Here is a 47,257-nt window from a genome sequence, read left to right on the forward strand (position 1 = left end):
GAACAAGAAAGGCTTTTACGTGGCTCAAATGTACTTTTATTACTCGGCAATGAATGCGGGTAAATCCACCACACTGTTACAGTCCTCATTTAACTATCAAGAACGAGGCATGACTCCTTTGATCTTTACCGCAGCGTTAGATAACCGCTATGGCAAAGGCAAAGTGACCTCTAGAATCGGCTTGCAAGCAGATGCACATCTATTTGATAAAGAAACTGATCTTTTCAAAGAGATGAGTGAACTGAATCAACATACTCAGCATCACTGCGTATTGGTTGATGAATGCCAGTTCTTATCAAAGGAGCAGGTCTATCAGCTGACGGAGATTGTCGATAAGCTGAATATTCCGGTCTTATGTTACGGGTTGCGAACGGACTTCCTTGGTGAGCTATTTGAAGGGAGTCGTCATCTGTTGGCATGGGCCGATAAATTGGTAGAGCTGAAAACGATTTGTCATTGTGGACGCAAAGCTAATATGGTGATTCGTACTGATGAAGAGGGCAACCCTATTGCCGAAGGTGATCAGGTCGCCATTGGTGGTAATGATAAATACGTATCGGTTTGCCGAGTGCATTACAAAGAAGCGCTAGGTAAATAGACTGATAATAATAAAGCCCTCATCAGAGGGCTTTATTGCGTTTATAGCGTGTTATCTTGAACCGTTAATCGAACTTAGCCGCGAACTGTTTTGCAGCGTAAGCGACACGTTCCGCCGGTTTTGGATACTCTAGTGGCACTCCAAGATTTTCTATGTGGTTCAGTCGCGGTAGAAGACCCGTGCCATTGGCAATTTGAATGGCAAGACCGGGGCGAGCATTGAGCTCAAGGACCATAGGGCCTTCTTCTTGATCCAATACCATGTCTGTACCCATATAACCCAGCCCGGTCATTTCCCAAGCACTAGAAGCTAAGGTTAGCAAGCGTTCCCAGTGCGGCACTTGTAGCTGCATGAGATCTTTCCCTGTGTCAGGGTGGTGGGTGACAGGTAAGTCATATTGTACCGCTCTTACCGCGCGTCCTGTGGCAATATCGACACCTACCCCCACAGCACCTTGGTGTAAGTTTGCCTTTCCATCAGAATTAGAAGTTGATAAACGCATCATGGCCATTACCGGGTAGCCTTTAAAGACGATAATACGCACATCAGGAACACCTTCGTAACTATAGCCTTCGAAGCAATCATCAAACTTAATTAAGTTTTCAACCACTGCGACATCGTTTTTCCCACCAAGAGAAAATAGACCAGCGAGGGTGTTACTGATATGACGTTCAACGTCTTGTTCATTGACCGTATCGCCAGAAGGTTTTGTATAAACGCCATCTTTGTGAGAAATAATCACCAAAATGCCTTTACCACCACTGCCTTGTGCAGGTTTGATACAAAACCCTGGCCAATCTTTGACCATTTTATGAATACGTTTAACTTCGGCTTGCTGGGCGATAACACCAATTAGCGCTGGCGTTGTCGCGCCGTGGATCTCAGCGATCTTTTTGGTTTTCAGTTTATCGTCCACTAATGGGAATTTACTACGGTCATTGTATTTACCAATGTAACTGTGGTTACGTTGGTTCATGCCCATAATCCCTTTTGCACGAATCTTAAATGGCGAAGTAAATTGACCGAACATAACTTAGTCCTCCGCCAGTGGCTTGAAGCGACGCAATTCTGTTAGACGGTATCCGGTGTAGTTACCTAACATCAAAATGATGGAAAGGATAATGAGCTGCATACCAATAAAGTTAAACGTTAGGTGCTGGATATAGCTGTTAGTCATGGCTAAGTAGACCAAGACTGCGGTGAGCAATGAGCCACCACCTTGTAATACCACTTCTTTGGCACCTTCTTCTTCCCACAGAATCGACATACGCTCGATGGTCCAAGAAAGAATGATCATTGGGAAGAAGGTAATCGAAAGCCCCTCAACCAGACCAATGTTAAAGGCAACAATAGTAAATACCGAAATAATCAAGATAACGGTAATGATAACCGCGGATATTCGTGCCACTAACAGTAAGTTAAGCTTGGAGAGATAACTTCGAATCACCAAACCCGTTCCGACAATGAGCAGGAAGCCCACGATACCGGTCAATAACTGAGTTTGTACAAAGGCAACCGCAATCAACACTGGCATGAAAGTGCCCGAGGTTTTCAAACCGATAATAATGCGTAAAAACACTACGATGAGCGCGCCAATAGGGATCAGCATGATGGTTTTAAACATCGACTGCTCTTCTAATGGTAAGCTGTGAATCGAAAAGTTCAGTAGATCGTCAGCATTTACTTTGCTCGCGGTAGCGGCTCGCGGAGTAATATCTTGGGCAATCATAGAGAACAAGACTTGGCTATTACGACCGCCAGTGACATCTAACAAGGAAACATTAGATTCGTCCCAAATTAGCGTGTTCTCATTCTTTTCTTGCGCGCCAGTATCAGCGTTAAACAAGATCCAGTTATCACCGTTCCACACCTCAACCATAGGGTTAATTGATTGGCGGCGACGGCCATCTTCTAAGTGAATCACACCCACTGTTTTATTTTGCACTTCGGCAAAAGAGAGTAGGGCAGACAGCGCTTCTTGCTTAGTAAAATGGTTGAGCAACAGCGCCGCGTTTTGGCTATTAGGATCGTTGAGTTTGCGAATGACCTCTCTGGCGAGAGTTTCATCATTGGCACTGCGTTTTGTCGCTTCATCAACAATGGCTTGGGCTGCTGCTTGTTGTGGGCCATCAAAGGTGGGGGCTTCGATTGGACCTTCTGGAGGAACCGCTTCCACTTTTGCTTGCGGGTCGACTAAAAACTGAGCTTTATAGTATATGGTTTGTGGGCCTTCGGCATAGCGAATGGTCCATTCTGCACGGCGGCCAATATCCGAGTTCACATAGGCAACGCCATAACCCGGCGAAGAGGCAGACTCATCCACTAAGGTAAACCCATTTTGGGTCCCTGGAGCTGCCAGTGATACAGTCACAGGTTCACCTTGCGCAACAAGCTCTACGCGCGCTTCAATATCCCACAGTTCTCGGCTTTCTCCTGGTGTCCAAGGAACGCCATAAGCATTATGGCGCATGATAGATAACGCAGCACCCGCAACCACGAGTAGGGCGATAAATATGTAAAAAGGCACTCTTGAAGTCATAACAATCCTTATTATTTTGGCGACCTAATTTGTCACTGAGGTTTTTTTGTTTGAATGAATTCTTTACTGACATCAACTAAAGCGATGTCTTTAATAAATTCACGTCCTAACAATACAGGGTGGCTCATGTGTGAACGATCCGTTAATGTAAATTGCGCTTTTTGTCTTACGTCCCCTAAGCTAATCCACAATTCAACAACGGGTCTTCTGTGTGATTCAGTTGCATTTGATTGACGAACTCGGGCATATCGAACAAAAGGTGCCTCGACCACAATAGGTTCGCTAGCTTCTGAGTTATGATCGGTGATATTGAATTTAACCCACTTTTTACCATTTCGTTCAAATTTATGAATATCGGTGGCGTTTAATGATGAAGTGGCCGCTCCAGTATCGATTCGAGCCTCAAATGAAGCATCAATTTCTTTAAAGTGCACCATTTCAATAGAACCTAGGGTGACTAAGTTGTCATTAGGCATTTGTTTTTTAGGTTTTTCTGGCTCGGGTTTATTGTGAGATTGAAACTCAAGAAGCGCTCTTGCATTGTGTTTTGCCAAGTTATTCACGCGAGAAGACATCACTTGAATTTGCTGTTCTAGTTTCTCTATTTGTGCGTGTTGTGCGTCTACTGATGTGTTTACGTCGTCAATTTTCTTAGATAAGTTCTCTTCCGATGACTTAACTGCTTGCATAGATTCCGTTCTATATTGTTGTGTTTCTTGTTGCGTTGCTTTAGACGGAACACATCCAGATAAAAGCACGATTCCGGATAACGCGATAATATGCTTGAGCATCGAAAACCTATTCATATTTGTTGTTGGCTCAGTTTCTGGTGTCAATGGACCAGATTCATAAAACTAAGTGTAGAACACTTATTTCAATTTATCGGCAGTTCAACAAAAAAACTTGCTGAACTTTCAATGTTTTAACTAGGATTTTTCGCTATGAGTATTGCGCGTCGCGGCGCTGGATAGCCTTCAATTGTTTTGCTGGGATCTTCAGGGTCAAGATACTCAGGCAATGAATTGTGGGTCATCCATTGTGTTGTACGCTGCTCACCGACAGAGGTGGTGTTTTCATCTACAATTCTTACATCCACTAAGCCGCACTTTTCCATCCATACTTTCAGCGCTTTCGCTGATGGGAAAAAGTACACGTTGCGCATTTGAGCGTAGCGATCGGCGGGTACAAGTACCGCATTTTCATCCCCTTCAATGACAAGAGTCTCAAGAATGAGCTCACCACCAGGCAATAGTTGATTTTTCAATTGCAAAATATGGTCAAGAGGAGAGCGTCGGTGATACAACACACCCATACTAAAGACCGTATCAAACGCTTTTAGTTCAGGTAGTTGCTCAATACCTAACGGTAAAAGATGAATACGCTGATCGTTGTTCATCAGTTTACGAACAGCTTCGAACTGCACGAGAAACAGATGAGAAGGGTCAATACCTACACAAAGTCGAGCACCTGCGCCCAGCATGCGCCACATGTGATAGCCATTACCGCAACCCACATCCAATACAGAGCGGTTTTCCAAAGGGGTAATGTGAGGCAGTAATCGATCCCACTTCCAGTCTGAGCGCCATTCAGTATCAATATGAATGTCGTGCAGAGTAAAAGGACCTTTGCGCCATGGATGGAAGGTTTTTAGCAGATTCTCTAGCTTTTTCTTCTCGCCATCGATCAGGGGCTGAGTGTTTGACACATTCACTTCATATTTGAGTTCGATGGTATCAGGCGTTAATGCGGGGATCTTATTCAGCGCTCGCAACCAGCGGTCAAAGTCGCCATGTTCGGCACTTTGCCAATCGGCAAGCTGTTTTGGGAGCGTTTCGAGCCACGGCTGTAGGCGCGTGTCTTGAGCGATTAATTGGTAAAAATTGGCAAAATTAAACATGCAATTCAACTTGTTAGGGACATTGATTTCAGCGAGCAAAAGATACACCGACTCAACTAAAATTGATAGTTTTTATCGGGGTGTAGTGTCAAAACTAGGTCAATTGACGGATGTTTGTAGAGCGGTTAACAGAGTTTCGCGCTTCTACGTTTTATGTACGCGAAAAAGTATAGATAATGTAAAGGTTTTTCGTCAATATTATTGCCCGAAAGCGTTTAATGATGTCAACAGAAGGGCATGACACATCTAGAAACTTGCAATCGATTGGGTATAATGTCTCAACTTTAACGCCTAACTCTAGGCGTCACATTGGATAACATTATAGGAACAGTAATGATTTTAGTTGTTGGTCATAAAAACCCAGATAGCGATAGTATTTGTTCAGCACTGGCTGCTACCGAACTTCTTAAGGCTCGTGGCCTAGACGCTAAGCCAATTCGTCAAGGTGAAATCAACCGTGAAACTGCCCACATTCTTGAAGTTGCTGGCGTTGAGCAACCAGAATTTCGTGATTCTGTCGCGGGTGAGAAAATCTGGTTGGTTGATTACAGTGATTTAGCTCAAGCTCCTGATGATGTTAACGAAGCTGAAATTTTGGGTATTGTTGATCACCACCGTCTTGGTGACGTGATGACAGTAAACCCACTTGAAGCGTGGATCTGGCCTGTCGGTTGTTCTTGTACTGTTCTGTTCAACATGTTCAAAATTGAAGGTGCTGAAATTACTCCTGCAATCGCAAAACTTATGATGTCGGCTATTTTGTCTGACACAGTAGGTTTCGCTTCTCCAACATGTACGCAAAAAGACAAAGACGCGGTACAAGAGCTAGCAAAAATTGCGGGTGTTGACGACGTAGACGCATTCATCAAAGCACTATTGATTGCGAAAACGGACATCGAAGGTCTAACGCCAGCACAACTTGTTGAGAAAGATCTTAAAGCGTACCCATTCAATGGTCGTGATGTGGTTGTAGGTCAAATCGAGCTAGCAACTTTAGAACAAGTTGACGGTCAAATTGACGCTCTAGAGCAAGATTTAGTGCGTCGTTGTGAAGAAGATAGCCTAGCATTTGCCGCTGTGATGCTAACGGACATCACCACAGCTACAACTCGTCTTCTATACAAAGGTGAGTGGGCCGCTAAGCTAGACAAGCACGCTGATAATGGCGTACTTATGATGGAAAACACGCTAAGCCGTAAGAAGCAAGGCTGGCCTTGGCTACAAGCTGAGCTTGTGTAATACCAATAGTACTAAATAAATGTAAGGGCTGGATGAGTGATCATCCAGCCCTTTTTAGTCGGTGTTATTTAGAATAGTTTGGCGCAGTAAAGAAATGATTATCAACCAGTTTTTTCGTAATAGGGTGCTCGGGGTTAGACAGTACTTGCTGAGTATTTCCTGCTTCAACCACTTCACCGTTTGCCATGACCATCACTTTATCTGAGATGTGCTTAACAATACCAATTTGTTGAGAAACATAGATAAACGACAGTCCCATCTCATCTTGCAATTCCAGCAACAAGTTAATGATCTGTGAGCGCATCGCCATGTCTAAACCGTTGAGTGCTTCATCGGCAATAATAATGGATGGTTGTAGGATAAGAGCTCGGGCAATACACACCCTTTGTTTTTGTCCTGCGGCTAACATTTGTGGGTAAAAATAGGCGTGTTCAGCCAGTAAACCCACTCGCTTTAAGGTGCTGATTACGCGCTTTTTCCGCGCCTCAGGAGTCATCGCTGTGTTTCGTTTTAGTGGGCCTTCTAAAATTTGCCCAATTTGAATGCGCGGATTAAGAGAAGAGTTTGGATCTTGAAACACCACTCGAATCAGTTTGCAGCGAGTGGAATAATCTTTATGCTCAAGCTTTTCACCGTTAACGAAAATCTCTCCTGAACTGGGCTCAATAACCCCAGCAATCATTTTCGCTAAAGTGGATTTTCCCGATGAGTTCTGCCCAATTAAAGCCAAGGTTTGTCCTGGCTCTAAGGTAAAGCTGACCGGTTTTACCGCTTCAAAATGTTGCTTTCTAAATAAGCCATAGCGGTTAACAAAAGTTTTGCTTAGGTTTCTAACCTCTAATAGTGAGCTCATTCAACAACCTTAGTATTGAGAGGAAAGTGACAACTGTACTTATGACCTTTTTCTTTTTTAGAAAACGGTGTTTTAACGCATTTGTGTTGCGCGTATGGGCAACGAGGCCCTAAGCGACAACCTATAGGTAAATGTTGCAATGGTGGAATACTGCCAGAAAGCGATTGCAACTTTTGTTTATGAGGAAGTCGACCACTAAAATCGGGCAATGCTTCAAGCAATGCTTGGGTATAGGGGTGCTTTGCTGCCGTCATTAAACGCTCGGTTGGCGCAGATTCGACGCTTTGCCCACAATACATCACGGTGATTTTCTTTGCCCATTGCGTAATGGCAGCAAGATCATGTCCAATCAAAATGATGGTGGTGTTGTGCAGTTGGTTCATACGGCTAAGCAATTTTAAAATTTGCGTTTGCGTAATTGGGTCAAGGTCATTGGTGGGCTCATCGGCCACCAGAATTTTAGGCTTAGCTGCAATCGCCATGGCGATCATGACTTTCTGACATTCGCCATCGGTTAACTCATACGGATAACTGCGCATGATTCTGGAGTGCTCTTTAATGCCAACCTTATGAAGTAGCGCGATGGAGGTCTTTTTGCGCCAGCCCCAACGTTGCCAAAGTTTACCTTGAAAGGTGCGAGAGGGGATAGATTCAGCCAGTTGCTGGCCCACTCGTTCACTCGGATCAAGACAGGTGGATGGTTCTTGAAAGATCATTGCAATTTCACTGGCAATAACTTTACGTCTTTCTTTTGGCTTCAGAGCCAGCAAATCGACATTGCCTAAGCGCATTCTATCGGCGGTAATTTTCCAATTGTCTTTTTCAAGACCGACAATAGCTTTGGCCAGCAGACTTTTGCCTGATCCTGACTCACCGACTAAACCGCGAATTTCCCCTTCATTAATGGTCAAACTCATGCGATCGACGGCTTTAACCGTTCCTTGCGGCGTTTCTATTTCAATGGTGACGTGTCTAAAATCTAAAACAGGCATTATTCGACTCCCGCATTGAGTGCGTCACGAATGCCTTCACCCACTAAGTTGATATTGATTACGCTGTACATGATAGCAAGTCCGGGCAGGACAACGGTCCAAGGTGCAAGGTAGATAAGCTCTACGGAATCACCAATAATAGCGCCCCATTCAGGACTCGGTGCTTGCGCGCCCAACCCTAAGAAGCCTAATGCGGTGATATCCAGTAATGCCACGGTCAATGCAAACGTAAACTCGGCGGTAATTGGCGCTAATACATTGGGTAAGATTGAGACTGTCAGTAAATACCAATTGTCTGCACCGTCGAGTTTGGCAGACATGATGTAGTCTTTTTCAACCTCGGTATGGATGGCTTGATAAACACTACGAATAAATCTTGGGATCAGTGCTAAACAGATGGCCATCATGATAGAGGTCATGCCGGTACCTAAAAAGGCGATAAAAATAAGCGCCAACAGTAATGAAGGAATTGACATTACGGTATCAAGCACGTGATTGAGAATACTGGACAGTAGCCCTTTGGTCATACCGGCCAAGGCGCCAATAATGCACCCGATAAAGGCGGCGATTAAAGTAATTGATACGGCCGATCCCAAGGTGATTTGAGAGCCTATCAACAAGCGAGACAAAATATCTCGACCTAAATCGTCTGTACCAAGAAAGTATTCAATGCTCCCTTCTTTTGCCCAAGAAGGGGGCTGCAATAACACCGATGATTGCGTTAATGGATCGTGTGGCGCAATAAACGGTGAAATTAAAGTGATGATCAAAATGAAACCTAGGTTCCACAGTCCGAACATGGCCAAATTATTGCTTCTGAAATGACGCCAGAAACGCTCTCTTTGAGTGGGTATGCTCTCCTCGAGATAGACGCTAGTATTTAGCATACCATTCCTTCCTTGCCAGTGGATTAATTACAGTGCCGATAAGCTCAGACAGAATTTGTGTCGCCAATACAAAGCTTGCCACTACCATGACGCCTGCTTGTATTGAAACGTAATCGCGATTTGCGACCGCGTCCAACAGCCAACGACCAATACCTGGCCAGTTAAAAATGGACTCGGTAATAATGGCAAACGTCAGCATGCTTGATAACTGTACACCAATTAAGGGAATGATTGGCGGAATGGCATTTCTCAGTACGTGCTGCAAAATGATCTCTACTTTTGACAAACCTCTAATTCGCGCAACGCGGATGTAATTCTTACCGATGACATCGGCGACGGAGGCACGCATTAAACGAATAAAGTGAGTGGTTGGAGCAAGGGCAAGTACCAAAGCAGGTAAGATTAAATGCATGACAACACTGGCAAACGCCGCTTCGCGGTTCGGGCTATTACTGAGCCAAGCATCAATCATCGCAAATCCGGTGATATGAGGAATATCGTATAGCAGGTTATAGCGACCAGAAATAGGCAACCATTCAAGGCTAAGCGAAAACAGCATGACCAACAATAGCGCCACCCAAAATAGGGGAGCAGAATAGCCAGCCATAGAGAAGAACGATATCAATCGGTCTGACCATTTATTCTGTCTGACACCGGCGAGTGTTCCCAGTGGTAGGCCAATACAAAGCGCCAAAATAAAGGCGAAAAAGCACAGCTCTAAGGTTGCGCTAAACACGATTTTGACTTCTTCAAAAGCAGGTTGACCTTGCGCAGTAGTACCAAAGTTTAAATGACTGATCTCTTGTAAATACAGCCACCAACCTTGCCAAAAATCAGAAATCGCCCAAGGTGATGTTGGGTCCAATCGCAAAATGCTATAACCGACTAAGGTTAAGATCAGCAACGTAATAATAAATAAGTTAAAACGTCGAACGGTGTATATAAACACTATTTTCTCCTCTCAACGTGTTCAAAACTCAAAGTATTAGATGGGGTATCACTGAACCCCTTTAATGTTTTGTGTTTTGCTCTAAATTGCATACCGTGTGCGATAGGAATAATAGGCACTTCTTCATCAAGCAAGTTTTGTGCTTGACGATATAAATTCAAACGATAACGCTTTTGAGTTGTTTCTTTTGCCAAATTAATTAAAGAGTCAAAATCCGCATTACACCAAGAGGCAATATTGACCACAGTGCGATCAGCGTTGCAAGAAAGTAGCGGGCGGAAGAAGTTATCAGGATCACTGGTATCGGCATTCCATCCAGTTAAAATCATATCGGCGTCGGCAATGCTTTTAAACGTTGAACGTTCATCTAAGTAAATGTGCAATTTGACGCCAATATCGGCAAAGTTGGATTGCAATAGCTCTGCCACTTTACGAGGGCTAGGGTTATAGGCGGTCGGTTCAAGAGAGACCCACATCGATAACTCAAGCCCATTGGCATAGCCAGCGTCACGAATCAACGCTCTGGCGTAGTTACGATCATAACGAACTTGTTGTGAATTTTTTTCGTAGGCCCAAGATTCGGGAGGCAATACCGAATAGGCGGGGACACCGTAGCCATAATAAACCGAGTCAATAATAGCGTTTCGATTAATAGCGATATTCAATGCCTTTCGTACTCGCGCATCGTTTAATGCTGGGTTTAAAGTGCGCAGTGCAATAAACGCTACATTCATGCTTGGATAAGCTTGTAGCTCAAGGTCGGGGTGAGCTCGAATCGTCGGTATTTGACTTGAACGTGGCGAGAATAAAACGTCACACTCGTTGCGGAGCAGTTTGGCTAATGTGCCGGTTCCGCGAGAAGTAATGTCCAGCACCACCTGTTTCATTTTAGCCGGTTCACCCCAAAAGTCTGGATTGCGGCGTAAGCGAATAAAATCATTGACGCTAAATTGATCGAGATAAAACGGCCCTGTACCTACAGGGTAGCGATCAAGGCGCTGTTTTTGATCAGCCTTAAGCAGATCATTGGCGTATTCGGCAGAATGAATGCTGGCATAGGTTGTTGAGAGATTAGACAAAAAGGTGTTGTCTGGCTTGTAGAGCTCAAAAATCACTGTGTGTGCATCAACGGCTTTAACGTCTTTTAATATGTGTTTAAAGCCAATGGCGTCAAACCAAGGGTAGTGCCCGCCACCGACATAGTGGAAAGGGTGACGGCTATCAATGACGCGTTTAAAGGTAAATACCACATCTTGTGCATTAAATTCACGGGTTGGAGTAAACCAAGCAGTGGTTTGAAATGACACCCCTTTACGTAGATTAAATTGATAGCGAGTACCGGATTTATCGACGCTCCAACTTGTGGCAAGCATTGGCTCTAAAACCGAATTTAGGTTGGAAAAATGCACTAAGGTATTAAAAATTTGTGGAGCAACCGTATCAGCGGCTAGGTCATTATTGACCAGCTGTGGGTTGAAAGAGCTGGGTGTTCCTTGACCACAAAAAATGAAACCGTCTTGTTTTATCTGATGGGAAACGTTGACTTCGCCACACCCGGTTAAGGCTAAGAAGCACGCACCTAGAAATCCAAGTTTCAGTGTTTTCCAGATATCCGTCTGCATATTCTGACGTACCATTGATTGCTCTTTAAAAATGAACTGCATAATTTAACACTTCTATCTTGGAAGCTCCATTAGGTTAGCGTTTGATCTCAAACCATTTTGTACTTTCTGAGCATTCCGCGAAATTGATGATAACTCAAGCCTAGCAGACCGGCGGCGTTCTTTTGATTATGTTGAGCGTGTTGTAACGCTTGTTTTAATAGCTGAATATCTTGTGTTTGTTGCCAGTGCTTATAATCCAGTGGTAAAGAAATTGTCGAATTTTCAATATCTTGCTGAGATGGACTTGGATTTTCTGTGTTGCCAACTTCATTAAGCCCTGCAAAGGGATTAAAGATTATCTCAGAGATTGGTTGCGCGGGATCGGGATTGAGATAGACAGCGCGTTCCACGACATTTTTTAATTCACGAACATTTCCCGGCCATGCGTATTCAAGCAGTCTTTGCTGACATTGCGCACTAAAGCTTGCAAACAGAGGCAGTGCAAGCTCTTGACACATACGCAGGGCAAAGTGCTCGGCAAGCAGCAATATGTCGTCTCGTCGTTGTTGTAAACGAGGGAGTAGGATGACATCAAAGGCAAGTCTATCGAGCAGATCAGAGCGAAATGCTCCTTGCTGGGCAAGTTCTAGAAGATTGACATTGGTGGCGCAGATCAATCGCACATCAGAGTGTAAGGTTTTGCGACCGCCCACTCGTTCATATTCACCGTATTCGATCACTCGCAGTAGCTTTTCTTGAACTGAAGAGGGCGTTGTTGCCAGTTCATCAAGAAACAGGCTCCCTCCTTCTGCGCGCTCAAAACGGCCTAAATGCTTGCCTGTTGCACCGGAAAATGACCCCGCTTCATGGCCAAAGAGCTCGGAATCGACGATGCCTTCACTTAAAGCGGCACAGTTAAGGCTGACTAAAGGTTTGTCCCACCGCTTTGACAGATAATGCAGCCTTTGCGCAATCAACTCTTTCCCTGTGCCTCTTTCTCCCATGATTAATACGGGGCGCTCTATCGCTGCCAGTTTGGATACTTTATCTAATACCGCAAGAAAAAGGCTGGATTGACCAATGAGTGTCTGTTTCATCTGTATGCCTATTGGTATTTTTCACCGATTAGTGGTTAATAATTTACTATTTGGCAGTAATGTCAAAGTATTTACGCTTGAATCAACAACAGTGAGACGTAGGTGCTGTTTATGTTGCAAGGCATGTAAATCCCCCATAGTAAGGGGGCTGGTTAAGGTGTTGGGTTGGGAATATCTCTCACAATATGACGGAGTTAAATTGTGGCACGCAATTTGGATAAGTTTCCATTAACGGGGTTGGATGAAACAATGCGCGGCGTGCTTTTGTAACTTTCAGCTTGACTGACACTTTCAATTTAGAATCATTCTCACTTTAGAACAAGGAGCAATAAAATGGGCATATTTTCTCGTTTTGCTGACATAGTTAATTCCAATATCAATGCGCTACTTGATAAGGCTGAAGATCCCGAAAAAATGATTCGTCTTATTCTACAAGAGATGGAAGACACCTTAGTAGAGGTGCGAACGAATTCAGCTAAGGCGTTAGCGGAGCGTAAAGACCTACAACGACGTATACTTCAAGTTGAAGAGCAAGTAGCCGATTGGCAGCAAAAGGCTCAATTGGCGTTAAGTCATAAAAGAGAGGAACTCGCTCGCGCAGCATTGGTTGAAAAGCAGCGTATGAATAAAGTGCTAGCGTCACTTCACTCAGAGCAGACGTTGGTGGAAGACACCATTAATAAGCTCAGTGATGAAGTAGGGAAGCTTGAGAATAAGATCAACGAAACCCGCGCGCGTCAATCGGCTTTGGTTATGCGTCAGAATACCGCGAAGAGTCGCAAAGACATTCAACAACATTTGCACAGCAGTCGCACCAAAGATACCTTAGCTAAATTTGAGCAGTACGAACAAAAAATTGATCGATTAGAAGCGGATGCGGACAGTTACCAAATGGGTAATCAGTCCAACTTAGATGATCAGTTTGCAGAGTTGCAAGCTGATGATGAGATAGAAAAAGAGCTTCAGAAAATGAAAGATGACGTTAATAACTAATTAAATAGGGGGTTAGATGTCTACAGCACTGATCACTGTACCACTGAGTGTGTTTTTGATTTTTGTTGCTCCATTGTGGTTGATACTGCACTACCGAAGTCAGCGCAAGTTAAACCAAGGTTTGTCTGACAGTGAAAGAGAGCAGTTACAGCAGCTATCGAGTAAAGTGGTAGCGATGAAGCAGAGAATTGAAAACCTTGAAAAAATCTTGGACGCGGAATCGCCTAATTGGAGGTCGCGTTAATGAAAGGATTATACCGAGACACTCATAAAGGCAAACTGACTGGCGTGTGTGCAGGTATTGCGGCGCGATTTGGTTTTGAAGTTTGGGTAGTGCGCATTTTATTTGTATCGGCCACGCTTCTTGGTGGTGGCTTTCTGGTGATTTTAGCGTATTTTGCGACTAGTTTGATGTTGGAAAAACAGTCGCCTCAAATATTTCAGACTCGGCAGCAACAGTTTGACCATCAAATGAAGCAAAAACCGTGGCAATCAGGGCGCTCTGCGAAAGAACTATTAACCATCATGGAGCAAGATTTTTCAGAAATTGAGGGGACACTGCGAGATATGGAAGCGTTTGTGACATCTGATTCTCGTCAAACCCACGCCGAATTTCGAAATTTATAATCTGTGTCTTAAAGCAAAAGAGTTGCAGGTATAAAAATGCCCCGTCATGAATCATGATGGGGCATTTAAAATGTGTTCTCTAAATCGTCTTAGCCAGTAAGATTATTTTGCAGTTAGAGAGAAGCCATCTACGCGAACTTCAGTTTGTTTACCGATATTGCCGGCCATATCTAGTGCAGACTTATCAACTACTTTTAGCTTAGCAAAAACCGTTGCTGAAGTGTTGTTGCCTGAGTTGAACTCTACCACAACTTGTTTGAATGATTTTCTGTCAGCGTGAGGTGCATCTGCTAGGTCAGCAGCTGTCACGGTTTGCTCAGAAATCACTTTACCATCAATACCTTGAACACCCGCTAGAAGTGCTGTTGGTGACATTGGGCCTTTTCTATCTTCAAAGTACACAGAGTAAACGTAATCAGTGTTTGCTTTTAGGCCATTCACTGTTTGTAGTAGACCTGGAGTGGCTGAGAAATCATCGTTTGCACTGATAAAGCGAAGACGAGCTGAACCTTCATCAGATTGGAATGCGGATACTTTAGAACTACCTACATCACCAAGACCCGCATTTTTGTTTGAATATTTTACCCAAACGTCACTTTTACCACTGTTAGCACGGAAATCACTAATTTGTGGATCAACAATTAGATTATCGCCAGTTACCATAGCCATTGATGAAGAAGCCGCAGGCGCTGTCGCTTTTTCTGGTGCGTTATTTCCTTGAGTTGCACAACCTGCTAGTAGACCTGCGATTGCTAGTGCTAAATACATTTTTTTCATATTGTTTCTCACTTAATTCAGTGTGTCCTTTATTTGATGACGAAAAGATTACAATAATATTGTATGAGTTTATGTGACTCGATAGACAGTTTTGCCATGGATAACCAAGTGAGTAATCACAGGGAGGTATAGATCAAAGTTTAAATATGAAGTGAAATATTGAACGATAGCAACGGTTGTCCACTGATATATTTTGCTGTATACGATGAATTTTTAGTCTAGGTATAGTGCGAATTAGTCGACATTATTGAATGAAACAAGATGGTGTTGTGGATAAAAAAGTGATGCAGAGTGGGTTTAATCAGAGGTGGGATTGATGAGTAGGGAATGTTAGTTTTTTATCGGTTTAGTATTTCTTGTTACCATTTTTAGGCTTAAATGCTTTACATTTGCAACAACGCAAGGAACAATCCTCCTCCATTAAATCAGAACACGGTACCTGAGACGGGTAAATTATGAGTAACGTTGCTAAAAAGAAGTCAAATCCACTGTTTGAGATCCTCTTTAATGTCTTTATCCCTTCCTTTATCTTGATGAAGTTCAGTGGTGAAGAGCATCTAGGTACAGTGTATTCGCTTATCGTTGCACTGGCTTTCCCTGTGGCTTATGGTGGCTTAGAGCTGATTCGCGACAAGAAGTTTAATTTTATTTCAGCGTTGGGCTTTATTAGTGTACTTCTTACCGGTGGCATTGGTTTGCTTGAGCTTGATACACAGTGGCTGGCCTTTAAAGAAGCGCTTATTCCGGGGTTAATCGGTATGGCGGTGCTAGGATCGACATTTACTCGTCACCCGCTAATGCAAAAGCTGGTGTTCAATAAGTCGATTTTAAATTTGTCTTTAATTGAAGAGCGTTTAAAACAGTCGGGTAATGAACAAGCCTTTGATCGCTGCTTGATGAATTCAAACTACCTCTTTGCCAGTACTTTTGCTTTCTCTTCTATAATGAATTATGTATTAGCCACTTATATCGTGACCAGCCCTGCGGGGACGCCTGCGTTTAACGAAGAGCTGGGTAAGTTAACATTATATAGCTACCCGGTAATTGCGATCCCAAGTATGTTGATGATGTTAGGTATTTTTTATTATATTTGGCGTCAAATTCGTGCCATGACAGAGTTAAAAACGGAACAAATATTTCACCAAGCTCAATCATAGCTAGCGATTATTAACGGCTTTACAATGAAAATGATCATACTTCGGTATGATCATTTTTGGTTGTAGATGGCAAACATTCAATCTAGTGGGTACTTTTCGGTGCTTAATAGCGCGAATTGAGCACCTTTATACTCCCGTCGAATTATCTTCCTTTTCCTGCCTGTAAACAAAAAAGAAATATCGGTGCAACCTAGATATAACATCTTGATACATATATGATTAGTGTTAATGTCGCGAAATAAGGGAATATTATGCGTACTCACTGGTTTGTTGTGCTGTTTGCTGTGTTTGGCCTCACCGCCTGTGGTGAAAAGCAAGCCATCATCTCGGAGCCGGACTCTCGTCCTGCTAAGTTTTTTACTGTGTCGGTCGGTGATAAAAGCTTTGAGCGTATATTTCCTGCCAGCTCTGCGGCCGGAGACCGAGCAGTATTGGCGTTTAGGGTTCCTGGTGAGTTACTAGAGTTACCTGCAATTGCGGGATTGCAAGTGAAAAAAGGCGATGTTCTCGCAGTGCTTGATGATCAGGAGTACAAACTACTGCGCATGCAAGCAAAAGCAAATTACGACCTTGCCAAGGTACAATTTGATCGTAGTAAAAAGTTAATTGCCGATAAAGTGGTGTCTGAGCAGGAGTTTGATCAGGCTAGAGCAAAACTTAAATCCGCCAGAGCTAACTACGACCAAGCGTTAGCAAACTATAGCTATACTAAACTTATTGCGCCTTTTGATGGCACTATCTCTTTGATTAATATTGATAACCATGAGTATGTTGCTGCAAAGCAAGGGGTAATGAATATTCAGTCTAATGAATTACTGAAAGTCATCTTTCCACTGCCTGACTCGATGCTAAATCGTCTTGACCAACATACTGAACTTCAGTCGTACATGGTGTTTGATTCGTTCCCAAATCAAAAATTCCCGCTGACCTTTCAAGAAATTGATACTGAATCTGACAACTCTACAGGAAGCTACAAAGTCACCATGATCATGGATCGACCCAGCGATCTTGGCATTTTACCGGGTATGTCAGGCAATATTCATGTCACTATTCCAAAAACAAAACCTTCAAAATTACCAACGACCTCATTGTTTGAGTGTGGTGACAAGCAATGCGTTTGGCGAGTCAAACAAGACTCAAGTGTTGAACAAGTCACCGTGTCGTTAAGTCCCTTAGGCGCCGTGGTTTCAGGCTTAGAGGATGGTGATGAAATCATTGTATCTGGAGTGAAGGAGCTTAAATCAGGGATGAAGGTGAGAGAGTGGATCAAGGAGAGAGGCTTATGATGCGCCCGATTAAATGGCTCTGTAAAGGATTCGTATTGGCTGTATTTACCACGGTATTAGTGGGCTGTGAGAAACCAGTGGTAGAGCCTGTTCAACCTGTAGCAAAAGTAGAAGTATTGCAACTGGGTAAACCGCAGGCCAGCGACCGAATCTATTTTCCAGCAGTTGCACAAGCAGCCCTGCGCTCTCATCTTAGTTTTCAAGTATCAGGAGAGATAACCAAGCTGGTGGTCAATGAAGGGGACAGGGTAAAGAAAGGGGATTTATTGGCTCAGCTTGATACCCGTGACTTTAACATCGCCCTAGATAATGCCAGAGCAAGTTATGCTGCGATAAACAGCCAATACAAACGTTCCAAGCCTTTGGTTGCCAAAGGCTTGCTGGCACAATCTCAATTTGATGAATTGGCCGCGCAAAGAAGCATAGCATTGGTTGATTTAAAATTGGCTCAGCTGTATTTGAAATTTACGACTTTAAAAGCGCCCACAGACGGAATTATTTCCCGAGTGAGTGCGGACAGGTTTGAAAATGTTCAAGTAGGGCAACAGATCGTTAATATCCATAGCACGGACGAAGTTGAAGTCTTGATTCAAGTGCCTGACCGTTTGTTTGTTCACCAGCCAACTCAGCGGGATCTCAGAAAGGTGACCGCGAAAGTGAAGGTGGAAAGTGGCAACGTTTATGATGCAAAAATCAAAGAGTTTACCACCGAGCCTGATCCGGCTACTGGCACTTACAATCTGACCTTAATTATGCCGATGCCAGAAAACGAAATTATTTTAGATGGTATGGCATTAGAAGTGACGGCCAAAAGTAGTGATGCAGGATTAAATGTAAGCTTTGGCTCTGACATTCCATTGAGCGCGGTCGTCAATGCCGATGGTGATACCTTGGATCGCACTGAAACCTACGTTTGGGTACTTGAGGGAAACACCGTCCGTAAGCAACAGGTTCAACTGGGCAAGATGCGCGATAAAACGGTGCAAATTATTGGTGGCCTTAATGGTGCGGAACAAATCGTCATTAAAGGTTTGTCTAAACTGCGAGAGGGATCGGCGGTGGAAGTAGTGAGTAAGGAGGCTGCTTTATGAGCCAGAATAATCTCGATCAGCAAATGGACGATGGCACAAAAGGCATTGCCGCGTACTTTATAAAAAATAAGGTGATCAGTTGGATGATCTCCTTAATCTTCTTTTTTGGTGGTATTGCCTCTTTCTTTGAATTAGGGCGTTTAGAAGACCCGGCCTTTACTATCAAAGATGCAATGGTGGTCACTAGCTATCCGGGCGCAACGCCTCAGCAAGTTGAAGAAGAGGTGACGTACCCTCTAGAAAAAGCCATTCAACAATTAACGTATGTAGATGAAGTCAATTCCATTTCCAGTCGCGGATTATCGCAAATTACCGTGACCATGAAAAATAACTACGGTCCAGATGACTTGCCACAGATTTGGGATGAATTGCGCCGTAAAGTGACCGATTTGGAAGGGAGTTTACCTCCAGGCGTGAATACGCCATCGGTCATTGATGACTTTGGTGATGTCTATGGGGTATTGCTTGCAGTGACCGGCGAAGGGTACTCCTATAAAGAGCTACTTGACTATGTAGACTATTTACGCCGAGAGCTTGAGCTGGTTGATGGCGTGAGTAAAGTGTCTGTGTCTGGGGATCAACAAGAGCAAGTCTTCATCGAAATGTCGATGAAACGCCTGAATACTTTGGGTATTTCACCGAGCACAGTGACGAATTTATTGAATACGCAAAATACCATTTCACCTGCGGGTGCCGTGCGTATCGGAGATGAATATATTCGCATTCATCCTACGGGTGAATTTAAAAACGTGGAACAGTTGGGTGATTTGATCATCACTGATTCAGCTAAAGAAAATTCCGGGCTGATTTATTTACGCGATGTCGCTGAGGTTAAGCGCGGTTACATTGATGTTCCAACCAATATTGTCAATTACAACGGTAACTTTGCGCTCAACATGGGCGTTTCTTTTAACGCAGGGGTAAACGTTGTCGATATTGGTCAAAAGCTCGACAAGCGTTTGGCTGAGCTGAAATATCAGCAACCTGTGGGCATTTCCATTTCCGAGATTTACAGCCAACCTAAGGAAGTTGATAAGTCGGTCAGTGGTTTTGTCGTGAGTTTAGGGCAAGCGGTGGCGATTGTTATTGTCGTACTGCTGTTCTTTATGGGCTTACGTTCAGGTTTGCTAATTGGCTTGATTTTGCTGGTGACGGTACTGGGTACTTTTGTGTTTATGAAGTATTTCGCCATTGATTTACAACGTATTTCTCTGGGGGCGTTGGTCATCGCACTGGGCATGCTGGTGGACAATGCCATTGTGGTGGTCGAAGGCATATTAGTGGGCACACAACGAGGCCGGACGCGCCTGCAAGCGGCAACGGATATTGTCACCCAGACCAAATGGCCATTACTGGGGGCGACAGTGATCGCGGTTACGGCCTTTGCCCCAATCGGTTTATCGGAAGATTCTACGGGTGAATACTGTCGAACCCTATTTACTGTATTGCTGATCTCTTTAATGCTGTCATGGTTTACCGCGATTTCATTGACGCCGTTCTTTGCTGACATGTTCTTTAAAGGACAGAAATTTAAAGGCAATGCCGATGATGATCCATACAATGGATTCTTGTTCGTGTGGTACAAAAAATTCTTAGAGTTTTGTATGCGCAGAGCATGGCTTACGATGGGCACTTTAGTATTGGCGCTCGCGGCCAGTATTTATGGATTTGGCTTTATCAAACAAGCCTTTTTCCCATCGTCCACCACGCCGATGTTTTTATCTGATGTCTGGTTGCCAGAAGGTAGCGATATTCGCGTGACTAATACCAAACTAAAAGCCATCGAAAGTTGGTTATTGCAACAAGACGGTGTAGAGGCTGTGACCACGACCTCAGGTAAAGGTTTAGCTCGCTTCATGCTCACTTATACGCCTGAAAAAAGTTATGCGGCTTACGGTGAAATCGTCACTCGTGTAGAAAGCTATGAAGTGTTGCACGACATCATGGATAAATATCAAGGCTACGTCTCTGAACATTTCCCGGAAATTGATTATAAGCTCAAGCAGATTGAACTAGGGCCCAGCGGAGGCGCAAAAATAGAGGCCAGAATTATAGGCTCTGATCCCACAATTATGCGCGGCATTGCTGCAAAAGTGGTGGATATTCTCAATGCCGATCCTGGAGCTACTGGGGTACGCCATGATTGGCGCGAGCGTACTAAAATTATCGAGCCACTATTTAATGAAAGTCAGGCTCGTCGTTACGGCATCAGTAAAAATGATGTGGATGACTTTTTGCAGATGAGTTTTTCTGGTCTGACGGTGGGAGTGTATCGAGATGGAACAACCTTAATGCCTATCGTAACGCGTCTTACTGAAAAAGAGCGAATTGACTTTAGAAACATCGATGGTATGAAAATATGGAGTCCAGTGTTAAATGACTACATTCCTTTACAGCAAATTACGCTCGGCAATGAAGTACGTTGGGAAGATCCGTTAATTGTCCGTAAAAACAGAAAGCGTATGCTGACGGTATTTGCCGACCCTGACATCTTGGGTAGTGAAACGGCTGCTACTTTGCAAGCTCGAATCCAACAGCAAATTGAAGCGATTGAAATGCCGCCGGGTTATAGCTTAGAGTGGGGTGGGGAATACGAGTCTTCAAACGAAGCCAAAGGTTCGTTATTTTCCAGTATGCCGATGGGTTATCTGTTTATGTTCCTAATTACGGTATTCTTATTTAACTCGGTTAAAGAACCTTTGATTGTCTGGCTCACTGTGCCATTGGCCTTAATTGGTGTGACCACGGGTTTACTGGTACTCAATACTCCATTTGGCTTTATGGCGCTACTGGGTTTCTTGAGTTTATCGGGAATGCTTCTGAAAAATGGTATTGTGCTTATCGATCAAATCGAGCTTGAAATGCACTCAGGTAAAGAGCCGTATTTAGCGATTGTTGAAGCCGCACTCAGTCGTGTACGCCCAGTATGTATGGCTGCCATCACGACGATTTTGGGTATGATTCCATTGCTTCCGGATATCTTTTTTAAACCAATGGCGGTAACTATCATGTTCGGTTTAGGTTTTGCGACGGTGCTGACCTTGATTGTGGTGCCCGTATTATATCGTTTGTTCCATAAAATTGAGGTAGTGAAAGCATAATTGTGGGAAAGAGTTTATGATCTGTTAAAGGCTGGCCAAGTGTCAGCCTTTTCCATTTAAGTGAGAAGAAGGCTAAGGAGCAGAGAATGAAGCGATGTTTTTGGTTGGATGAAAGTAAGCCAGACTATGTGGAGTATCATGACAAAGAGTGGGGCGTACCTGTTTATGACGATAAGATCTTTTTCGAATTTTTAATCTTAGAGTCCGCCCAAGCAGGATTGAGTTGGTATACCATTTTAAAAAGACGCCAAGGTTATCGACAAGCGTTTGCCGATTTCGACCCTGCAATCGTCGCGACATTTTCTTCTGCTAAGGTTGAGGAATTAATGCTCGATAGTGCCATCATTCGTAATCGAGCAAAAATAGAAGCGGCCATCAATAACGCGCAGCTTTTTTTAGACATTCAAGCTGAGTTTGGCAGCTTTAGCCAGTTTATTTGGGGATATGTGGACAATAAACCTATCGATATTCGTACCAAAGGCGACACGCCACTTGCTACTTCCGCATTGTCTGATCAATTAGCGAAAGATTTAAAGAAACGAGGCTTTAAGTTTTTAGGCAGCACTACTTTATATGCATTTTTACAAGCGACAGGTCTTATCAATGACCATGATATAGAGTGTGTCTGCCGCTCATGATTGACGTCGATTATTTCAATCCTAGTCGCTTCATTAATCGGTGTAAGTTACCCGGGTTCAGTCCTAGCTGTTTCGCTGTGGCACTTAATTTTTGCTCATTATGCAAATAGGTAGACTGGATTAACTTCATTTGAAATTGCTCGATGGCGTCTTTTAGCGGTAGACCCTGATAATCATCAATCGTGAATTCAGGCGTGTCCGATGAAGGACTCATGCTGATCGTAGATGATTTGATAGGCTCAGAATGAGTGAACTGGAAATGGTGCGCTTTTAATATCAGGTGAGGTGCATTACTTTCAGCCTTAGCAATCACACTGGCACGTTTTATTGCGTGTTCAAGCTCTCGCACGTTACCTTCCCAAGGGTTGTTTTGCAGCAATATCAATACATCGGCATCGAGCGTAATACTGGCGATGTTGAGTTTGTGCTGACACTGCTCAGCAAAAAATCCAGCCAATAAAATGACGTCCTTCCCTCGCTCTCTAAGAGGAGGAACAAAAATAGGGAATACGCTTAAACGGTGGTATAGATCCGAACGAAAACGGCCTTGTTTTACTTCTTCATGCATCGTTCGGTTAGTTGCCGCGATAATTCGAACGTCGACCTTGATATTCCGATCATCACCGACACGTTGAATATCGCCGTATTGTAATGCTCTGAGCAGTTTTGCTTGTAGCGCTAGCGAGAGTTCACCCACTTCATCAAGAAATAGTGTGCCTTTATTCGCCAGTTCGAACTTTCCTTTACGATCGCTGATGGCTCCAGTGAACGCGCCTTTAATATGACCAAATAGCTCACTTTCTGCCACAGATTCCGGCAATGCTGCGCAGTTTAGATAGACAAAGGATTCGGCTTTTCGATTCGACTGAGAGTAAATAGCGTGTGCAACGAGCTCTTTACCCACCCCCGTTTCCCCCATGATTAAAACGGATAAATCGGTATTGGCAACGGCGGAGATATGGGATTTTAGATCGATAACGCCTTGCGATTGCCCTATGATATCCATCTGCGCGTATTGGGTTCTTTTGCGTTTTGGTAGAGAAGCAACCCCTATATTTTGTTCCAGTTTTGCCACCAATAATGCGGTATGTAAACTGTTGGCGGCGAGGGCGCTAATTAAGCGGAAATCATCATCGGGGAAATCATTAAATTGTGTGGGATCAAAGGCATCAATAGTGACAGCGCCGATTAATCGATCTTCTTGAAATAATGGTAAACCAATACAGGAATGCACTTCCAGTTTTTGGGCGTGATTGGGAATGAGTGCATCGTAAGGATCTGGGAGGTCGCTATCAGATGGAAAGCGTACAATATCACCTGCTCGAGCAATGGCTTCTAGTCTTGGGTGCTGATCTATATTAAAGCGGCGACCTAACACATCTTCACTAAGACCATTTATCGCAAGAGGTATAAAGTGTTGTTGTTGAAACAATAATAAAGCTGCGGCATCACATTGCAACATATCTCGTATCGTAACCAGCAGGCGCTCAAAGCGATCTTGTTCTGATATCCCAGAGGTAATATCGCGCGCAACTTGTATCCATTCGCTTTTATACTGAGTCATTAAATACTATTCCTGAATTGATATTTTGTCAGTATAACAAAGTCTTGTCATTTAGATATACTGCTTGATATTGTCATGATGATAACAATATTCTGTTAATAAGGTTAAGCAACTGAATTTAAAGCCTAAATTTAAGTTGGCATGCCTATTGCTTAGGTTTGTACTAAATTAAATAGAATAAAATAGACAGAGGTGAGGTGTAATGACTCCACATGTTGGGTTTGTTTGTGGTTCAGTAGTTTCAAGAGTGGATTGGACTGAGCGACTCTTTTCGTTGCGAGTTAAGGTGGCTGGGCTTTCTTATATTGCGGGTCAATTTACTAAATTGGGCATGTATGATCAAAGTGGCGAGTTTTTGCGCAAAGCGTATTCTATCGTCAATTCACCCCAAGACTACGTGGAAACAGGTGAATTGGAATTTTTGATTATTGCTGATCCTGATGGCGCGTTATCGCCAAATTTGCACACACTTTATCCCAATGATGAAGTTATGGTTGGCGAGCAATGTGCAGGTTTTATGACGTTAGAGGAAGTCCCTGCGCACGCGACTCAATTGTGGTTGATCGCAACAGGGACGGGCATAGGCCCTTACTTCTCAATGTTGCAAGGCGATGAATTTCCAGAACATTATACAGATGTAGTACTTGTACATGCGGTGCGTTACGAAAAAGATTTAGTGTATAAAGAGTTAGTTTTAGCGCTAAAACAGAAGTTTGGAGAAAAACTTAAATACGTTCCTATTGTTTCTAGAGAAGAGGTTTCGGGCAGTTTACAAGGGCGAGTTCCTCATCTAATAGAAAAGCGCATATTAGAGTCTCAGGTAGGGATAAAATTAGATATGGATAGAAGTTTTGTTTACTTGTGTGGCAATCCCGCAATGGTGCGAGACACCGCTCAGAGCCTAACGGATAGAGGCTATAACAAACACCTAAGAAGACGAACTGGGCATTTCAGCGCAGAGAATTATTGGTAAGTAAACCCTTCTATCAACTCAATCATCGGTGATGATAAGCACATTGCAGCACGATTAAACGCAGCCGCCTTAATTTATTTTAAGGCGGCTGCGTTTTTGTATTGGCAGATAATTGGGAATTCCACCATTTGTTAAATTTACAAAATTGTCATGTAGACAATGAATATTCATTGTCAATAAAACAATATTGTCAAAGAGTAAAATAGATAATCTAGATTTTTCAATGACTTAAAAAGTTGGCACGTTTGATGCTGTAAGAGGCGTACTTCTTATTTGAAAACACAGCAACAAGGCATCAAAAATGACGATTCATGTAAAAAATAACGTTCACTGGGTGGGTCAACGCGACTGGGAAATTCAAGAGTTCCACGGTACCGAGTTTAAAATGACGAAGGGGACCAGTTACAACAGCTACCTTATCCGTGAAGAAAAAACAGTACTCATCGACACTGTTGATCATCGTTTCAGCTATCAATTCTTGCAAAATCTTGAAATGGAAATTGATTTAAACACGATCGATTACATCGTAATTAACCATGCTGAAGAAGATCACGCGGGTGCATTGGCTGCATTACTTGAGCGTATTCCAAACACACCTATTTATTGCACTGAAGCGGCGATTGATTCAATTGTTGGCCACCATCATCACCCTGAGTGGAACTTCAACACGGTGAAAACAGGTGATAGCCTTGATATTGGTAACGGCAAACAACTTGTGTTTGTAGAATCTCCAATGTTGCATTGGCCAGACAGCATGATGACTTACCTAACGGGTGACGCAATTCTATTCAGTAACGATGCATTTGGTCAGCACTACTGTGATGAGCACTTGTTCAACGATGAAGTTGACCAAGCTGAATTGATGGAGCAGTGCCTACGCTACTACTCAAACATCCTGACGCCATTTAGCAACCTAGTCATTGCCAAAATTAAAGAGGTGCTTAGCTTCAATCTACCTGTCGATATGATTGCTACATCGCACGGCATCGTATGGCGCGACAACCCTGTACAAATCATTGAGAAATACTTGCAGTGGGCGGATGATTATCAAGAAGACCGCATTACTATTTTCTACGATTCAATGTCTAACAACACTCGTATGATGGCAGATGCTATTGCACAAGGTATCCATGACGTTGATCCTGGCGTGGCAGTGAAAGTATTTAACGTCGCTCGCCAAGATAAGAATGAAATCTTAGCGCAAGTCTTCCGCTCTAAAGGTATTTTGGTTGGGTCTTCTACCATGAACAACGTCATGATGCCAAAAGTTGCAGGCATGCTAGAGGAAATAACCGGTCTACGTTTCAAACAAAAAAAAGCGGGTGCATTTGGTAGCTACGGTTGGAATGGTGGAGCGGTTGATCGCATTCATTCGCGTTTAACCGACGCAGGTTTTGAAACGGTTGCGGGCCTTAAAAGCAAATGGCGCCCCGATGGTAAAGCCATGCGTATTTGTCGTGCACACGGTCAACAAGTGGCAAAGCAATGGGCGCTACATGAACTAAACGTTCCGCCAATGATCATTGAAGATGCGGATGTTCAACCTTTATCTGTAGCAGTACCTGTCGCGAAGACAGCAGTAGCAACTCAAGAAGCTCACGGTGATGATTGCCAATGCATGATTTGTACGGTATGTAACTGGGTTTACGATCCTGCAATTGGCGAACCAAATCAAGGCGTAGAACCGGGTACAACTTGGAGCGATGTTCCTGATTATTTTCTATGTCCAGATTGTAATCTAGGCAAAGACGTTTTTGTTGCCCACAACCGTTAAGAGGATTGTTATGAACCCAATTACTATCATTGGCAGTGGCTTTGCCGCTTACCAACTTGTTAAAACATTGCGCCGTTCTAACGCTCAAGTCCCTATTCGCGTTATTACTGCTGATGAAGGTCATGATTACAACAAGCCTGATTTGAGCCATGTTGTGTCCAAGCAGCAATCACCACAAGATTTGATCACGGCGACGGCCGGTGAATTTGCTGAGCAGCAAAATATTGAACTGTGTGTAGAGCATTGGGTCAGTCGCATTGATGTTGAACAAAAAACGGTCGTGGCAAACGGCCAACATTTTGCTTACTCAAGCTTAGTGTTAGCTACGGGGGCTAGTGCTTTTATACCGCCTATTGATGGCTTAAAAGAGAGTCAGCCCATCACCTTAAATAGCTTACAAGAGTTTACACAACACGAAACGCGATTAAATAAAGCGGGATCAGTGATGGTCATTGGTGGGGGATTAATCGGTGTCGAGATCAGCATGGATCTTGCATTTGCTAACAAAAAAGTGACATTAGCCGAGCCAAGTGCGCATTTAATGTCCAACCAATTACCTGAGCTTATTGCTTTAAAGCTTGATCAATCGATGAGATTAATGAATGTTGACCTTAAATTAGGTCAAGTCGTGAAACAGGTCGCAAAATCTGATGGGCAATTTGTAGTATCGTTAGACAACGGCGACGTAGTCAAGGTTGATGAAGTAATAGTCTGTACCGGTTTGATTCCAAATATTATCTTAGCAAAAGATGCTGGCCTATCTACTGAACGAGGTATTTGTGTAGATGAGGCTATGCAAACGTCTTGTGAAGGTATTTATGCATTGGGTGATTGTGCGGAGCAGAATGGCCAAGTAAGAGCCTATCTTCAACCAACGGTAATAAGTGCGTCGTCATTGGCGAAAACGCTACTGGGTGAACGTACCTCTGTGGTACTACCTAATATGATGGTGAAGGTAAAAACACCTAGTTATCCGATTCAGATTGGCGGCACAACTTTAGAAAGTGCAGTGAGTCGGTGGAATCTAGATGTACATGCTGAAGGAATTGTAGCAAAAGCATTTAACGAAGAAGATGTGATGATCGGATTCGTTGCTACAAAGGAAAAAACCAAGCAAGCCTTTCCACTATTAAGGGAGTTGTCCACTCAGTAATTATTTTGGGTCTTAAAGCATTTACAAAATTGTTGTAGATGCTTTATCACTTCTAGAGTATTGCGCCCATTATCGAGTTCATCTAAACCTGCAAAGGTTTGTCGAGATAAGGGGTAAGTTTTGACTGTTTTGCAAATTAGTAGATCTAAACTAATAATGGTTTGAGACAAGGGTGCTGTATCTAGTCGGTTCAATTGACCTATTTACCTGACAACGTATATTTACGTTGCTGAACAAGGACTTACTCATGTCAATCCACACTTTTAATCAACCACCTGTTCATGATGATAAAACCAATAGCAATATTGGCCTTGATTTTAGCCACAACACTCGAGTAAGAGTTGGCGTGGGCGTTGGGACAATTGCTCTCGGGTTTGTGACGATGGCTTTTCCGCTCATCCCGCGTGAAATCTTTATTCAATTATTCACCATAGGGCTTTCTAGCTTAGCGGTGGTGCTGATGCTTCTTCTATTTTCTAGTGCTCCTTCTTTGCAGCAAGTAGTCAGTGGTAGAGGGTTTAAAGGATACGCGACGTTGATTGTGCTGCTATTTGCTGCTTCATCGGCCATTAATTTGTCGGCTGATCATGGACTCTTTACGATCGCGGCAATGGTGATCGGCTATTTCCTATTGGATGAAGTCTCGACAATTGTTCGTACGGTTCGCCAGCAGAGTTTTAAGTGTTTGGTGTTACCCGCTATCGATCTTGCTGTGACTTTAATTTGCTTAGGGATGCTCATTAGCGGTTTATCAGTTGATGGGATCTTTGTAGTGAGTGCGGTACTGGGATTAAAAGTGGTGTTACTGGGTTGCTCTACGGTATTAACATTGTCTGAGCCAAAAAACGAAAGCTTCTACTAAGTAATTGAATTTAAATAAAAAAGCCAGCTGATGTATTTTAGCTGGCTTTTTTAATATCACTAGTTTTTAGCGAGCTTGACTCGTATTTTACTTTTTTGCACGTTGCTTTGGTCAAGCGCTGCCATTGCGGCTTTTGCTTGTTCAGTGTCTGCCATCTCGACAAATGCAAACCCTTTAGACAGACCAGTTTCTTGGTCTAGTACTAGGTTGCACACGGACACGTCACCGTGTTCAGAAAATAGAACACGAATTTCATGTTCTGTCATTTGGCGAGACAGGTTACGAACTAAAAGTTTCATCTTTGACCTTAATAAATTGATTCGAGACGGATTGTCTCAGGTTAGTCTGTGAATACCAAGCTTAAAATCCACCCGCCCATACATCGTACTCTTGTATTGCTTTCTGCTCAGCTTTTGTTAGAGGGGCAGGGTAGTAAGGTAGCATGAGTAATTTCTCTGAAGGTTGCAGCTCCCAGTCAGGGGTAATTTTATGACGATGCAAAACCCCTTCTATACGCAAGTACATGAAATAACCATCCGCATGTGTGTTCGCATAGCTTGCAATAATACCTAGCTCTCCATTCGGCAATTTTACTTTGCGTCCCAAAGGAAAAAGTTGGTGTAGAGCAAAGCTGACTTTTGCATCTTGCAGTATCCCTTGTTTAAAGCGTTGCAGACCAATGGCTGTCGAGGTTGAGCGATGTGACCACCCAGCGAGAAACAACCCAGTTAAAGAATCCTTGAAAGGTTTTCCTTTATGCACTCCTTCATTACTGATGAATTGCACTGTCACTGAGTCACCTTGCTGATTGAGGATTTCTAGAAAAAGCTCCCCTGTTTTGTCTGCGAGTAATTTCATGGGATAGGCCAACTTAATGCGATGAGTATCAGAAAGTGCGCATAATGACGAATTTTGATTGCATCGTCTTTGATTTAGAGTCACATTGTGCACAATTTTTCAAAATCCTTAAACGGGCAGTAATTTATGACACAGCAACAACCCAATAACCCATTACACGGGCTTTCTTTAGAAAAGATCTTAGTTCGATTAGTTGAGCATTACCAGTGGAGTGGTTTGTACGCCGAAGTACGTGTGAATTGCTTTAGCAATGATCCTTCGATCAAGTCCTCATTGAAGTTTTTAAGAAAAACGCAATGGGCGAGAGACAAGGTTGAAGCCTTATATATCAGTACCTTTAGTTAAATGCTGGGTTAGGTCAATGCTTGGTGACGCTGTCACGTCAGATCATGGTGATGTGTGATTGATACCAACATAAGCATATCATTACCTTCTCTTATACACAGGGTAGGCGGTGATGCCGTGAAAGAAGCAAAGCGATTGGCAGAGCAACATGCTTGCCAATTAAAACGGGTGCGTCGCAGTCGCAATTGGATGATCAGTGGCGAGGCATTGCAGATACAGACGTTTTGTCAGTGTATTAATGTGCGGCATCCGGAATCGTTAGCATTTATAGTTAGAAAAATTACACCTGCATTGCAGCAACACCAAGATAAGTTGGAATCACCACAACAGCGTTTGAAGAGGTTGTTAGTTGAAGATCCAAACATGACGTTGTCTGAATTGATGGAACTGACTCAATGCTCGCTGGTGGAAGCTCGTCGTGCTAGGTTTGATGCTGATGATTTGCAGTGAGCACTCAGGTTTAACGCTGCGCCTTGGGTACGCTTAATATCATTTTAAAATACGCCACCTCACTTTTATAAAAGCGCTCTCCTTCGGTATGCATATCAAATTTATGGTAGAAGTCGATCGCCGATTCACGGGCATCACACCAAAACACATCGATATTGCGCTGGGTTAAATACTCAATAATATGGCGGATCATTGCGCTGCCAATACCTTTGCCTTGTTCTTGGGGGAGAGTGGCAAACTTGCGCAGTCTGGCATTACTAGCGGTGATAAATACCGAAGCCACGCATACCAGTTGTTCGTTTTTAAATGCACCAAAGTGTACGCCAAGTTCATCTTCATCTACCTTGCAAAACTCTATTGGTTTATTCGGCCAAAGCACTTGATGACGTATAGACAGGGTAGAGCTGGCGTTGATTTGACGGATTTGCATAGTATTTGTCATGCTAAGTAAATGGTGTATTTGGATTAAAGTTAGCAAATAGTATTGGTAGAGTCTATATACAAAAATCCCAGAGTCTATAAGCTCTGGGAATGTATTGTGCGTGCTAATGCCTATTGCGAGTATTAGCCAATATGGGTCATTTCATTCACTTCAAACGTCTCAATAGCCCCTTCGGTCGTCGCGACGAAATCCGCTAGATGCTGAGTATTCATATGTACTTGCCATAATTCACGAGATGCCCAGTTTTCGAAAAATAAGAAGTGGGCTGGGTTTTCATTGTCTTGATGAAGATCGTAGCTAAGGCAGCCTTCTTCTGCGCGAGTAATGTCGATAAGTTTTAATAGCTCTGATTTGATCAGCTCAACTTTATCCTGTTTAGCGATAATGTTAGCAACGATGGTTAGCTTAGTCATGATGTGCCTTATTTGGTGTCAATAAACCTGTTAGATAATAATGCCATGATTCTATGAAGATATTTCGGTGAATATTAAGTTTGATATTTTTCTCTACTGGCACTTCACGGTTTGTTTTTGTTCTAGCACATGAAAAAGCCTAATCTTGTCTTCGCTTAGATATTCATTTAGGTACTTTTAAATAGGCTACGAGTCAGAAAGCCCGTTTTCTTACATTAGAGGTTATACTCTAGAATAGAGGGCAACGGGCGCCTTTAAATATTGATATTCCGAGCGAAAGATAAAAGTGTATGTATTTTAATCTAATCTTTAAAAGTTTATGACAGAACAAATACGTCCTACATTGAGTGATTGCTGGTGAACGAATGCGTTTATTTGATTATTGATGACAAAACAGCCTTGTTTTTAGATAATTAATATTTACATTATTTTTCTTTAATAAAATCATCATGAAACGAATCTATATTCCATTTTAGTTTTTTCAATAATGGATATAACACAAATGAAACCTTCTAATTCTACTCTTGCTATTTCTATTGCAGCTGCCCTTTTTCTTTCTGGCTGTCAATCTGAGAGCAGTTCAGATGAAGCAAATGACCCAATAAATAAAACCAAAAACGTTATTTTAATGATCACTGATGGAGCAAGTGATGGAGCTTGGGATATCGCAAGCTTTTGGCAACACGGTGAGTTATTAAATGATACTTATCCATTCAATGAGCTAGATACTCGTTATGCAATGACGACTTATGCTCTAAATGGTAACTCAGCACCTGATGAAAGTGATAGCTGTGATCCTGACCAGTATGCAGAGGGCTTTAGCTACGATCCTGAAAAGGCCTCTGACGATACGCCAATTGAAGGCGATATGCTTTTTGCCGGTTATGATTACATTAATACTAACTACACTGACTCGGCGGCTTCTGGTACGGCTATTGCTACGGGTCAATCAACTTACAATGGTGGTCTAGGCGTCAACAATTGTGGTGAGCCTCAAAAGCTAATCACGGAATATGCTCATGAGCATGGCCTTTCAACCGGTATTATTTCTAGCGTAATGTTCTCTCACGCAACGCCAGCGGCGTTTGGAGCGAACAATGTTTCACGTAATAACTACCATGCAATTGCCAACTCAATGCTAAAAAATGGCCATGCTGACCTAATTATAGGCAGTGGTCACCCTATGTATGATGGTGATGGTAAAAAATTAGCAGAGGATGATTATAACTTCAGCTATATTAGTGAAGATGATTGGAATGAGCTTCAAGCGGGTACGCTAACTTCAGCAACTTCTGAAACTCCTTGGACTTTCATTGAAACTAAAGAAAGTTTTGACAAGCTAGCGCAAGGCATCGCATCAGACGAAATAATGAATGGTCCGCTACTGGGTATTTTCCAAACGGGTTGGACGACACAATATGACCGTACTTGTGAAGATGAAACCTTACGTGAAACCGCTTTTGCTTGTCCTGATCTGACGACGGTTCCAGATCTAGGCACTATGTCTGTAGGTGCATTGAACTATCTATCTCAAAATGAAAATGGCTTCTTTGCTATGATCGAAGGTGGCGCAGTCGATTGGGCCGCTCACGGTAAAGACACTGCGGGTATTATCGAAGAGCAAGTTGACTTCCATAATGCAGTAAAAGATGTGTTTGACTGGGTTGAAGCAAACAGCAGCTGGGATGAGACTCTACTTATCGTGACAACTGATCACGGTAATGCGTACGTGTTAGGTGAAACGTCTGATTCAGCTATCTATGCGGGTGTTGAAAACCCAGGTGCTGACAACATGCCAACAGTGACTTACTACAGTGGCTCTCATACTAACGAGTTAGTTCGTTTCTATGCGAAAGGTAATGGCGCGGATAAATTCTCTAAATATGTTATCGGTACTGATGAAAACTATGCAGAGCGTTACCGTCATACTGGTGCAAACGGTGACTACTTCCAAAATAATCACCTATTCCACGCGATTAAAGAGATTATTGAAGAGTAATAACTGACGCTTTTTAGTGATGAGAAAAGGCATACTCGAAAGGGTATGCCTTTTATAGCTACCTTAGTCATGATGTGCTTTATATGGTGTCAATAAACTGATGAGATACTATTATGATTAATAATAACGTATTTGATTATTGTCGACAAAAAGAGCTACTGCTCATATTCAAACCGAATTTAACCTCGATGAGTTATATACCAGAACAGTAGATGGTTGAAGATAGCAAGTAAATTAAATTACTTGGACTTAAAATAAGGTACAATACAATTCAACCTCTGTTTGGATAAAAGCTTGTTAGCGAAAATAGACTACGAGAAAATCACCTGAAAGCAGCAAACTTTGTTGCGTGAATTTTCTATGAATAAATACGCTGATTGAATTTAAGTTTTGAGCTTAAATGTCCACGGACAAGATACAAGACTTTAGTTAAATAACATTGTTCTGTATTTAAAAATAGAGTGCTGTTTGCCGTTCAACTTACGGGTCTTTGCATACACAACACTCTATTATTCCCCGTTTAATCGATGTACCAATAGCCTTTGTTAACCAAATCGCACAGTAATGAAACCATAGCGCTAGAGGTTTCGCTAGGCCAGTTATCGGCGCTTATCTGCTCTTGACCACATAATAACTCAATAACATCAGTGCACTCGCTTGGCACCTTAATCACTTCACCGTTAATGTACGCGATGCTTGGATCTTGCTCGTGAAATAGGGCGCGCAGTCCTGATACTTTGTCGATGATCCCACCGGTTTGAATGTGGTTGGCTATTTCTTCACTTTGCCAAAGCGGTTCTGGGGTGATGATATTTAGCTGGTGGCGCGACTGGCTTAACATGCAACCCATAAAGTCACTGATACATTGTTCATCATCGAGCGAGGCTTTTAGCATTTGGGTTAATGACTGTAGATCGCTTGAGCTGATTTGCCCAAAATTGTTTTGCGTGCTCAATTCAGGTTTATGCAGGTGCTTATCACCAATATCATTGGCTAAAACGTAGTCGGCGAAATTGCTAATTAGCTCTTGCTCTTTAGGGGAGCGAAAACCCACCGAGTAACTCATTGACGGTTCTAGTGCGTAGCCATCGTGTGGAAAGCCCGGCGGAATGTATAAGATGTCACCCGGTTCAAGGATGTCATCGATAATCGCGTCAAAAGATTCAATTTGGCGTAGGGCGCTGTGGCGACAGGTTTCGACGTACTGACCTTCATCCTTTGCACCTACTCGCCAGTGGCGTTTACCGCTCCCTTGAATAATAAACACATCGTATTGGTCGATATGAGGGCCAACGCCGCCGTCTTTCACCGAGTAGCTAATCATTAAGTCATCAAATAACCACTGTGGCATGGCTTTGAAGGGCTCAACCAATTGAGCCGCGCCTTGGTGCCAGTGATTGGCCGCTTGCACTATGATAGACCAGTTAGATTCATCAAGTTCAGCGTATTGGTCTTCATTAAAAGGGCCATGTTCTGCTGTCCATTCACCGTTTTTGTTGGACACATAGCGAGAGTCCACTTCTTCTTCCATCGTCAGTCCCGCTAGCTCTTCTGGCGAAACAGGGTCTTGGAAGTGCGCAAAACCGCCTTTGATGATGGTCGGTTTCTTTTGCCAAAATTCGGCTAAGAATTGCTCTAATGAAACGGTGAGTTGGTACATGGTTTTCCTTAAATTAATGCGTTGGCAAAGATGTATGAAGCATTTAAATGCACAACTAAGACTGTTCGTGCTGAGAGACTTTTAAGCGATTATTCACATCGCGGCTTTCAAGTACGCGACTAGCATGGTCAATTTCTTGGCCTGATTTTGCCAGTCGGTCATATAAAAGTACGTTTACGGTTGCGGCAAGGTTCATACAGCCAATGGTGGGTACGTAAACCACTTCGTCAGCTTTATCGACAATGCTTTGCGGGATAGAACTGTCTTCTGGGCCGAAAATATAGAGGGCTTTTTGTGGGTGGTTAAACTGTGGCAGTGGCGTTGCGCCTTCTGCCAGTTCCACGCACACAATTTTAATATCAGCATCAAGATCGTCGGTCATAGATTGCATCTGATTGAGGGCGATCTTGGTGGTCATATCTTTGGTGTCGGTATGATATTTAGCGGCTTTTGCAAAGCGCTCACCAGTAAATCGCACTTCGTCGGCTTGGTAACAGCCAGCGGCGCGCATGACGGCCCCAACATTAGTAGGGCTTTTAGGGTTACATAGACCAATAATGGTGAAGTTATTTTTAGACATAATTTTAGACACAGCTTGTTGAAACGGATGTTAGAGACAGGTTTTGGAAACCGTTTTAAAAAGAATTTTTGACAGCATACAACCTACTCATTGATGCGGGCAGTATATAGGTCTAGCCAAGAAATAGAAGAGGGGATTGTGATTTGGCTTCTACAGAGCGAAGAAGCCAAATATCAACGGGTGACTATTTACAGGTTATTGCGCGTTTAACACGGCGTTGTAACGAGCAAAACCGTTTTCTAAATCTTTGATAAGATCATCAACGTTTTCAAGACCGGTATGAATACGGAATAAAGTACCGGTAAAGTTAGGATTTGCCACCGTTCTTAGGCTATTAAAGCTGCGTGGTTCATTGGCAAGAATAAGGCTCTCATAGCCGCCCCAAGAATACCCCATACCAAACAGTTCCATGCCATCTAATAGTGCAGTGGTCGCTTTGCTGTTTTGTGATTTCATCACAAACGAAAATAGGCCATTGCCACCGGTGAAGTCACGTGCAAAATATTCATGACCTGGGCAAGTTTCAAGGGCAGGGTGTCTAACATGATCTACTTCAGGACGAGCTTGTAACCACTTAGCCACCGCTAAACTGCTCTGTTGATGTTGCTTTAAGCGCAGATCAAGAGTGCGAATACCGCGCAAACCAAGGTAGGCGTCATCTGGGGAGATACATTGTCCCATCAAATAGCTGTTTTCACGCAGTTGTTCCCAGTAAGCCTCCGTCGCAATTGCCGTGCCAAGCATTACATCGGAGTGACCTACGATGTATTTTGTGGCCGCTTGGATGGAAATATCAACGCCATAGTCAAACGGAGAGAAGTGCAGACCCGCAGACCAAGTGTTATCAAGCATCACAATCATGTCGTTGTTGTGCGCAATCTCAGCAAGCAGTGGTACGTTTTGCACTTCCATAGTGACTGAACCCGGAGATTCTAAAAACAGAATTTTAGTATTCGGCTGAATTAGCTCGCTAATTTCTTCACCAATGGTGGGTGCGTAGTAAGTGGTTTCTACACCAAGACGTTTTAGCATGGTGTTACAGAAGTCGCGAGTGGGCTCGTAGCAAGTATCGACCATTAAAATGTGATCGCCGGCTTCGACAAAAGATAAAATGGCATTGGAAATGGCCGCAGTACCACACGGGTATAACGCACAGCCAAATCCGCCTTCTAGCTCAACCATGGCATCTTGAAAGGCAAAGTGGGTTTGAGTGCCACGACGACCGTAAAAAAGGGCTTTATTAGCGCGATTAATCGTGGCTTGAGTTTTCTCAGCGACAGTGTCAAATAACACCGTTGATGCGCGCTGTACCGGAGGGTTTACCACTCCATGAGTGTATTTTTTGTCTCTGCCAGCACTGATAAGTTGCGTTGGTTTCGATACTGGAGATTTGCTTTTAGACATCTGCCTTCCCTGATGTGGTTTCTTTTCCTTATTTAAACCATGAGCAAGGCAGGCAGTGCAAGTAAAATATCAACAATTAAGATTACAGAATTGGACTAAATAGATAGAAGACACGTTCTAAGAATCGATGCAGTAGGCTACGTTCACGCCAGCGTGTCTCATCCACTACAGTGGATTGTTCCATATAAGTTTGTTGTAACCAGTACAGCTGCTTAGTGAATTCGGCATCATCCACCACTAAAGTCACTTCAAAGTTCAGCCACAGACTGCGCACATCAAGGTTTACGGTACCGATAAGGCAGTACTGCTCGTCAATGACAACCGACTTGGTATGCAGTAATCCCCCAGTAAACTCATGAATGACCACGCCCGCAGAGAGCAGCTCCGCATAAAAAGCTTTTGATGCCCAACCGACCATAATTGAGTCGTTGTTTTTCGGAATGATTAGCTCTACTTTTACTCCGCGCTGGGCGGTGGTGCGCAATGTTTGCAATAGCTCTTCACTTGGCACAAAGTAAGGCGTAGTGATGGTCACCGATTTTAAGGCGCGGCTAATGGAGATGTTCAACACTTGATGAATCAAGTTCTCCGGCATACCTGGGCCAGATGGCACCACTTGAATGGGGTGCAGTAAGTTATCTTGCTCAATGTGGCATTCAGGCGCGGTAGGGAAAGAGCGCTCGCCAGTTTCTACTTCCCAGTCCCAGCAATGGATAGCCGACAGTACGTTTACCGTAGGGCCAGTGATACGCACCATCACATCCACCCACATGCCAACCCCGGCATCTTGCTTAAAATACTCAGGATCAACTAAGTTCATGGAACCTGTGTAGGCCACCGCATCATCAATGACGATGATTTTACGGTGCTGACGCAAATCTAAACGGCGTAAGAACATACGAATAGGCTTTACCTTGAGCGCCTGCACCACTTCCACGCCGGCATTTTCCATCATCTGACACCAGGATGAAGAGAAGAACTTCCCACTCCCTGCTGCGTCCAATAGGATCTGACAACGTACGCCACGTTGTGAGGCGCGAATTAATGCCGACACCACACCGTTAGCTTGTCCACCTTCATTCCAAATATAAAATTCCATCCGAATGAAATGCTGCGCAAGTTCAATATCGTCAATGATGGACTTTAATATTTTTTGTGGGGTGTCTTGTAAAGAGAGGGTGTTACCGCACAAAGCAGGGATACCCATGCGGTTGGTACACAGGTCATCAATATGAGTGATATGGGTTGGGGTTTTTTCTGGTAAATGCGCATTACAGTCTAGCAGTTTGAGAAACCATGTTTTATAGGGAATAAACATCGCTTGCGCTCTCTCGGCGCGTTTTTTACCAAGATTAAGCTCGCCAAATAGGAAATAAAAGATAACGCCGATGATCGGCAGAATGTAGATGATCATCAGCCAAGCTAGCGACACACTGACTGAGCGGCGTTTTATGACCACGCGAATGGTTACACCAGCAACTAACATCCAATATAAGCCAATCCCTATCAAGGTAAGGGCTTGATAAAATCCTTCCATTTCTCTCAGTTAATAATCAATCACTTAATAGTTGTAGTGTATACGTAAAAGTGGTGTTTGTGGGCTTTTTCAGACAAAGCTGTCTATAACGGTGGTTTTCCATGCAAATTTACGCCTAATCTCAACAAGTATTTTGCAAAAGATACACAACAAGAGGTGAAATACAGGTATTTTTAACGAAAGTTGGGTTTCCCTTGGCGCTCAGGATATACTACTGAGCTTTCTTTGAGTCACTAGGACACCTATAACTAGCCTATGTTTGATATAGTCGACGACCAAGCTCAGTTTGTGCTGATTAATAAGCATGCTTCAGTGAGCGTTCATAAAGATGAACAAGAGACCGGATTGTTAGACGAGGTGCGGCGTTATTTGGGCTGTGGTCCATTATACCTTGTGCATCGATTAGATAAGATGACATCTGGGCTGTTACTTTTGGGTAAGACACAGCAAGCGGCAAGTGAATTGTCTCAAGCGTTTGCTCAAAGAAAGGTCGAAAAATTTTATCTGGCGATTTCCGATAAAAAGCCAAAGAAAAAACAAGGTTTGATCAAAGGGGATATGGCAAAAAGCCGCCGTTCAATGTGGAAGCTTATGCCCACAATGGAAAACCCTGCTATTACCCAGTTTTTTTCAGCTTCTGCCCAAGGCTATCGCATTTTTCTGTGTAAGCCTAAAACGGGCAAGACTCATCAAATTCGCGTTGCGTTAAAATCGGTCGGCAGTCCAATTGTTGGCGACCCTATTTATTCACCCTCTAGTGACAGTGATAGAGGATACCTGCACGCATTTTCTCTTAGTTTTGAGCTAGAGGGTGACAGTTATCGCTATCAGCTTGATCCTAGCTCTGATAGCCGTTTCGGTGAACTCTGGAAATTGCCTGCAATTCAACAACAAATCAGCGAATGGCAACAACCCCAACGACTTAATTGGCCAAAAATATAATGAATGATATCTCTCCACCTATGAATGTAGAGGCGCTACCTCTGTTTTTTTCTGCATTGCAACAAGGTTTAAAAAGCGCTCCGACTGAAGTAAGACGTTTGTTTCACGGGCGAGGACGCACAGTGGCAGGTCTGGAGCAGATCACCTGTGATTGGATTGCTCAGCATCTTGTTGTGCAATTATTTAGACCAGTATCAGATGAGTTTCTTGCGCATCTTGAGCAAGGTTTGCACCAATTAGCCGAGCAGCCAGAACATTCACATATCCGCTCTATCTCGATTCAACATCGATATGAACACGGCGCGCCAACGCAATTTTTATTGGGCGAAGGGGAAAGCAAAGTAGAAGTGGTGGAGTCTGGGCTCAAATACTGGATGAATCTTTCTTCAAACCAAAATTCAGGTTTATTCTTAGACATGCGTTTAGGACGTGACTGGGTAAGGGCAAACGCTGAGGGTAAGAATATTCTTAACCTGTTTGCGTATACCTGTGGCTTCTCGGTGGCAGGGATTGCGGGCGGCGCGAAGCAAGTAGTGAACATTGATATGGCGCGCTCGTCGTTAAGTCGCGGCCGTGACAATCACAATTTAAACAATCAAGACGTGAGCCGCGTGAAATTTTTAGCCCATGATATTTTTAAATCTTGGGGCAAACTTAAACGCTTTGGCCCGTATGACTTGATTATTTCCGATCCACCGTCGTTTCAAAAAGGCAGTTTTGCGTTAACTAAAGATTACCAAAAAATACTGCGCCGCTTGCCTAGTTTACTGGCTGAAAATGGGCAAGTGTTAGCCTGTGCCAATTCGCCTGCGGTCACTTCAGATTTTGTGATTGATGGTATGGCGGAACATGCTCCTGAACTCAATTATGTGCAACGTTTGGATAATCCTGCGGAATTTGACGATATTGATCCAGAAGCGAGCTTAAAAGTTCAGCTGTTTTCCCTTTAATTCGGTAAACGCCTTTCACACGCAATAAAAAAGTCCAAAGTGTTGAGAAACACTTTGGACTTTTTTGTGTTAATGGTTTGAGCTATTAAGACTCTGTGTTGGTCACATCAATGCAGGTTTTCGAGCTAATGACTTGCTCTACGATCAATTGACCACGGTTGTTACGGATTTTGATCAGGTAATTGACACCTTTATCCATCGCCGAACGCACGTCTTCTGAGTTGCAGTAATAGGCATTGGCACTTTTGATTAATTGATCCGCTGGTTTATGACCTGATTGGTTGTATAGCATCTCAATAATAACGGTTGATTCTTTAGAGGTTGCTCTGGTAATCGTGAGCGGACCATACTCGATAGGTAAGCTTGACGCCAGAATTCCCGCACGGCGATCGGCCATAAGTTTAAGCTCTCGTTGCTCGCTGCTGCTAGATGCACAGCCTGCAAGAATAAGAGTAGCCAGTGTTAAAACGAGTATATTTTTAAATGATGAATACATAATTAGAATACTTTTTTATAGGGTTTAACAATCACGTCCTGATAGACGCCCGCTTCGATATATGGGTCGTTATCAGCCCAAGTTTGAGCGTCTTGTAGCGTTTCAAACTGAGCGATGACAGTTGAGCCGGTAAAGCCCGCTTCACCAGGGTTCTCGCTATCGATTGCGGGCATAGGTCCCGCGGTTAATAAACGCCCCTGATCTTGTAGGTCTTGCAGACGAGCTAAGTGTCTATCACGTACACTAGCACGTTTCGGTAATGAATCTTTGACATCCTGTGAAAAAATAACATACCACATAATAAATCCTTTTATTTTTCGATTTTTCGAGGGCGACCATTGTTGTCTATAGCAACATAATGGAAAGTCGCTTCACACACCAACTCTCTTTCTCCAGCTCGGTCACCCATCACTTTTTTGTTCCAAACTTGCAGTTCAATCGACATAGAAGAGTTGCCAATGTGGCTACATTCACCGTGGCAGCATACGATATCGCCAACAGAAACAGGTCTTTTAAATGTAATACTGGATACTGAAACCGTTGCGATACGTCCTTTTGAGATCTCTTTGGCAAGAATACCGCCGGCAAGATCAAGTTGAGACATAATCCAGCCACCAAAAATATCGCCATTAGCGTTGGTGTCAGCTGGCATTGCCAGTGTTCTTAGTAGCATTTCTCCGCGAGGTGAAGACGGGTTACTCATTGGGTGTTTTACTCTCTTTTGATATGTGTTTGTAGATATAGAGCCCGGTTAATAAAGCAAACACTAGCGTCGCTATCATTAAACCAAAGACTTTGAAGTTTACCCATACATCAAGGGGAAGGCGAAACGCCACATAGACGTTGACGATGGCACAGGACGCAAAAAAAGCCACCCATGCCACATTAATTCTATTCCATATTGAAGTTGGAAGTGTGATTTCTTTTTCCAACATTCCCTTGATAAAGGGTTTTCCTGATAATTGTGTAATAAGAAGGCCTAGTGCAAATAATGCATAAATTATCGTGACCTTCCATTTAATAAAGTCGTCGTTGTGAAAGGCAATCGTCATCCCCCCAAACACAGTCACAATTGCAAAGGTGATAAGCTGCATTTTTTCCACTTTCTTATACAGCACATATGTGACAAGCAGTTGAATAGCGGTCGCTACAATCAATGCCCCTGTTGCTGTATAGATGTCATACATCTTGTACAGCACAAAAAAGATAATCAGAGGGATGAAGTCAAGTAGTTGTTTCATGGTTCATTCAGACGTCGATATTTGCGTTAGTTTACCTAAACGGAACAGTGAAATATAGCCGTAGACGGTTTGATAGTCCTAAAATAAGACGATAAATACCTTTGCACTTATCGCGGGAGTCATCCAGTTTTCAGGTAAATTTACGAAATAAGTCATAGCTCCAGAATTTACAAAATTATTGCGTCTTGTTCGCATTTACTCGACTGCTTTTCTTGCACAATAAAAAGGTTAGTGCTGTACTGATTTTGATAACACAAACATCAGAGGTATTAATGAACAAAGATGTAACACGCTTATACTATGTTTACGATCCTATGTGCGCATGGTGTTGGGGATACAAACCCATATGGCAAAAAATAGAAGCGGCATTGAAAGGTAAGATAGACGTTGTGTATCTTGTTGGTGGGCTTGCCCCTGATTCAGATGTACCAATGCCCCAGGAGATGCGTACTCAAATTGCATCGTATTGGCATAAAATTGAATCTCAGCTCGGCACTGAGTTTAATCATGACTTTTGGAGCCGTAATACCCCTAGACGTTCAACGTATCCATCTTGCCGTGCAATGCTTGCTGCAAGACGTCAAAATGCGGAGAAAGAGATGCTTACTGCGGTGCAACATGCCTATTATCTGCATGCAAAAAACCCCAGTGATAATGAGGTGCTAATTGAGCTGGCGGGGGAGTTAGGGCTTGATGTCGACAAGTTTAAATCTGATTTAGAGTCAAATGACATAGAGCAATATCTCAAATCTGAACTGGGTTTCGCCCGTTCCATTGGTGGCAACAGTTTCCCTTCTTTGTTTGTTGCCGATAAAGATACTGTGGTAGAGCTAGCAATAGACTATAAAAATGCCGCTACGACCATAGAACAAGTGGAACAATTATTGAATTATGCCTAGTAGAAGCCTTCATAGCTGAGCGTTATTGAATCATTGAGTCAGCCTTAAACAACAACACCGGGTATTAAACCCGGTGTTTTTTGTTTGCGATAAGACTATGGTGTGCTCTGGGTAACCACGTCTTTATTTGCATTTTCTTTGTCGTCATCTAATAACGCATCAACAATCACCGCACACGCTGCATCGCCTGTGATGTTTAGAGCGGTACGAATCATATCGAAGATACGGTCTAGAGCGAATAGAAGCGGTAGACCTTCGATTGGGATACCTGCTGCAAGCAGAACCGCAACGACAAGAAATGACGGCCCCGGAACACCGGCTTGGCCGACTGCACCTAATGTTGACGTTGCGATAATGGCAATGTACGCCCCTAGGCTTAGGTGAATGCCAAACATTTGGGCAAAGAAAATAGCCACTAAGCCGTAGTAAATAGCGTTACCTGACATGTTTATGGTTGCCCCTAAAGGCAGCACAAATGAAGCGGTAGAGTTACTGACACCCAGTTCATTTTCAACCGTGTCCATATTCACTGGCAAGGTTGCCATTGAAGAGGCGGTAGATAGTGCAACAGCTTGAGGCTTTTTCATTGCGACTAGGAATTTCTTAGCCGACGTTTTGGTGAAAATGTGCACCATTAGTGGGTAGACCACAAAACCAAAAATAAGAATGGCTGCCACGTATACGACGAACAGTTTAAGTACAACGGTGAGCGCACTGAAACCAAAAGAGCCAACCGCATCAGCCATTAGACCAAACACGCCAAGAGGGGCAAGGAGCATGACTTTATTGATCATCCACACCATGGCATCAACAATGGCATTGACACCATTCATGAGTGGTTGGCGACGTTCTTTTTCCAAGTTTGAAACAGCAATTCCGAAGAAAAGACAAAATACCAAGATTTGCAGTATGTTAGCGTCATTCAGAGATTGGAAAATGTTGGTAGGAATCATGCCTGTCACGGTATCCCAAAAACCGGGAATGGAACCTTGAGTGGCGTACTCGCTAGAGAACATGCTTTCAACGGACGCGACATCAATACCTGCACCTGGTTGAAATACGTTCCCCATCACCAAGGCAAGCATCACCGCTAGTGCAGAGGTTAGTGCAAAGAATCCTAATGTCGTCAATCCCACTTTACCTGCCGACGAGCTATCACCTAGACCTGCTGCGCCAGAAATAAGTGCAACGGCAACTAAAGGAATCACCAACATTTTTATTAGGTTAATAAAAATAGTTCCCAGTGGCGCGAACACGGTTGCACTGTGCCCCATCACAGCACCGACTAAGGTGCCGACGACCATGGCGATGACGACTTGTACGCCAATATTGTCCAGTAAGCTTTTCTCTTTAAACACTTTATTTACCTTTCCGAACTGAAATGACTAGAAACTGCCAACGATAAGAATACTTTTGCTTAATATCACAAAGGATACCTTCTTAACGTTATTGAATAGGCAGATATGGCGGGGAGGGTAATGGGAAAAGGAATAAGGGTCAAGTACTATTTCGTCAATGTAATAATCCGAATTATTGGCTTGTGTCGGTTATCGAAATTGACGATGAGTCACACATAGTGAAAGTGGCATTGAGAAGGGAATAAAGTGGTCTCTCATTGAGACCACTTATTGTTAGATTAGAAACTACTTGATGATCACATCAGGGAAATTTGCTTCAACACACTTGCTGAAATCACGATGCTTGAATGCAGAGTAAGGCGTTTGGTAACCGACTAATTTACAAGCATAAGTTGCGCCTGTTGGTGTATCGTCTGACCAACCCCAATCTTTTTCCCAGTAAATATTCAATGCACCAGCGCCTTCAGCATCAAAGGACTTCATCTCTTTACAACCAAGAACTTCGCTATCTAAAACGGGTACTTGCAAATAATCAGCAAAGTTTTTGTAGTAATCGATGCGGTTCAAAGACTGTGCACCTTCTGTTGGGCCACCACATTCAATACCACCATTGATGATTTGAGTGGTGACGCCAAAACCAGGAACCAATCCATTAGATAAGTCGTTTTGGTTTGGTTGCCACGTGCCATCGATGACATGCATCATTGCTGGCTTTGGTGGCTGTGGGTAGGTAAAGAAGAACACAGCAGAGGCAAGGTTTAACCAAGTGTCAGCGACCATTTCTGGGTTATCCAGTAAGGTACGAACAGTGCCAAACATGGCTTCTGAGAAAGGGCCGTAGTTGTAGTTGTAACTCAGCTGTTTAGCGCCACGCCCAAAGTAAGATTTGAATTCACCATTGTCAAAGGTGCCACAAGGCCAAGTTTGTCCTTGCCATACATTTGGATTACATTCTCCGTTGTAACCGCCGCGCATCGTTTCATCCCAGCCCATCTCACGGACGTGAACTAAACCTTGACGCCATTGTGGTACTTGCCAGCCGGAGCTGTGTCCACCAGTTTCTTGAGTAAAGTGTGCGAACATCGTTGACAATGCTTTACGACAAATGGCATCTGAATCGCGTCCATCGTCATAAGTGCCACAGAAAGCAGGGAATTTACCGGTTGCTTGTAAGAAGTGGCGATAAGTATATTCTGCCGTACGTTCCGGAAATAAAAACTCCCAATCCGCTTCCGAAACAATACTTTCGATACGTTTAACGTTGTCTGGGTTAGTTGACGCTAAAGGTTTAATCGCGTTCACCGTGGCATTATCGATAGTACGAATAAGCTCTTTAACCGAAGCCATTGCAGGGAAGTCAGTTAACTCAGCTTCTTTTGCATCTAAATCTTCTTGGTTAATAACGTAGCCGTCTTCAGGTCCAGGGCTAGGTTCTGGTTCTGGCTCTGGAGCAGGCTCAGGATCTGGCGTTGGTTCAGGATCTGGAGTAGGGTCCGGTGCAGGTTCTGGGTCCGGTGTCGGATCTGGATCTGGCGCTACTTCAGGTTCTGAAGGGATATTTCCATCATTCACTTCTTCCCAAGCATGATCCCATGCGGTACCCGTGCCAGGTGCATAAGCCCATGCTGCGCCAGAACACCATGCTTGTGTCGCGCCATCTTTACAACGATAGAGTTTACCTACGTTGGAAACAATATCGCCTGACACATAGGTCTCGCTTTCACTGTAGGCTGGATAGTCACCTGGAATGGGTGGCACAACCGGTGGCGCTGGCTCTGATGGCTCATCCGGCTCAACAGGAGGCGTTGTTTCCCCTCCTGTTTCAGAAATTAAGATCCATGGAGATTCCCAGCTATTATCAGTCACATCAGCGGGGGATTGATTCGGATTTACCCACCACTGAGCTTCATAAATAGCACCGTTAAATGAGACGCGCTCACCGCCAGAGTAGCTTTTGGTGTTGTCATAAATTTCAGCAGAAAATGCGGCGCTAGAGAATGCTAATAGCATGGGGATCACGAGTTTTTTGTATTTCATATAACACCCTTGTTAATAATGGTTAATTGTTTTTTATATTTAAATCATGCGCTTACCAATATGGGCGTTAGTTTATTCGAGAGGAAAAATATGCATACAGTTACACTTGTTTATTGTGATCTTTATAGAGTTTTATTCTAAATAAAGTTCATTTAAGCAACCGTGGTCAAAATTGTAGTGGAGCTGGGTACTCGGTAGCGACGCAACAAAAATATGAGCCCCCCGTATTTGCTACTTTCATCTATAATAAAATCAATGAGATAAGAGAGTGTTAAACATCTCTTATCTCAGTAACTTAGCTTGGTAACTTAGCTCAGCAACTTAAAGGAAGGTATTGGATTTGAATCAACAGAAACACAGCGATTTAACCTTTGACGTTCTTTTTGATGGTGCAGTTAAATGTTTGAAAAACGCTCAAGAACTGTGTGATGAAGCAGAGATGTTGCAGCAAGGGGGCAAGTTCTGTCGTGCTTTCGCTTTAAGCCACTTCGCACATGAAGAGTTTACTCACAGCGTGCTGTTATTTCGTGCGTTACTTGATATTGCGCTACAAAAGAGACTGACTTGGAAAAAACTCGATCACTATATTCTCAAGCCAAAACAAAAACGTGTTACTCAAGTTGCCATCAGCAAGGCATTATTGACAGATCTTCACCTTGATTTAGACACTACCACCCAACAATTGATGTTAGAAAGTGAGTTAAAGCAGATTAGACAAAGTCATGCGCTGTATACTCAGCGCGTAAATAGCGAGTTTGTTTTGCCCTCTGAGCAAATCAGCGAAATTCAATCTGAAAAGTACATCAATTTAGCGGTATACCGAATTGCCAAATTAGGCCCAGCTTTGGTTGAACTCAGGCACTTACAGGGAATGACGAAGCAGGAAGTGAAACAAGGGTTTCCTAAAAAAGCGCTAAAGAATACGCAACTGTTTTTGGAAATGGTGTTAGAACGCAGATCTTATCAAGACAAGCCATCTTATACCAATCGTACTA

At 43.3% G+C, this 47,257-nt stretch carries 47 protein-coding genes; 21 read left to right on the plus strand and 26 right to left on the minus strand.

The genetic code is table 11. The features are described from left to right. Nucleotides 1-19: 19 nt before the first annotated feature. The gene (locus tag VEZ01S_RS05730; RefSeq protein ID WP_084621674.1) at nucleotides 20-598 is read left to right on the plus strand and encodes a thymidine kinase; all 579 of its coding nucleotides are present in this window, start codon (nucleotides 20-22) and stop codon (nucleotides 596-598) included. Between the two features lie 64 nt (nucleotides 599-662). Here VEZ01S_RS05730 and VEZ01S_RS05735 read toward each other — a convergent pair whose 3' ends face one another. The 4 genes from VEZ01S_RS05735 to cmoB form a co-directional block, all read right to left on the minus strand. Continuing rightward, complete coding sequence (locus tag VEZ01S_RS05735) at nucleotides 663-1,628, minus strand: alpha-L-glutamate ligase-like protein (protein ID WP_021713070.1); 966 nt, start codon at nucleotides 1,626-1,628, stop codon at nucleotides 663-665. 3 nt (nucleotides 1,629-1,631) lie between these two features. After that, entirely contained in the window at nucleotides 1,632-3,137 is a 1,506-nt protein-coding gene (locus tag VEZ01S_RS05740; protein WP_021713071.1) for an inactive transglutaminase family protein, read from the minus strand. A 32-nt stretch (nucleotides 3,138-3,169) separates the two neighbouring features. Then, a complete protein-coding gene (locus VEZ01S_RS05745; protein ID WP_021713072.1) occupies nucleotides 3,170-3,928 on the minus strand; it encodes an ATP-dependent zinc protease family protein in 759 nt (252 codons plus the stop codon). 131 nt (nucleotides 3,929-4,059) lie between these two features. Beyond that, entirely contained in the window at nucleotides 4,060-5,034 is a 975-nt protein-coding gene (gene cmoB, locus VEZ01S_RS05750; protein WP_021713073.1) for a tRNA 5-methoxyuridine(34)/uridine 5-oxyacetic acid(34) synthase CmoB, read from the minus strand. Nucleotides 5,035-5,367: 333 nt separating this feature from the next. Between cmoB and VEZ01S_RS05755 the strand changes: the two genes are divergently transcribed. Then, nucleotides 5,368-6,273 (plus strand): manganese-dependent inorganic pyrophosphatase, encoded by a 906-nt coding sequence (locus tag VEZ01S_RS05755; RefSeq protein ID WP_021713074.1) that lies wholly within the window; start codon nucleotides 5,368-5,370, stop codon nucleotides 6,271-6,273. A 64-nt stretch (nucleotides 6,274-6,337) separates the two neighbouring features. Here VEZ01S_RS05755 and VEZ01S_RS05760 read toward each other — a convergent pair whose 3' ends face one another. The 6 genes from VEZ01S_RS05760 to pspF form a co-directional block, all read right to left on the minus strand. Next, complete coding sequence (locus VEZ01S_RS05760) at nucleotides 6,338-7,126, minus strand: peptide ABC transporter ATP-binding protein (protein ID WP_021713075.1); 789 nt, start codon at nucleotides 7,124-7,126, stop codon at nucleotides 6,338-6,340. Then, nucleotides 7,123-8,118: a peptide ABC transporter ATP-binding protein gene (locus VEZ01S_RS05765; protein WP_021713076.1), complete on the minus strand. Its 996-nt coding sequence runs from the start codon at nucleotides 8,116-8,118 to the stop codon at nucleotides 7,123-7,125. Before VEZ01S_RS05765 ends, VEZ01S_RS05760 begins: the two co-directional genes overlap by 4 nt. Then, nucleotides 8,118-9,005, minus strand: coding sequence for an ABC transporter permease subunit (locus VEZ01S_RS05770; protein ID WP_021713077.1), 888 nt, complete (start codon nucleotides 9,003-9,005; stop codon nucleotides 8,118-8,120). Before VEZ01S_RS05770 ends, VEZ01S_RS05765 begins: the two co-directional genes overlap by 1 nt. Further along, nucleotides 8,992-9,954, minus strand: a complete 963-nt coding sequence (locus VEZ01S_RS05775) for an ABC transporter permease (RefSeq protein WP_021713078.1) — start codon at nucleotides 9,952-9,954, stop codon at nucleotides 8,992-8,994. Before VEZ01S_RS05775 ends, VEZ01S_RS05770 begins: the two co-directional genes overlap by 14 nt. Further along, nucleotides 9,954-11,576, minus strand: a complete 1,623-nt coding sequence (locus tag VEZ01S_RS05780; protein WP_040890296.1) for an ABC transporter substrate-binding protein — start codon at nucleotides 11,574-11,576, stop codon at nucleotides 9,954-9,956. The genes VEZ01S_RS05775 and VEZ01S_RS05780 overlap by 1 nt, the downstream gene beginning before the upstream one ends. An 89-nt stretch (nucleotides 11,577-11,665) precedes the next feature. Beyond that, nucleotides 11,666-12,655: a phage shock protein operon transcriptional activator gene (pspF, locus tag VEZ01S_RS05785; RefSeq protein ID WP_021713080.1), complete on the minus strand. Its 990-nt coding sequence runs from the start codon at nucleotides 12,653-12,655 to the stop codon at nucleotides 11,666-11,668. Nucleotides 12,656-12,988: 333 nt separating this feature from the next. Here pspF and pspA point away from each other — a divergent pair, with 333 nt between their 5' ends. From pspA to pspC, 3 genes are read left to right on the plus strand one after another with little or no spacing between them, the layout of a single operon-like run. Beyond that, the gene (gene pspA, locus VEZ01S_RS05790) at nucleotides 12,989-13,648 is read left to right on the plus strand and encodes a phage shock protein PspA (protein WP_021713081.1); all 660 of its coding nucleotides are present in this window, start codon (nucleotides 12,989-12,991) and stop codon (nucleotides 13,646-13,648) included. Nucleotides 13,649-13,664: 16 nt separating this feature from the next. Further along, entirely contained in the window at nucleotides 13,665-13,892 is a 228-nt protein-coding gene (gene pspB, locus VEZ01S_RS05795) for an envelope stress response membrane protein PspB (protein WP_021713082.1), read from the plus strand. Continuing rightward, nucleotides 13,892-14,275, plus strand: a complete 384-nt coding sequence (gene pspC / locus VEZ01S_RS05800) for an envelope stress response membrane protein PspC (protein ID WP_021713083.1) — start codon at nucleotides 13,892-13,894, stop codon at nucleotides 14,273-14,275. Before pspB ends, pspC begins: the two co-directional genes overlap by 1 nt. A gap of 102 nt (nucleotides 14,276-14,377) precedes the next feature. Here the strand turns inward: pspC and VEZ01S_RS05805 are convergent, their stop codons facing one another. Then, entirely contained in the window at nucleotides 14,378-15,052 is a 675-nt protein-coding gene (locus VEZ01S_RS05805) for a hypothetical protein (protein ID WP_040890285.1), read from the minus strand. Nucleotides 15,053-15,507: 455 nt separating this feature from the next. Here VEZ01S_RS05805 and VEZ01S_RS05810 point away from each other — a divergent pair, with 455 nt between their 5' ends. From VEZ01S_RS05810 to VEZ01S_RS05830, 5 genes are all read left to right on the plus strand, one after another. Further along, nucleotides 15,508-16,209 (plus strand): VC0807 family protein, encoded by a 702-nt coding sequence (locus VEZ01S_RS05810; RefSeq protein WP_021713085.1) that lies wholly within the window; start codon nucleotides 15,508-15,510, stop codon nucleotides 16,207-16,209. A gap of 251 nt (nucleotides 16,210-16,460) precedes the next feature. Continuing rightward, nucleotides 16,461-17,495 carry an efflux RND transporter periplasmic adaptor subunit gene (locus VEZ01S_RS05815; RefSeq protein WP_021713086.1) on the plus strand — a complete coding sequence of 345 codons (1,035 nt, stop codon included), beginning with the start codon at nucleotides 16,461-16,463 and terminating at the stop codon, nucleotides 17,493-17,495. Beyond that, nucleotides 17,492-18,586, plus strand: coding sequence for an efflux RND transporter periplasmic adaptor subunit (locus VEZ01S_RS05820; protein WP_021713087.1), 1,095 nt, complete (start codon nucleotides 17,492-17,494; stop codon nucleotides 18,584-18,586). The genes VEZ01S_RS05815 and VEZ01S_RS05820 overlap by 4 nt, the downstream gene beginning before the upstream one ends. Continuing rightward, nucleotides 18,583-21,687, plus strand: a complete 3,105-nt coding sequence (locus tag VEZ01S_RS05825) for an efflux RND transporter permease subunit (protein WP_021713088.1) — start codon at nucleotides 18,583-18,585, stop codon at nucleotides 21,685-21,687. Before VEZ01S_RS05820 ends, VEZ01S_RS05825 begins: the two co-directional genes overlap by 4 nt. An 86-nt stretch (nucleotides 21,688-21,773) precedes the next feature. Beyond that, nucleotides 21,774-22,325 (plus strand): DNA-3-methyladenine glycosylase I, encoded by a 552-nt coding sequence (locus tag VEZ01S_RS05830; protein ID WP_021713089.1) that lies wholly within the window; start codon nucleotides 21,774-21,776, stop codon nucleotides 22,323-22,325. Nucleotides 22,326-22,335: 10 nt separating this feature from the next. On the opposite strand, the gene norR is transcribed toward VEZ01S_RS05830, so the two are convergent. After that, nucleotides 22,336-23,889, minus strand: a complete 1,554-nt coding sequence (gene norR, locus VEZ01S_RS05835) for a nitric oxide reductase transcriptional regulator NorR (RefSeq protein ID WP_021713090.1) — start codon at nucleotides 23,887-23,889, stop codon at nucleotides 22,336-22,338. A gap of 202 nt (nucleotides 23,890-24,091) precedes the next feature. Here norR and VEZ01S_RS05840 point away from each other — a divergent pair, with 202 nt between their 5' ends. The 4 genes from VEZ01S_RS05840 (at nucleotide 24,092) to VEZ01S_RS05855 (ending at nucleotide 28,651) form a co-directional block, all read left to right on the plus strand. Further along, nucleotides 24,092-24,862: a ferredoxin--NADP reductase gene (locus tag VEZ01S_RS05840; protein WP_021713091.1), complete on the plus strand. Its 771-nt coding sequence runs from the start codon at nucleotides 24,092-24,094 to the stop codon at nucleotides 24,860-24,862. 301 nt (nucleotides 24,863-25,163) lie between these two features. Beyond that, nucleotides 25,164-26,636, plus strand: coding sequence for an anaerobic nitric oxide reductase flavorubredoxin (norV, locus tag VEZ01S_RS05845; protein ID WP_021713092.1), 1,473 nt, complete (start codon nucleotides 25,164-25,166; stop codon nucleotides 26,634-26,636). A 10-nt stretch (nucleotides 26,637-26,646) separates the two neighbouring features. Next, a complete protein-coding gene (gene norW / locus VEZ01S_RS05850; protein WP_021713093.1) occupies nucleotides 26,647-27,789 on the plus strand; it encodes an NADH:flavorubredoxin reductase NorW in 1,143 nt (380 codons plus the stop codon). A 247-nt stretch (nucleotides 27,790-28,036) separates the two neighbouring features. Then, the gene (locus VEZ01S_RS05855) at nucleotides 28,037-28,651 is read left to right on the plus strand and encodes a hypothetical protein (protein ID WP_021713094.1); all 615 of its coding nucleotides are present in this window, start codon (nucleotides 28,037-28,039) and stop codon (nucleotides 28,649-28,651) included. Between the two features lie 59 nt (nucleotides 28,652-28,710). Here VEZ01S_RS05855 and VEZ01S_RS05860 read toward each other — a convergent pair whose 3' ends face one another. Together VEZ01S_RS05860 and VEZ01S_RS05865 are read right to left on the minus strand one after the other, a co-directional pair. Next, entirely contained in the window at nucleotides 28,711-28,950 is a 240-nt protein-coding gene (locus VEZ01S_RS05860; protein WP_021713095.1) for an RNA recognition motif domain-containing protein, read from the minus strand. 61 nt (nucleotides 28,951-29,011) lie between these two features. Continuing rightward, entirely contained in the window at nucleotides 29,012-29,509 is a 498-nt protein-coding gene (locus VEZ01S_RS05865; protein WP_021713096.1) for a hypothetical protein, read from the minus strand. A gap of 126 nt (nucleotides 29,510-29,635) precedes the next feature. Between VEZ01S_RS05865 and VEZ01S_RS16500 the strand changes: the two genes are divergently transcribed. Together VEZ01S_RS16500 and VEZ01S_RS05870 are read left to right on the plus strand one after the other, a co-directional pair. Further along, nucleotides 29,636-29,854: a VF530 family protein gene (locus tag VEZ01S_RS16500; protein ID WP_021713097.1), complete on the plus strand. Its 219-nt coding sequence runs from the start codon at nucleotides 29,636-29,638 to the stop codon at nucleotides 29,852-29,854. Between the two features lie 54 nt (nucleotides 29,855-29,908). Further along, nucleotides 29,909-30,304 carry a ribosome recycling factor family protein gene (locus VEZ01S_RS05870; protein WP_040890288.1) on the plus strand — a complete coding sequence of 132 codons (396 nt, stop codon included), beginning with the start codon at nucleotides 29,909-29,911 and terminating at the stop codon, nucleotides 30,302-30,304. A gap of 10 nt (nucleotides 30,305-30,314) precedes the next feature. Here VEZ01S_RS05870 and VEZ01S_RS05875 read toward each other — a convergent pair whose 3' ends face one another. After that, nucleotides 30,315-30,734 (minus strand): GNAT family N-acetyltransferase, encoded by a 420-nt coding sequence (locus tag VEZ01S_RS05875; protein WP_021713099.1) that lies wholly within the window; start codon nucleotides 30,732-30,734, stop codon nucleotides 30,315-30,317. Between the two features lie 134 nt (nucleotides 30,735-30,868). Next, on the minus strand, nucleotides 30,869-31,159 hold the full coding sequence (locus VEZ01S_RS05880) for a putative quinol monooxygenase (RefSeq protein WP_021713100.1): 291 nt from the start codon (nucleotides 31,157-31,159) through the stop codon (nucleotides 30,869-30,871). A gap of 502 nt (nucleotides 31,160-31,661) precedes the next feature. Between VEZ01S_RS05880 and VEZ01S_RS05885 the strand changes: the two genes are divergently transcribed. Further along, nucleotides 31,662-33,158: an alkaline phosphatase gene (locus tag VEZ01S_RS05885; protein ID WP_040890291.1), complete on the plus strand. Its 1,497-nt coding sequence runs from the start codon at nucleotides 31,662-31,664 to the stop codon at nucleotides 33,156-33,158. A gap of 520 nt (nucleotides 33,159-33,678) precedes the next feature. Here the strand turns inward: VEZ01S_RS05885 and VEZ01S_RS05890 are convergent. The 4 genes from VEZ01S_RS05890 to cls form a co-directional block, all read right to left on the minus strand. Further along, nucleotides 33,679-34,818 (minus strand): ribosomal protein uL16 3-hydroxylase, encoded by a 1,140-nt coding sequence (locus tag VEZ01S_RS05890; protein ID WP_021713102.1) that lies wholly within the window; start codon nucleotides 34,816-34,818, stop codon nucleotides 33,679-33,681. Nucleotides 34,819-34,873: 55 nt separating this feature from the next. Further along, nucleotides 34,874-35,398, minus strand: a complete 525-nt coding sequence (locus VEZ01S_RS05895) for an RNA methyltransferase (RefSeq protein ID WP_021713103.1) — start codon at nucleotides 35,396-35,398, stop codon at nucleotides 34,874-34,876. A 195-nt stretch (nucleotides 35,399-35,593) separates the two neighbouring features. Continuing rightward, nucleotides 35,594-36,802, minus strand: coding sequence for a cystathionine beta-lyase (locus VEZ01S_RS05900; RefSeq protein ID WP_021713104.1), 1,209 nt, complete (start codon nucleotides 36,800-36,802; stop codon nucleotides 35,594-35,596). Nucleotides 36,803-36,884: 82 nt separating this feature from the next. Further along, nucleotides 36,885-38,339: a cardiolipin synthase gene (gene cls / locus VEZ01S_RS05905; protein ID WP_021713105.1), complete on the minus strand. Its 1,455-nt coding sequence runs from the start codon at nucleotides 38,337-38,339 to the stop codon at nucleotides 36,885-36,887. Between the two features lie 255 nt (nucleotides 38,340-38,594). Between cls and VEZ01S_RS05910 the strand changes: the two genes are divergently transcribed. Continuing rightward, the gene (locus VEZ01S_RS05910; RefSeq protein ID WP_021713106.1) at nucleotides 38,595-39,281 is read left to right on the plus strand and encodes a TIGR01621 family pseudouridine synthase; all 687 of its coding nucleotides are present in this window, start codon (nucleotides 38,595-38,597) and stop codon (nucleotides 39,279-39,281) included. Nucleotides 39,282-39,301: 20 nt separating this feature from the next. Further along, entirely contained in the window at nucleotides 39,302-40,231 is a 930-nt protein-coding gene (locus tag VEZ01S_RS05915; RefSeq protein WP_040890302.1) for a class I SAM-dependent methyltransferase, read from the plus strand. An 85-nt stretch (nucleotides 40,232-40,316) separates the two neighbouring features. Here VEZ01S_RS05915 and VEZ01S_RS05920 read toward each other — a convergent pair whose 3' ends face one another. Genes VEZ01S_RS05920 through VEZ01S_RS05935 form a run of 4 tightly spaced genes read right to left on the minus strand, consistent with a single transcriptional unit; the run spans nucleotide 40,317 to nucleotide 41,968 of the window. Then, nucleotides 40,317-40,727 carry a GspS/AspS pilotin family protein gene (locus VEZ01S_RS05920; RefSeq protein WP_021713108.1) on the minus strand — a complete coding sequence of 137 codons (411 nt, stop codon included), beginning with the start codon at nucleotides 40,725-40,727 and terminating at the stop codon, nucleotides 40,317-40,319. Nucleotides 40,728-40,729: 2 nt separating this feature from the next. After that, on the minus strand, nucleotides 40,730-41,026 hold the full coding sequence (locus tag VEZ01S_RS05925; protein ID WP_021713109.1) for a YciI family protein: 297 nt from the start codon (nucleotides 41,024-41,026) through the stop codon (nucleotides 40,730-40,732). An 11-nt stretch (nucleotides 41,027-41,037) separates the two neighbouring features. Further along, nucleotides 41,038-41,430 carry an acyl-CoA thioester hydrolase YciA gene (gene yciA / locus VEZ01S_RS05930; protein WP_021713110.1) on the minus strand — a complete coding sequence of 131 codons (393 nt, stop codon included), beginning with the start codon at nucleotides 41,428-41,430 and terminating at the stop codon, nucleotides 41,038-41,040. Next, entirely contained in the window at nucleotides 41,423-41,968 is a 546-nt protein-coding gene (locus VEZ01S_RS05935) for a septation protein A (protein WP_021713111.1), read from the minus strand. Before VEZ01S_RS05935 ends, yciA begins: the two co-directional genes overlap by 8 nt. A 272-nt stretch (nucleotides 41,969-42,240) precedes the next feature. Here VEZ01S_RS05935 and VEZ01S_RS05940 point away from each other — a divergent pair, with 272 nt between their 5' ends. Further along, nucleotides 42,241-42,867: a DsbA family protein gene (locus VEZ01S_RS05940; RefSeq protein ID WP_021713112.1), complete on the plus strand. Its 627-nt coding sequence runs from the start codon at nucleotides 42,241-42,243 to the stop codon at nucleotides 42,865-42,867. A gap of 95 nt (nucleotides 42,868-42,962) precedes the next feature. Here the strand turns inward: VEZ01S_RS05940 and VEZ01S_RS05945 are convergent, their stop codons facing one another. Both VEZ01S_RS05945 and VEZ01S_RS05950 read right to left on the minus strand, forming a co-directional pair. Then, on the minus strand, nucleotides 42,963-44,225 hold the full coding sequence (locus VEZ01S_RS05945; protein WP_021713113.1) for a dicarboxylate/amino acid:cation symporter: 1,263 nt from the start codon (nucleotides 44,223-44,225) through the stop codon (nucleotides 42,963-42,965). A 285-nt stretch (nucleotides 44,226-44,510) separates the two neighbouring features. Beyond that, a complete protein-coding gene (locus tag VEZ01S_RS05950) occupies nucleotides 44,511-46,262 on the minus strand; it encodes a glycoside hydrolase family 19 protein (RefSeq protein ID WP_021713114.1) in 1,752 nt (583 codons plus the stop codon). A gap of 340 nt (nucleotides 46,263-46,602) precedes the next feature. Between VEZ01S_RS05950 and VEZ01S_RS05955 the strand changes: the two genes are divergently transcribed. Continuing rightward, nucleotides 46,603-47,257: AbiV family abortive infection protein (locus tag VEZ01S_RS05955; RefSeq protein WP_169721103.1), on the plus strand; the 655-nt coding region annotated here is incomplete at its 3' end.

It is taken from the genome of Vibrio ezurae NBRC 102218, from assembly GCF_000467185.1.
Taxonomy (GTDB): Bacteria; Pseudomonadota; Gammaproteobacteria; order Enterobacterales; family Vibrionaceae; genus Vibrio; species Vibrio ezurae.

Excerpts from the sequence above, each read along its gene's own strand:
- VEZ01S_RS05925 (WP_021713109.1), bottom strand. The coding sequence starts at position 41,026 with ATGTGGTATGTTATTTTTTCACAGGATGTCAAAGATTCATTACCGAAA.
- yciA (WP_021713110.1), bottom strand. The coding sequence starts at position 41,430 with ATGAGTAACCCGTCTTCACCTCGCGGAGAAATGCTACTAAGAACACTG.
- VEZ01S_RS05935 (WP_021713111.1), bottom strand. The coding sequence starts at position 41,968 with ATGAAACAACTACTTGACTTCATCCCTCTGATTATCTTTTTTGTGCTG.
- VEZ01S_RS05805 (WP_040890285.1), bottom strand. The coding sequence starts at position 15,052 with ATGAAAAAAATGTATTTAGCACTAGCAATCGCAGGTCTACTAGCAGGT.
- VEZ01S_RS16500 (WP_021713097.1), top strand. The coding sequence starts at position 29,636 with ATGACACAGCAACAACCCAATAACCCATTACACGGGCTTTCTTTAGAA.
- VEZ01S_RS05865 (WP_021713096.1), bottom strand. The coding sequence starts at position 29,509 with ATGAAATTACTCGCAGACAAAACAGGGGAGCTTTTTCTAGAAATCCTC.
- VEZ01S_RS05825 (WP_021713088.1), top strand. The coding sequence starts at position 18,583 with ATGAGCCAGAATAATCTCGATCAGCAAATGGACGATGGCACAAAAGGC.
- norW (WP_021713093.1), top strand. The coding sequence starts at position 26,647 with ATGAACCCAATTACTATCATTGGCAGTGGCTTTGCCGCTTACCAACTT.
- VEZ01S_RS05880 (WP_021713100.1), bottom strand. The coding sequence starts at position 31,159 with ATGACTAAGCTAACCATCGTTGCTAACATTATCGCTAAACAGGATAAA.
- pspC (WP_021713083.1), top strand. The coding sequence starts at position 13,892 with ATGAAAGGATTATACCGAGACACTCATAAAGGCAAACTGACTGGCGTG.
- pspB (WP_021713082.1), top strand. The coding sequence starts at position 13,665 with ATGTCTACAGCACTGATCACTGTACCACTGAGTGTGTTTTTGATTTTT.
- VEZ01S_RS05810 (WP_021713085.1), top strand. The coding sequence starts at position 15,508 with ATGAGTAACGTTGCTAAAAAGAAGTCAAATCCACTGTTTGAGATCCTC.
- VEZ01S_RS05895 (WP_021713103.1), bottom strand. The coding sequence starts at position 35,398 with ATGTCTAAAAATAACTTCACCATTATTGGTCTATGTAACCCTAAAAGC.
- norV (WP_021713092.1), top strand. The coding sequence starts at position 25,164 with ATGACGATTCATGTAAAAAATAACGTTCACTGGGTGGGTCAACGCGAC.
- VEZ01S_RS05765 (WP_021713076.1), bottom strand. The coding sequence starts at position 8,118 with ATGCCTGTTTTAGATTTTAGACACGTCACCATTGAAATAGAAACGCCG.
- VEZ01S_RS05950 (WP_021713114.1), bottom strand. The coding sequence starts at position 46,262 with ATGAAATACAAAAAACTCGTGATCCCCATGCTATTAGCATTCTCTAGC.
- VEZ01S_RS05840 (WP_021713091.1), top strand. The coding sequence starts at position 24,092 with ATGACTCCACATGTTGGGTTTGTTTGTGGTTCAGTAGTTTCAAGAGTG.
- VEZ01S_RS05780 (WP_040890296.1), bottom strand. The coding sequence starts at position 11,576 with ATGCAGACGGATATCTGGAAAACACTGAAACTTGGATTTCTAGGTGCG.
- VEZ01S_RS05915 (WP_040890302.1), top strand. The coding sequence starts at position 39,302 with ATGAATGTAGAGGCGCTACCTCTGTTTTTTTCTGCATTGCAACAAGGT.
- VEZ01S_RS05740 (WP_021713071.1), bottom strand. The coding sequence starts at position 3,137 with ATGACTTCAAGAGTGCCTTTTTACATATTTATCGCCCTACTCGTGGTT.
- VEZ01S_RS05885 (WP_040890291.1), top strand. The coding sequence starts at position 31,662 with ATGAAACCTTCTAATTCTACTCTTGCTATTTCTATTGCAGCTGCCCTT.
- VEZ01S_RS05940 (WP_021713112.1), top strand. The coding sequence starts at position 42,241 with ATGAACAAAGATGTAACACGCTTATACTATGTTTACGATCCTATGTGC.
- cmoB (WP_021713073.1), bottom strand. The coding sequence starts at position 5,034 with ATGTTTAATTTTGCCAATTTTTACCAATTAATCGCTCAAGACACGCGC.
- VEZ01S_RS05920 (WP_021713108.1), bottom strand. The coding sequence starts at position 40,727 with ATGTATTCATCATTTAAAAATATACTCGTTTTAACACTGGCTACTCTT.
- VEZ01S_RS05760 (WP_021713075.1), bottom strand. The coding sequence starts at position 7,126 with ATGAGCTCACTATTAGAGGTTAGAAACCTAAGCAAAACTTTTGTTAAC.
- VEZ01S_RS05735 (WP_021713070.1), bottom strand. The coding sequence starts at position 1,628 with ATGTTCGGTCAATTTACTTCGCCATTTAAGATTCGTGCAAAAGGGATT.
- cls (WP_021713105.1), bottom strand. The coding sequence starts at position 38,339 with ATGGAAGGATTTTATCAAGCCCTTACCTTGATAGGGATTGGCTTATAT.
- VEZ01S_RS05830 (WP_021713089.1), top strand. The coding sequence starts at position 21,774 with ATGAAGCGATGTTTTTGGTTGGATGAAAGTAAGCCAGACTATGTGGAG.
- pspA (WP_021713081.1), top strand. The coding sequence starts at position 12,989 with ATGGGCATATTTTCTCGTTTTGCTGACATAGTTAATTCCAATATCAAT.
- VEZ01S_RS05770 (WP_021713077.1), bottom strand. The coding sequence starts at position 9,005 with ATGCTAAATACTAGCGTCTATCTCGAGGAGAGCATACCCACTCAAAGA.
- norR (WP_021713090.1), bottom strand. The coding sequence starts at position 23,889 with ATGACTCAGTATAAAAGCGAATGGATACAAGTTGCGCGCGATATTACC.
- VEZ01S_RS05875 (WP_021713099.1), bottom strand. The coding sequence starts at position 30,734 with ATGCAAATCCGTCAAATCAACGCCAGCTCTACCCTGTCTATACGTCAT.
- VEZ01S_RS05820 (WP_021713087.1), top strand. The coding sequence starts at position 17,492 with ATGATGCGCCCGATTAAATGGCTCTGTAAAGGATTCGTATTGGCTGTA.
- VEZ01S_RS05910 (WP_021713106.1), top strand. The coding sequence starts at position 38,595 with ATGTTTGATATAGTCGACGACCAAGCTCAGTTTGTGCTGATTAATAAG.
- VEZ01S_RS05745 (WP_021713072.1), bottom strand. The coding sequence starts at position 3,928 with ATGCTCAAGCATATTATCGCGTTATCCGGAATCGTGCTTTTATCTGGA.
- VEZ01S_RS05815 (WP_021713086.1), top strand. The coding sequence starts at position 16,461 with ATGCGTACTCACTGGTTTGTTGTGCTGTTTGCTGTGTTTGGCCTCACC.
- VEZ01S_RS05900 (WP_021713104.1), bottom strand. The coding sequence starts at position 36,802 with ATGTCTAAAAGCAAATCTCCAGTATCGAAACCAACGCAACTTATCAGT.
- VEZ01S_RS05855 (WP_021713094.1), top strand. The coding sequence starts at position 28,037 with ATGTCAATCCACACTTTTAATCAACCACCTGTTCATGATGATAAAACC.
- pspF (WP_021713080.1), bottom strand. The coding sequence starts at position 12,655 with ATGAAACAGACACTCATTGGTCAATCCAGCCTTTTTCTTGCGGTATTA.
- VEZ01S_RS05890 (WP_021713102.1), bottom strand. The coding sequence starts at position 34,818 with ATGTACCAACTCACCGTTTCATTAGAGCAATTCTTAGCCGAATTTTGG.
- VEZ01S_RS05860 (WP_021713095.1), bottom strand. The coding sequence starts at position 28,950 with ATGAAACTTTTAGTTCGTAACCTGTCTCGCCAAATGACAGAACATGAA.
- VEZ01S_RS05755 (WP_021713074.1), top strand. The coding sequence starts at position 5,368 with ATGATTTTAGTTGTTGGTCATAAAAACCCAGATAGCGATAGTATTTGT.